The 57,671-nt window shown below is 70.1% G+C and carries 47 protein-coding genes (1 of these 47 cut by a window edge); 27 read left to right on the top strand and 20 right to left on the bottom strand.

Going from position 1 to position 57,671, the window contains the following annotated elements; translation table 11 throughout:
* Positions 1-77 precede the first annotated feature (77 nt).
* Positions 78-2,750 carry a beta-N-acetylglucosaminidase domain-containing protein gene (locus tag AB0N89_RS02690; protein ID WP_364199446.1) on the bottom strand — a complete coding sequence of 891 codons (2,673 nt, stop codon included), beginning with the start codon at positions 2,748-2,750 and terminating at the stop codon, positions 78-80.
* A gap of 227 nt (positions 2,751-2,977) precedes the next feature.
* Here AB0N89_RS02690 and AB0N89_RS02695 point away from each other — a divergent pair, with 227 nt between their 5' ends.
* The 4 genes from AB0N89_RS02695 (at position 2,978) to AB0N89_RS02710 (ending at position 6,272) form a co-directional block, all read left to right on the top strand.
* Positions 2,978-3,586 (top strand): precorrin-3B C(17)-methyltransferase, encoded by a 609-nt coding sequence (locus AB0N89_RS02695; protein WP_364199448.1) that lies wholly within the window; start codon positions 2,978-2,980, stop codon positions 3,584-3,586.
* Between the two features lie 203 nt (positions 3,587-3,789).
* Positions 3,790-4,848 carry an LLM class flavin-dependent oxidoreductase gene (locus AB0N89_RS02700; RefSeq protein WP_364199450.1) on the top strand — a complete coding sequence of 353 codons (1,059 nt, stop codon included), beginning with the start codon at positions 3,790-3,792 and terminating at the stop codon, positions 4,846-4,848.
* 10 nt (positions 4,849-4,858) lie between these two features.
* Positions 4,859-5,749, top strand: a complete 891-nt coding sequence (locus AB0N89_RS02705; RefSeq protein WP_364199452.1) for an AraC family transcriptional regulator — start codon at positions 4,859-4,861, stop codon at positions 5,747-5,749.
* Between the two features lie 22 nt (positions 5,750-5,771).
* Positions 5,772-6,272, top strand: coding sequence for an SRPBCC family protein (locus AB0N89_RS02710; RefSeq protein ID WP_364199454.1), 501 nt, complete (start codon positions 5,772-5,774; stop codon positions 6,270-6,272).
* Between the two features lie 6 nt (positions 6,273-6,278).
* Here the strand turns inward: AB0N89_RS02710 and AB0N89_RS02715 are convergent, their stop codons facing one another.
* The gene (locus tag AB0N89_RS02715) at positions 6,279-7,241 is read right to left on the bottom strand and encodes a M64 family metallopeptidase (protein WP_364199456.1); all 963 of its coding nucleotides are present in this window, start codon (positions 7,239-7,241) and stop codon (positions 6,279-6,281) included.
* 111 nt (positions 7,242-7,352) lie between these two features.
* Between AB0N89_RS02715 and AB0N89_RS02720 the strand changes: the two genes are divergently transcribed.
* The 3 genes from AB0N89_RS02720 to AB0N89_RS02730 all read left to right on the top strand — a co-directional run bounded on the left by AB0N89_RS02720 (position 7,353) and on the right by AB0N89_RS02730 (position 9,432).
* The gene (locus tag AB0N89_RS02720) at positions 7,353-8,321 is read left to right on the top strand and encodes a LysR family transcriptional regulator (protein ID WP_364199458.1); all 969 of its coding nucleotides are present in this window, start codon (positions 7,353-7,355) and stop codon (positions 8,319-8,321) included.
* A gap of 72 nt (positions 8,322-8,393) precedes the next feature.
* Complete coding sequence (locus tag AB0N89_RS02725) at positions 8,394-9,146, top strand: trypsin-like serine protease (RefSeq protein WP_364199460.1); 753 nt, start codon at positions 8,394-8,396, stop codon at positions 9,144-9,146.
* A gap of 55 nt (positions 9,147-9,201) precedes the next feature.
* Entirely contained in the window at positions 9,202-9,432 is a 231-nt protein-coding gene (locus AB0N89_RS02730) for a hypothetical protein (protein ID WP_364199462.1), read from the top strand.
* Here AB0N89_RS02730 and AB0N89_RS02735 read toward each other — a convergent pair.
* From AB0N89_RS02735 to AB0N89_RS02760, 6 genes are all read right to left on the bottom strand, one after another.
* Positions 9,422-9,553 (bottom strand): hypothetical protein, encoded by a 132-nt coding sequence (locus AB0N89_RS02735; RefSeq protein ID WP_364199464.1) that lies wholly within the window; start codon positions 9,551-9,553, stop codon positions 9,422-9,424. The genes AB0N89_RS02730 and AB0N89_RS02735 overlap by 11 nt on opposite strands.
* Positions 9,554-9,717: 164 nt before the next feature.
* The gene (locus tag AB0N89_RS02740) at positions 9,718-10,716 is read right to left on the bottom strand and encodes a helix-turn-helix domain-containing protein (protein WP_364199466.1); all 999 of its coding nucleotides are present in this window, start codon (positions 10,714-10,716) and stop codon (positions 9,718-9,720) included.
* A 3-nt stretch (positions 10,717-10,719) separates the two neighbouring features.
* Positions 10,720-11,373, bottom strand: coding sequence for a trypsin-like serine protease (locus AB0N89_RS02745; protein WP_364199468.1), 654 nt, complete (start codon positions 11,371-11,373; stop codon positions 10,720-10,722).
* 240 nt (positions 11,374-11,613) lie between these two features.
* Complete coding sequence (locus tag AB0N89_RS02750) at positions 11,614-12,351, bottom strand: GAF and ANTAR domain-containing protein (protein ID WP_364199470.1); 738 nt, start codon at positions 12,349-12,351, stop codon at positions 11,614-11,616.
* Between the two features lie 151 nt (positions 12,352-12,502).
* Positions 12,503-13,612, bottom strand: coding sequence for an STAS domain-containing protein (locus AB0N89_RS02755; RefSeq protein ID WP_364199472.1), 1,110 nt, complete (start codon positions 13,610-13,612; stop codon positions 12,503-12,505).
* Between the two features lie 127 nt (positions 13,613-13,739).
* The gene (locus tag AB0N89_RS02760; protein ID WP_364199474.1) at positions 13,740-14,102 is read right to left on the bottom strand and encodes a hypothetical protein; all 363 of its coding nucleotides are present in this window, start codon (positions 14,100-14,102) and stop codon (positions 13,740-13,742) included.
* Between the two features lie 200 nt (positions 14,103-14,302).
* Here AB0N89_RS02760 and AB0N89_RS02765 point away from each other — a divergent pair, with 200 nt between their 5' ends.
* Complete coding sequence (locus AB0N89_RS02765) at positions 14,303-17,740, top strand: CARDB domain-containing protein (RefSeq protein WP_364199476.1); 3,438 nt, start codon at positions 14,303-14,305, stop codon at positions 17,738-17,740.
* A 46-nt stretch (positions 17,741-17,786) separates the two neighbouring features.
* Here AB0N89_RS02765 and AB0N89_RS02770 read toward each other — a convergent pair whose 3' ends face one another.
* Positions 17,787-18,347, bottom strand: a complete 561-nt coding sequence (locus AB0N89_RS02770; protein WP_364199478.1) for a helix-turn-helix domain-containing protein — start codon at positions 18,345-18,347, stop codon at positions 17,787-17,789.
* Between the two features lie 97 nt (positions 18,348-18,444).
* Between AB0N89_RS02770 and AB0N89_RS02775 the strand changes: the two genes are divergently transcribed.
* Positions 18,445-19,347: an NmrA family NAD(P)-binding protein gene (locus AB0N89_RS02775; protein ID WP_364199480.1), complete on the top strand. Its 903-nt coding sequence runs from the start codon at positions 18,445-18,447 to the stop codon at positions 19,345-19,347.
* 135 nt (positions 19,348-19,482) lie between these two features.
* On the top strand, positions 19,483-20,403 hold the full coding sequence (locus tag AB0N89_RS02780) for a chlorophyllase (RefSeq protein ID WP_364199482.1): 921 nt from the start codon (positions 19,483-19,485) through the stop codon (positions 20,401-20,403).
* Positions 20,404-20,405: 2 nt separating this feature from the next.
* On the opposite strand, the gene AB0N89_RS02785 is transcribed toward AB0N89_RS02780, so the two are convergent.
* The 3 genes from AB0N89_RS02785 to AB0N89_RS02795 all read right to left on the bottom strand — a co-directional run bounded on the left by AB0N89_RS02785 (position 20,406) and on the right by AB0N89_RS02795 (position 22,269).
* Positions 20,406-21,323 (bottom strand): LD-carboxypeptidase, encoded by a 918-nt coding sequence (locus tag AB0N89_RS02785; protein ID WP_364199484.1) that lies wholly within the window; start codon positions 21,321-21,323, stop codon positions 20,406-20,408.
* 12 nt (positions 21,324-21,335) lie between these two features.
* Entirely contained in the window at positions 21,336-21,731 is a 396-nt protein-coding gene (locus AB0N89_RS02790) for an ATP-binding protein (RefSeq protein ID WP_364199486.1), read from the bottom strand.
* Positions 21,732-21,822: 91 nt separating this feature from the next.
* Positions 21,823-22,269, bottom strand: a complete 447-nt coding sequence (locus AB0N89_RS02795) for a Rid family hydrolase (RefSeq protein ID WP_364199488.1) — start codon at positions 22,267-22,269, stop codon at positions 21,823-21,825.
* Positions 22,270-22,333: 64 nt separating this feature from the next.
* Between AB0N89_RS02795 and AB0N89_RS02800 the strand changes: the two genes are divergently transcribed.
* A complete protein-coding gene (locus AB0N89_RS02800; protein ID WP_364199490.1) occupies positions 22,334-22,810 on the top strand; it encodes a MarR family transcriptional regulator in 477 nt (158 codons plus the stop codon).
* A gap of 363 nt (positions 22,811-23,173) precedes the next feature.
* Positions 23,174-25,048, top strand: coding sequence for a Calx-beta domain-containing protein (locus AB0N89_RS02805; protein WP_364199492.1), 1,875 nt, complete (start codon positions 23,174-23,176; stop codon positions 25,046-25,048).
* Positions 25,049-25,098: 50 nt separating this feature from the next.
* Here the strand turns inward: AB0N89_RS02805 and bla are convergent, their stop codons facing one another.
* Positions 25,099-25,995: a class A beta-lactamase gene (gene bla, locus AB0N89_RS02810; RefSeq protein WP_364199494.1), complete on the bottom strand. Its 897-nt coding sequence runs from the start codon at positions 25,993-25,995 to the stop codon at positions 25,099-25,101.
* 101 nt (positions 25,996-26,096) lie between these two features.
* Between bla and AB0N89_RS02815 the strand changes: the two genes are divergently transcribed.
* The 5 genes from AB0N89_RS02815 to AB0N89_RS02835 all read left to right on the top strand — a co-directional run bounded on the left by AB0N89_RS02815 (position 26,097) and on the right by AB0N89_RS02835 (position 31,485).
* A complete protein-coding gene (locus tag AB0N89_RS02815) occupies positions 26,097-26,978 on the top strand; it encodes a LysR family transcriptional regulator (protein ID WP_364199496.1) in 882 nt (293 codons plus the stop codon).
* On the top strand, positions 26,975-27,874 hold the full coding sequence (locus AB0N89_RS02820; RefSeq protein ID WP_364199498.1) for a serine hydrolase: 900 nt from the start codon (positions 26,975-26,977) through the stop codon (positions 27,872-27,874). Before AB0N89_RS02815 ends, AB0N89_RS02820 begins: the two co-directional genes overlap by 4 nt.
* Positions 27,875-27,955: 81 nt before the next feature.
* Positions 27,956-28,411 (top strand): flavodoxin family protein, encoded by a 456-nt coding sequence (locus tag AB0N89_RS02825; RefSeq protein ID WP_364199500.1) that lies wholly within the window; start codon positions 27,956-27,958, stop codon positions 28,409-28,411.
* A gap of 169 nt (positions 28,412-28,580) precedes the next feature.
* Entirely contained in the window at positions 28,581-30,350 is a 1,770-nt protein-coding gene (locus AB0N89_RS02830; RefSeq protein WP_364199502.1) for an alpha/beta hydrolase, read from the top strand.
* Positions 30,351-30,567: 217 nt separating this feature from the next.
* Complete coding sequence (locus AB0N89_RS02835) at positions 30,568-31,485, top strand: helix-turn-helix transcriptional regulator (protein ID WP_364199504.1); 918 nt, start codon at positions 30,568-30,570, stop codon at positions 31,483-31,485.
* Between the two features lie 164 nt (positions 31,486-31,649).
* Here AB0N89_RS02835 and AB0N89_RS02840 read toward each other — a convergent pair whose 3' ends face one another.
* On the bottom strand, positions 31,650-32,870 hold the full coding sequence (locus AB0N89_RS02840; protein ID WP_364199506.1) for a helix-turn-helix domain-containing protein: 1,221 nt from the start codon (positions 32,868-32,870) through the stop codon (positions 31,650-31,652).
* A 192-nt stretch (positions 32,871-33,062) separates the two neighbouring features.
* Between AB0N89_RS02840 and AB0N89_RS02845 the strand changes: the two genes are divergently transcribed.
* The 5 genes from AB0N89_RS02845 (at position 33,063) to AB0N89_RS02865 (ending at position 45,360) form a co-directional block, all read left to right on the top strand.
* Entirely contained in the window at positions 33,063-34,469 is a 1,407-nt protein-coding gene (locus tag AB0N89_RS02845) for an MFS transporter (RefSeq protein WP_364199507.1), read from the top strand.
* Between the two features lie 170 nt (positions 34,470-34,639).
* The gene (locus AB0N89_RS02850) at positions 34,640-36,400 is read left to right on the top strand and encodes a fatty acyl-AMP ligase (protein ID WP_364199509.1); all 1,761 of its coding nucleotides are present in this window, start codon (positions 34,640-34,642) and stop codon (positions 36,398-36,400) included.
* The gene (locus AB0N89_RS02855) at positions 36,397-42,789 is read left to right on the top strand and encodes an SDR family NAD(P)-dependent oxidoreductase (RefSeq protein ID WP_364199511.1); all 6,393 of its coding nucleotides are present in this window, start codon (positions 36,397-36,399) and stop codon (positions 42,787-42,789) included. The genes AB0N89_RS02850 and AB0N89_RS02855 overlap by 4 nt, the downstream gene beginning before the upstream one ends.
* Positions 42,786-44,369 (top strand): acyl-CoA carboxylase subunit beta, encoded by a 1,584-nt coding sequence (locus AB0N89_RS02860; RefSeq protein ID WP_364199513.1) that lies wholly within the window; start codon positions 42,786-42,788, stop codon positions 44,367-44,369. The genes AB0N89_RS02855 and AB0N89_RS02860 overlap by 4 nt, the downstream gene beginning before the upstream one ends.
* A gap of 13 nt (positions 44,370-44,382) precedes the next feature.
* Positions 44,383-45,360, top strand: a complete 978-nt coding sequence (locus AB0N89_RS02865; protein WP_364199515.1) for an alpha/beta hydrolase family protein — start codon at positions 44,383-44,385, stop codon at positions 45,358-45,360.
* Positions 45,361-45,445: 85 nt separating this feature from the next.
* On the opposite strand, the gene AB0N89_RS02870 is transcribed toward AB0N89_RS02865, so the two are convergent.
* Genes AB0N89_RS02870 through AB0N89_RS02880 form a run of 3 tightly spaced genes read right to left on the bottom strand, consistent with a single transcriptional unit; the run spans position 45,446 to position 47,392 of the window.
* Positions 45,446-46,405, bottom strand: a complete 960-nt coding sequence (locus AB0N89_RS02870) for a pyridoxal-phosphate dependent enzyme (RefSeq protein ID WP_364199517.1) — start codon at positions 46,403-46,405, stop codon at positions 45,446-45,448.
* Positions 46,402-47,046, bottom strand: coding sequence for a PAS domain-containing protein (locus AB0N89_RS02875; RefSeq protein WP_364199519.1), 645 nt, complete (start codon positions 47,044-47,046; stop codon positions 46,402-46,404). The genes AB0N89_RS02870 and AB0N89_RS02875 overlap by 4 nt, the downstream gene beginning before the upstream one ends.
* Positions 47,039-47,392, bottom strand: coding sequence for a Rid family hydrolase (locus tag AB0N89_RS02880; RefSeq protein ID WP_364199521.1), 354 nt, complete (start codon positions 47,390-47,392; stop codon positions 47,039-47,041). The genes AB0N89_RS02875 and AB0N89_RS02880 overlap by 8 nt, the downstream gene beginning before the upstream one ends.
* A 113-nt stretch (positions 47,393-47,505) precedes the next feature.
* Between AB0N89_RS02880 and AB0N89_RS02885 the strand changes: the two genes are divergently transcribed.
* Positions 47,506-48,255 carry a GntR family transcriptional regulator gene (locus AB0N89_RS02885; protein WP_364199523.1) on the top strand — a complete coding sequence of 250 codons (750 nt, stop codon included), beginning with the start codon at positions 47,506-47,508 and terminating at the stop codon, positions 48,253-48,255.
* A 51-nt stretch (positions 48,256-48,306) separates the two neighbouring features.
* Here the strand turns inward: AB0N89_RS02885 and AB0N89_RS02890 are convergent, their stop codons facing one another.
* Positions 48,307-49,647 carry an SLC13 family permease gene (locus AB0N89_RS02890; protein ID WP_364199525.1) on the bottom strand — a complete coding sequence of 447 codons (1,341 nt, stop codon included), beginning with the start codon at positions 49,645-49,647 and terminating at the stop codon, positions 48,307-48,309.
* A gap of 174 nt (positions 49,648-49,821) precedes the next feature.
* On the opposite strand from AB0N89_RS02890, the gene AB0N89_RS02895 reads away from it, so the two are divergent.
* From AB0N89_RS02895 to AB0N89_RS02905, 3 genes are read left to right on the top strand one after another with little or no spacing between them, the layout of a single operon-like run.
* Positions 49,822-50,988, top strand: coding sequence for an aminotransferase class V-fold PLP-dependent enzyme (locus AB0N89_RS02895; protein WP_364199527.1), 1,167 nt, complete (start codon positions 49,822-49,824; stop codon positions 50,986-50,988).
* Positions 50,989-50,998: 10 nt separating this feature from the next.
* Positions 50,999-53,929, top strand: a complete 2,931-nt coding sequence (locus tag AB0N89_RS02900) for an FAD-linked oxidase C-terminal domain-containing protein (protein ID WP_364199529.1) — start codon at positions 50,999-51,001, stop codon at positions 53,927-53,929.
* Complete coding sequence (locus AB0N89_RS02905) at positions 53,920-54,669, top strand: fumarylacetoacetate hydrolase family protein (protein ID WP_364199531.1); 750 nt, start codon at positions 53,920-53,922, stop codon at positions 54,667-54,669. The genes AB0N89_RS02900 and AB0N89_RS02905 overlap by 10 nt, the downstream gene beginning before the upstream one ends.
* Before the next feature lie 142 nt (positions 54,670-54,811).
* On the opposite strand, the gene AB0N89_RS02910 is transcribed toward AB0N89_RS02905, so the two are convergent.
* Both AB0N89_RS02910 and AB0N89_RS02915 read right to left on the bottom strand, forming a co-directional pair.
* Entirely contained in the window at positions 54,812-56,380 is a 1,569-nt protein-coding gene (locus AB0N89_RS02910; protein ID WP_364199533.1) for a multicopper oxidase family protein, read from the bottom strand.
* Complete coding sequence (locus AB0N89_RS02915) at positions 56,377-56,784, bottom strand: hypothetical protein (protein ID WP_364199534.1); 408 nt, start codon at positions 56,782-56,784, stop codon at positions 56,377-56,379. The genes AB0N89_RS02910 and AB0N89_RS02915 overlap by 4 nt, the downstream gene beginning before the upstream one ends.
* A gap of 80 nt (positions 56,785-56,864) precedes the next feature.
* On the opposite strand from AB0N89_RS02915, the gene AB0N89_RS02920 reads away from it, so the two are divergent.
* Positions 56,865-57,671, top strand: the 5' portion of a protein-coding gene (locus AB0N89_RS02920) for a LysR family transcriptional regulator (protein WP_364199536.1). Its footprint extends 96 nt past the window's final position; only the first 807 of its 903 coding nucleotides appear in the window; the start codon lies at positions 56,865-56,867; its stop codon lies beyond the right edge, outside the window.

A 57,671-nucleotide genomic window follows, 5' to 3' on the forward strand; every position in this document is an offset into this window, starting at 1 on the left:
TGTCGCGCCGACTCCGCGGGTGCTGGAGGCGTTCACCAAGTCGGTGCGGGAACTGAGCAACCCCTGACCGCCGGACCTCACCCTCCCGACGGAACGACCTCGGCGATCTTCGGCGGCGCGCCACCCGGCGTCCAGAGCAACCGGACGCGGTCGGTCACGACGTTCTGGGCCGGTAGTTCCGTGTAGCCGCCCGTCATCCTGCCGATCGTGCGCCAGCCGCCCGCCGCGTCCGCGATCTGGACGTCGGCGCCCGCGCCGGCTTCCGTCGTCAGCACGACCACCTTGGCCAGTGGCTTCGGCGCGGTGGCCGTGACGACGAGCGCGTCGCCGGGCAGCGGCGCCGATCCCGCCGTGTACACCGAATCGGCGTTGTTGTCGGCGGCCGCGGGAAGGTTCGACCCCGCCGGTGTTCCGGTGACGGTGTACCGGGGGCTGTCCGGTGTGGACAGGGTGAATTCCCGGACCACGATCCAGTAGGCCTGGGTGGCTGTCACGCGCATGCGGACGAACCGCGCCGAGGCGCCTTCCGGGAGGTCCGCCGAGATCACCGGTTCCGTGAAGGTCTTCACCGCCGTCCACCGCTCGCCGTCGGCGGAGTATTCGAGGACACCGTTGTGGATGAAGTCGTTCGGGCTGGTCGATTTCCCCATGGTGACGTCCACATGGGACACGCGTTGCGCGGAACCGAGGTCGACGCCGATGGCGTCGCCCACGCGCGGTGCCCAGTCGCTCCAGTAGTAGGTCTCGGGGTCGCCGTCGACCATCCTGGCGGGGACGTTGTCGGTGTAGGTGCCCATCGAAGTCGTCGGCTGCGGCCGGAGCCCGGGCAGGCCGAACCAGCGATCGGCTGTCGCCAGAGCGGTGTTGAGGAACGGCACGCAGACGTCCGTGCAGGTGCTCGGATTGCGCGGCCCCCGCGCGGTCTGGACGCGGATCGCCTGCGCCTGGTTGAGCGCGGTGACGAGTTCCCCGCGCTCGGCCCACGCCTTCGCTCCGTCGCCGTCGAGCTGCGCCAGCAGCATCTTCACCGCGTGCCTGCCCGCCTGACCGTAGAGACCGACCTGGTCGAGCCACGGCCCGACCTCGGCGAGGAACTTCGGGTTCGCGGCCATCCCGCGTCGCAGATCCTCGGGATCGGCGGCCATCGCGGAGAGGTAGCCGTCCAGCTTCGCCGCCGCTTCCCAGGGATCCTTCTTCTCGAGCGCGTCCCAGAACGCGGCGAGCAGCGGGCGCAGCACCGGCGAGTCCAGATCCGGCTTCCCGGTTTCGAGACGGACGAGCAGGCTCGAATAGTTGTTCTCCGCGAACACCTTCAACGCCGGTGCGGCGGGGCCGCCCAGATCGGCGATCGCGGCGAGCCAGGATTTGTCGGGGTCGTACTTGTCCGGGTTCCACAGGAAGTCGCCCGAGGTGAATTCGGCGATCTTGGAGGCCTCGGCCTGCACCATCGGGTTCGCGGTGATCCCGGACAGGAACTTCGCGACCCCGGGTTCGCGGCCGATGTACGGGCCGAGCAGCAGCCGCTCGGTGATGTAGTCGTTGACCGGGTAGTTGTCCCAGATCAGGATGTCGTGCCCGAAGACCTCTTTCGCCTGCCGGGCCTGCTTTTCGGTGATCTCCCCTGCGATCACCCCGACGCCGGTCCACTCGACGATCACCGCCTTGTCGAGCTGGGTGCGCAGCGCGGTCTTGTACGGGGAGTCGGCGAGGTCGTAGTACTCGGTCGGGACCATTTGCAGCCGATCGGCGCCGGGATGCGTGGCGATGAAGTCCCGCTGCACCCGGTTGAGCAGGAACGACTGCGCCGTCCCGGCGGCGGCGCCACCGGTGCCGAACTTCGCGGCGTCGGCGTCGCAGTTCCAGCGGGTGTAGGAGATGTCGTCGAGCGGGATCGCGAACGACCGCACCCCGATGTCCCACAGCGACTGGAACTTCGTGATCAGCGCGGCCGCGTCGGCGTCCGAGGAGTAACACACCGAGAGACCCGGGGAGAGGGCGTAGGTGAACTCGACGTGGTTCGCGGCGGCGCGGGTCACCAGTTGCGTGAGCAGCGCGAGCTGGTCGGGCGGGTACTGGTCACGCCAGCGGGCGCGCAGGTACGGGTCGTCCTTGGGGGAGTAGACGTACATGTTCTGCTTGGTGCGGCCGTAGAAGTCCAGCTGCGCCAGTCGATCGGTGTGCGACCACGGCGCGCCGTAGAAGCCCTCGATCACCCCGCGCATCGGCGCCGCCGGCCAGTCACGCATGCCGAACGCACGGCTCTTGCCGGAAGCGAAGAGCTGACGGAACGATTGCGCGGCGTAGAACGTCCCCGAAGTGTCCGCACCGGACAGTGCGATCACGCCGCGGTCGGCGGCGAGGACGTAGCCGCCGGGGGACAGGCCTTCGGGACCTTCGACGCGGAGCGCGGCGAGGGCGAGCGCGGTCGCCCTGCTTTCCGTGGGGCCGCCGACGAACACGACGAGCCCGCCGTTGTCCCGCTCCCGGTCGACGGCGGCTTGGTCGTTGTCGGTGATCTTCACGAGGGTGCTCGCGCCCGCCGAACGGAGGACCTGCTCCACGACGGCGAGTGCGGACGGATCGGTACCCGCCCCGACGACCTCGACGACGGTGCGCGGGATGGTCACCTGCCCCGATCGCGGTGTCAGCTGCTGGGGCGTCGGCCAGACCTGCGCGAGTGGCGGGGGCGCGGGCGCCGCGCTCGCCGGCGCGGGGACGGCCACCACGACCGCGGTCACGAGCAGCGTCACCGGAATGAGGCGGAGAACCCATCGGAAGGACATCGGCTGGCCCCCAAATCGTCGATCAACGACGTTCTGTGAGCAAGGAAACACCCAATGCGATGACACGGGCTAGGTCGGTCTGGGTGATTTTCCGACAGCGAGCACTAGGCCTTTTCGGTCAACGCGGCCGCGGTCAGGGTCGGCGCCTCGGCGTTTCGCACCCATGAGGACGCCGGACCCGACAGAATGACCCCGTGCGAATCCTCTGTGGCGCTGTCGCTCTCGTCCTGCTCGCCGTCACCGGCTGCCAGTCCGGGGTTTCCGGGCAACCCGAGCCCGAGGGCGACAGTTTCGCCGTCAAGGACGGGTCCCGGCTGAGGTTCCGGCCGGTCCTGGCCGAGCTCCCGCCCGGCCCGGCGACGGGCGCGGCGGCGAACCGGCAGAGCACGGATCCCGCCGAACAGCAGGCCGCCGCCGCGGCGCTCGACTGCTCGCCGGGACCGGATCCGCTGGACGGCCGCGACGATCCGGCGCTCCCGCTGGTCGGCTGCGACAGCGTCCAGGGCGCGAAATACCTGCTCGGCCCGGTCTTCCTCACCGGAGCCGACCTCGGCAAGGCCAACGCCCGGCTCGATCAGTCGGGCAGTTCGATGGTGGGCCTCAGCTTCACCGACGCGGGTTCGCGGAAGTGGGCCGAGTGGACCGCGGCGAACGTCGGCAAGCAGGTCGCGATGGTGCTGAAGAGCCGGGTGCTGACCGCGCCGATGATCCAGAGCGCGATCACCGGCGGGGAAACCCAGATCACCGGCAAGTTCACCCTGCCCGAAGCGCGGCAACTGGCGCGCGACATCGCCGGCGTCTGAGGCTCTGTCAGGCCGCTCGCGGGTCCACGTGTACTACTCAGAGTGAGGGGTGTGTGGAAATAGGGACGTTGAATGTCCCTATTTCCACACAGCCCTCGCCGGCCGGTTCAGTCGTCGACGATGGGACCTCCGCGGCCGGCCGGTGCGGAATAGGAGCGCCAGGACCGACGTTTGAGCGTTCAACTACTTCAGGGGAGTTGGACATGGGTTACGAGATCCTGGGCACCCGGCAAGAGCCGACCTTCGGCCTGGACACCTTCGGCGACGTCGAGAACGGCCCGGACGGCCAGCCGGTCAGCCAGGCCGAGGCCATCCGTCAGGTCGTGGCCGAGGGCGTGCTCGCCGACCAGGTGGGCATCGACTACTTCGGTGTCGGCGAACACCACCGCGCGGAGATGGCGGTGTCGTCGCCGGACGTCGTCCTGGCCGCGGTCGCGGGCCAGACCGAGCGGCTCCGGCTGGGCACGGCGGTCACGGTGCTCAGCTCGGACGACCCGGTGCGCGTCTACGAGCGGTTCGCCACGCTGGACGCCGTGTCCCGCGGACGCGCCGAGGTCACCCTCGGGCGGGGCTCTTTCACCGAGTCGTTCCCGCTGTTCGGCTACTCGCTGGACGACTACGAAGCGCTCTTCGCCGAGAAGCTCGACCTGTTCACGCACCTGCAGGAAGAGAAGCCGGTCGACTGGTCCGGGACCGTCCGTCCCGCGCTGGAGGGCGCGCAGGCCTTCCCGGTCACCGAGTCCGGCAGCCTTCCCGCGTGGGTCGGCGTCGGCGGCACCCCGCAGTCGGTGGTCCGCGCGGCCGCGTACCGGCTGCCGCTGGTGATGGCCGTGATCGGCGGATCGCCGGAGCGCTTCGCCCCGCTGGCCGACCTGTACCGGCGCGCGCTGAAGGAGGCGGGACACCAGGACCTGCCGATCTCCATGCACAGCCCCGGTCACATCGCCGAGACCGACGAACTCGCGACGGCCCAGCACTTCCCGCACCACCAGGCCGCCTTCGCCAAGATCGGCGCCGAACGGGGCTGGGGTCCGATGTCCCGGGCCGACTACGACGCCATGGCCGGGCCGCGCGGCGCGCTGTTCGTCGGGTCTCCCGAGACCGTCGCGCAGAAGATCGCGTGGGCGGTGCGGACCCTCGGGCTGTCGCGTTTCCAGCTCAAGTACAGCGTCGGCGCCCTGCCGCACGAGCAGCGCCTGAACTCGATCCGGCTGTACGGCGAGCAGGTCGTGCCGCGCGTGAAGGAGCTCTTGAAGGACTAGCCTCGAAGCCGTGGTGTTCGACTCCGAGCGATTCGACCTTCAGCCGTACACCGGTTTCGACATGTCCCGCTATGTCCGGCGGACCTACTGCAGCTGGGAGGATTCCGGCTGGGAATCCCTGCTCGTCCAGCGGTTCGATCACGTTCCCGCCGCCGAGGACATGCGGCTGCCCGCCGTCGCGGATCTGCATCTCGTCCTGCCGCTGTCGGGCAAGGCGGTGATGGAGACCCGCGGCGAGGGCGGGTGGGAGCGGCACCGGTGGGAGCCGGGACGGCTCGAACTCGCCGTTCCCGGCAGGCCGGTGCTGCGCCGGTACCGCGGGGACGAGTCGATGCGCAGCCTCCAGGTGCACCTCCCGGGCACCACGGTGACGTCGATCGCGGACAGGCTGGGCGGCCGGGCGGTGGACCACGAGGCGATGGCGGCTTCCGTGGCCGGGGGAGACCCGCTGCTCGGCGAGCTGGTCCGGGCGGTCGGCGACGCGCGGGAGGACGACGATCTCTACGCCGAATCCGCGGCCGCCTTCCTCACCGTGCACCTGCTCACCCGGCACGGGCGGAAGCCGTCCCCGCCGGACGCGGGGCGGGAGGACAAACGGGTCCGCGCGGCCGTCACGATGATGCGCGAACGGCTGGCCGAACCGCTCAGCCTGGCCGAGATCGCCGGGGAAGCGCACCTGAGCGTCTACCACTTCATCCGGGTCTTCAAGGAGAAGACCGGCGAGACACCGCACCGTTTCCTCGCCGGGCTCAGGATCGAGGAGGCGCGGAGACTGCTGCGCGGCACCGACCTCCCGATCGCCCGGATCGCGGGCAGATGCGGCTTCGCCACTCCCGGCGCGTTGTCGGCCGCTTTCCTGCGGCACACCGGATCGCGTCCGTCGGAGTACCGCAATCCCTGATCACCTCGCCGCAATCTCACGCATGGTGACCGGGGCCGCCTGTTCCTACGGTGATCGTGTGAGTGGTTCTGGAACGCAGTCGTACGACGTCACCGCCGAATCGACGGCGCCGCCCGCCGCGGTGTGGGCGCTGCTGGTGGACGCCCGCAGCTGGCCGGTCTGGTCGGGTGTCGGCTCCCTGGAAGTCGCTGCTTCACAAGGACTTTCCGCCGACGGACGCGACGGTGTCGGCGCCGTCCGCGCCTTCCGTACCGGCAGGACGGTCACCAAGGAGCGGATCACCGCCCTCGACCCCGAACGCCGCTTCTCGTACGAGGGAGTGGACGTCCCGGTGATGGTGGACTATCAGGCCGCTGTCGAGCTGCGCGAGACGCCCGCCGGGGGGACCCGGATCCGTTGGCACGGAACGTATCGCGTGGGCCGGGGCAAGGCGTTGTTCTTCCGGTGGTACCTCCGCCGCTTCATGCGCGCCATGGCGACCGGGCTCGCCGAACACGCCGGCGGCCCGGTCCGGAGGCCATGACGGGACTCAGTGCCGCGCGGCCGCCTCCCGGTGGAAGCCCGCGATCATCGCTTCGGTGCTCGGCGGGTTGAAGGGCTGCCCGAGCGTGCGCATGAGCGAGTTCACGCTGGGGCGGTACATCCCGGTCTTGCAGTAGCGGGATCCCTCGAAGGCGCCGACCGTGCCGCCGTCCGGGGAGGGCTTGCCGAGCCAGCTGTACCACTTGGCGCGGCGGTCCTTCATCTGCTGGGCCGTGAGCGCGGACGCGTTGGGCTCGCGCGGTTCCCGGGTTTCGCACGTGCCGTAGTCGTACTCGTCGGCCAGTCCGCCGATGGAGTGCCCGAGTTCGTGGGCGACGATCTGGCTGGCCTGGATGTTGCCGCCCGACGAGGTCGCCACGCCGCCGCCCGCTCCGCCGTACTTGGTGGTGTTCGCCAGCATGATGACCTGATCGACGTCGGGCGCGGCCGCAGCGTACTGGTTCGCCTTGGTTTCGTTGACGCACAACAGCCGCTCGATGCCGCCGCACCAGAAATACGAGCCCAGCGCGGTGTTGCGCCGCACCCCTTGGGTCGGGTCGTTGGTGACGCCGGACTGGGCGGAGACGACGTCCACCTGCCAGATGTTGAACTGCTTGCGGTAGCTCTTGTACGGCTCGATGGCGAACAGCGCCGCGATGCTGGAGCGGACGTGCTGCGAGTACGTGCCCAGCTGCGAGGAGGTGTAGCCGTCGCCGACGAAGACCAGGTCGAACGTGGTCTCGCTGGGGCCGTTGGTTTCGATCGGGGTCACCGTGGCGGCGTTCGCGATCAGCTGCGGCGCGGCGGTCCGGTCCGAGGCGGGCCGGGAGACGTCCACCCGGGTGATGGTTCCCCCGGGTTCGAAGGCCTCCATCGACGTCGTGAACCGGGGAGCCGCCGACGCTGTCGCGGGCGTGAACCCGGCGACGAGGACGGCGGTCAGCGCGACCATGAGACAGGCACGTCGCATGCGTACTCCTTGCGGGGAAGGGGAGACAGGGAGGGCAGGAGCGGAGTAAGAAAAACGATCCCGACTTTCGACGGCTTCCGGCACATCCCAAACGGCCATAAGGTCCGCGTGATGGACGTCGAGTTACGTCACCTGCGAGTGGTGTGCGCCGTGGCCGACGCGGGCAGCATCACGCGCGCGGCGATCGGCATCGGGAGCTCCCAGCCCGCGCTGACCGCCGCCGTGCAACGGATCGAGCGCGCGTTCGGCGGAACCTTGTTCGTGCGCGGCCGGGACGGCGTCTTCCCGACGGCGTTCGGGGAATGCGTGCTCGTCCGCGCCCGGGCCGTCCTCGCCGCGGCGGACACGATGCACCGGGACGCGGCACGCTGGCTGGCGGACGGGAAGGAACGTCCTGTCGCGCTGGGCGGGATCGGCGGTTCGATGGTCGTCGAGCTGGCCGACCGGCTCGGTGATTCCGGCCGGGGGCAAGCGGTGTCGGTGACCACCGAGTTCTCGCCGCTGCGGCTGCTGGATCTCGTGGCGGGCGGGCAACTCGACGCGGCCGTCGTCGCCGACTATCCCGGACACCTCCTGCCTGCGGCCCCCGGTGTGGCGTCGCGGCCGCTGGCCACGCAACCGGTGTTCGTGGCGATCGCCGCGGATCATCCGGCCGCCCGCCGGGCCGAGATCGAGCTGGCCGATCTCGCCGGGGAACGGTGGGTGCTCGGACCGTCGGACGGCGCCGGCTGGCCGGAGTGCTTCGAGGAAGCCTGCGCGCGGGCGGGATTCCGGCCGCAGGTCGCGCACCGGAGCACCGAACTCCGTCCGCTGCAACGCCTGATCGCCGCGGGCCGGGCACTTTCCCCTTGCCAGGTCACCTTTCCCGCGTCGCCCGGAATCGCGATCCGGCCTCTCGCGGGGGATCCGTTGTGGATGCGCTACCTGATCGCCTGGAGCACCGAAGGAGCCTTCGGCGCGAACAGCGACGTCCTGATCGCCGCTGCCGAGGCGGCCTACCGGTCCGACACCGACAGCAGCCAGACCTACCGCCGCTGGCTCGCACGCCGCGAGGAACCCGCCCGGCGTGCCATCGGGTGACACCTGGTCAGGGAATTCCCCTTGTCGGGCGGTGGTCTTAGCCTCGGAACCTCACCGACGAAGGGTAAGAAATTGCGTCTGCGCGCCCTGCTGGCCGCTGCTGTCCTGACCATCACCACCGCTCCGGCCGCGCTCGCCGCGCCGGACGTCGCCCACGGCACGGATGTCCCACCAGGGCAATTCGGGTTCGTCGCGAAGATCGCGATGACGAAGATCCCGCGCCCCGACGGTTCGACCTACGGCAGTTTCTGCACGGGCGCGCTGATCGCACCCGGCTGGGTCATCACCACCGGGCACTGCTTCCACGACGCGAACCGCAAGCGGGTCTCGGGCAAGATCCCGTATCCGACGACGGTGACTTTGGGGCTGGTCGACGAGGCGACCGAGTCGGGCGTGGCCCGCAAGGCGACCGAAGTGCTGCAGGCGAAGGAAAACGACGTCGCCCTCATCAGACTGGACACCCCGGTGACCACGGTGACCCCGCTGACGGTGAACCGGGCCGTCCCGCAGATCGGCCTGCACCTGACGCTGGCGGGCTGGGGCAGCCTGACCTCGACGAATCCCGCTCCGGCGACCCGAATGCAGCAAGGCACGGTGCAGGTGGCGACGGTCGCCCCGACCACGCTGGGTGTCCGCGGCGCCGCGCCGTCGATCACGACGAGCGCCTGCACGTACGACTCGGGCGCGCCGTACTTCGTCCCGGCTGGCAAGAGCGGCGCCTTGGTCTCGCTGGAGGCCACCGGGCCGGACTGCCCGCACGCGGGGGTCGAGACGACCTCCCGCGCGGACGCGATCGCGGACTGGATCGCCACCCAGACGGGTTAGTGCCGGAGTTTCGGCCGGTCAGGGAGCGGGTAGTGCGTGGGCAGGAGGTACTGCGATGACGAGCACTCGAATGACCGCGCCTCCGGCGCCGCCGGATCCCATGCCGCCGGATCCCGGGGTCCCCGATCCCGGGATCCCCGAGCCGGTGCCGGACCCGGGCAGGCCCGAACCGGTTCCGGACCCCGGGGTGCCCGAACGGCTCCCCGATCCGGGACCGGACCGCCCGCTGCCGGAGCCCGAAAGCCCGCCGGAGTCCCAGCCGGGGAGGGCCGGGCTCAGAGGGTGAACGCGAGCCAGAGCGCGAACCAGGCGCAGGCCGCGATCGCGACGACGACCGCGAAAACCCGCAGGCCGGCGGTGGCGATCCGGAGCGACGCCGTTCCGTTGTGCTGTCGGTGATTCCCCATGATGCCGCCCTCCTTTCAAGATCACCTTCCGCTCTTCGCGCGTTCGGCGCAGCGGGGATGGTCTGTCAGGGTGACCCCATCCGGGTGAGGACCTCCCGCGTTTCGTCCTCTGGATGCGGTCGTTCGTATCGCGGACGACCGCATCCAGAGGACGAAACGCGTGGTCAGAGCCAGCCGTTGTGGGCGGCGAAGACCCCCAGCTGGAAGCGGCTGGAGACGCCGGCGCGGTCCATCAGGGTTTCGAGATAGCGGAACAGGGTGCGCCTGCTGACGCCGAGTTCGGCGGCGATCTCGTCGTCCTTGCGCCCGGCGGCCAGCAGGATCAGCAGTTCCCGCTCGATCGGCCGGATCGGCTGCTCGGCCGTCCGGCCCTGCTGGTCGAGCGGCAGCGCCGCCGCCCAGGAGGTTTCGAACAGTCCCTCCAGGGCGGAGAAGAGGCTGCACGGGCGCACGATCACGATGGACTGGTTGCGGTCGGCCTCCCGGATGGTCAGCGCGATGGTGGCCGCCCGGTCGTCGAACAGCGTCAGTTTCACCGGGAGTTCGGGCAGCAGCCGTGCCTGCTCGCCGGCGCGCAGGCACGGCAGGATGTTCGCGGCCAGATAGCCGGGATCACCCAGCGACGCTCCACTGTAGACACAGCGGTAGGTGACCCCGCGCCGCAACTGCTCCTCCTCCAGGAGGTTGCGGCGGCCGCCGGTGAAGTAGGGCGGCGAATCGAGACGGCGGACCTGATGCCGCACCAGGTTCGCGAGGTGCTGGAGCCGGGGAAGGATCGCGTCGCCGGTGACCACTTCGAGCAGGTCCTGCGCATGCGGCATCCCCGAATGCGCCCGCCGGAACGCGCGGTACGCGGTCTGGACCGCGAGCCGCGCGTCGTGCAGTTCCGCCTGCCGTCGCGTGGCCAGCGCGGCGAGTGCTTCACCGGGGTTCGCGGGGAGGAATCCGTCTCCGTCCACTCCGGACGACACCGCCAGCCCCGCGTCCGCCAGTTCCTTCAGTGCCAGGTGGACGGTCTCCGCGTCGTCCTCCCGCCAGGCCAGGTCCCCGGCGGTCACGGGCGCGCTTTCGAGCATCCGGCGGTAGATCCGGGCGGCGGCCTCCCCGAGGCCCAGCCTGAGCAGTTGCGTGCCGAGCTCATCGGGGAGGCTCACCGGTGTCACGGCCTAGACCCCCGACGTGTCGCGGATCCAGGTGCGGTTCGCCGAGATGGCGGTATGCGTCGAGCTGTCCACCTTGTTGCCTGCGATGTGCACGCCGACCTGCTTGCCGCCGACGAAGACCGGTCCGCCCGAGTCGCCGCCGTTGGTCAGGCCGGTGCCCCGGCGCGCCTTGATCAGTCCACTCCCGACACTGGTCACCTTCATCTGGGCGACCTTCAAATACCGCTGAAGATCGCCGTCTTCGTTGTAGCCCCAGCCATAAACGTATTCGGTGTCACCGGTGGCGACCGAAGTGCCGAGGGACGCGTAGGTCGTGCTGACCGAGCGGTCGAGCCGCAGCAACGCGATGTCCGCACCGCCCGAAGGCGTGTGGATGTTCGCCACGGCGGCGTAGGTTCCGGCCTGGTGGTCGACGTTTCCGACCCGGACCGAGTACTTGGCGCCGGGCTCGTCGATGCAGTGCCGGGCGGTGAGCACCCAGCGGGCGCTGATGATCGACCCGGAGCACCACTGCTCGCCGTTCTGCTCGATCATCGCGGCCCACGGACCGGACTGGGCGTAGTCGCCGTCGATGATGGGGGCCGCGCCGGCGGCGGGCGCGACCGTCATGAGCCCGGCCGCGCAGAGCAGTGCGGTGAGAAGACCTCGGATACGCATGGGTGGTGCCTTCCAATGCAGGGAAAAACAGAAAAGAAAGGGAAATCGACGGCGCGTCGTTTCCGGCCGCAACGGGATCGCCAGGGGTCGCCTGGCCGGATCCGGCGCCGGTTTTCCCATGCTAGGGAAGCGGATACAGCCGTTGATAGCGACTAAAGACGGGAGAAGGCCGCACGGGGCCACAGCGCACCCGGGCCATCGGCACGGGAGTGCCGATGGCACAGCTGTGTCAAGGAGGGGTCAGCGAGTCGTGTCGAGTTCCGCGGGAATGGTTCCCTCCGCGACTTCCGCGGCGAGGTCGCGCAGTTTCCGGGACTTGCTGCGCGCGTGGCCGCGCAGGTGGACGAAGGCTTCGTCGAGGGGGATCTGCAGACGTTCCGAGAGCACGCCCTTGGCCTGTTCGATCACGACCCGGCTGCGCAGGGCGGTCGTGAGCTGGCCGATGACGGTGTCCTTGCCGAACAGGACGCGTCGCTGCCGCAGGAAGATCGCGGCGGTCGAGGCGAGGGTCTGCGCCAGGCGCACGTCGTCGTGCGCCGGAACCGGGGACGTGGTGGTCATCAGGCTCAGGACACCGTACGAGCGATCGCGAGTCCGCAGCGGCACCGTGGCGACGCAGACGACGCCGGCACGCAGGGCGCGCGGGGTGAAACGGGGCCAGCGCAGGGCCGCGGGTCCTTTCGCGTCCAGTGCGACCGGCCAGAGCACGGCGCGGGTGCGGACTCCGTCGACGGAAGGGCCGTCGTTCAGATCGAGCTGGTCCTGCTCGAGCCGGCGGCTGGTCTCGTCGGACGCGGCGAGGTAGTCCACCTGCCCGGATTCGCCGGTGACGGTGACACTCGCCGAATCCGCGGGCAGCAGCGTGACCACGTGTGCGGTGAGGTCGTTGAGCAGTTCCAGGGGATTCGCGTCGTAGTGGCGGTCGGCCAGGTCCCGTACCGCTTCGGCGATCAGCAGTTCTCGTTCGGTGGTAGGCATCGAGTCCACGCAGTCGGTGGTTCCGGACCACGACGGGCGGGGGGCCGGGCGTCGCCGTGAATGAAAGTTCGCCGCACGAGGTACTTCGTGCTCGCGGACAGGCGATTCGACTCTAGCGCGGTTCCGGGTGGCCTGGAACAGGCCACCCGGCCTAGAGGTCGAGAAGCCGGTGGCGTTGATCGGGGTCGGCGACGACGGCGCGGGCGAGAGAGCGAACCGGCATGTCGTTGGCGAACGCCGCCGCGCGGATCCGCACGCACGCCTCGTCGGTGGGGACGCCCAGGTTGACCGACAGTATGCCGGCGGCGTGGCACACCTCGTCGTAACCGGTGGTACGGGCCACCTGGTCGAGCAGATCGTCGTCACGGTCGAGCATGACGGCGCTGATCCGGGCCAGGGCGCGGGCGTCGGCCAGCACCGGTTCGGGCGGGCAGCCGCGATGGTGGCGGTAAAAGGTCAGGGCACCCAGGCGCAGGGGGGCGGGCAACGGGAAAGAGAACACCGCGGCGACGCCGATCCGGTCGGCGGCGTGGGTGAAGCCGGGCCAATGGCCGGTCGCGGCGAGGTCGGGCACGATCATCTCCCGTTGCCGGGTGAAGGCGGTGATTCCCGGGCCTTCGCCGGTGGTGTACTGCAGCTCTTCGACCTGGTTGCTCCAGGAGTGACTGGCGGCGAGAACGCACGTGGCTCCCTCGTCGGTGTGCAGCGTCAGCGTGACCGTCTCCAGTTCGGGCACGAGCCTGAGCACGGTCGCGCACAGCGTCTCCGCGCAGGTCGTTCCCGATATCCGGCTCTCGGTCGCGCGGGTCACCCGCCGCCACAGCTCGTCACACCGATCGTCGCGGCGCCCGGCCTTTCCCCGCCGATCCGGATACACCGCGGGCGGGACGGCGGGAACGAGTGCCTCGGCGAGTTCCGGGTACACCGGGATACCGGTGGCCTGCCCGGCGATCCCCAGCGCCCCGACGGCGACCAGCTTCAGCACCGTGTCCGGCCGGGCTCGCTCCTCGACCAGGGCGAGGATTTCGAGGCCGTACGAATCCACGAACGCCACCTTGGTCAGGTCCACGACCAGCACGGCCGGGTGTTCGCGCAGGATCGACGACGTCGTCTCCCACAACCGCGGAGCGGTGGACGCGTCGATCACCCCGCTGGCGTGGACCACCGTCGTCGCCTCACGGAGGTCGACGGACACCCCGAGCCGTAAGGAGGCGGGCGCGACGCCGGGCGGGGACAGCTGAGGTGAATCGTCGTCTGCCATGGCTTCCGCCCCTTGTACCGCCGGGAACACTCCGGGCACCGGTACATGTCACCGCGGCGACGCCCTGTGCCGATAGCGGAGAAACGAAGCCGGAGGCTGTCGAAAACGAAGCCGGCGTGATCGCCCGTCAGGGAACGCGGGGCTTGCGCTTCCCGGACGGCGAGGGGCAGAGCAGTTCTTCGGCCAGGAGGATGGTCCGGTCCGACAGCGTGCCGGTCAGCCGTTCCACCGAATCGCCGATCCGGCCGGCTTCCCGGCGCACGCCCTCGCCCACCGGTTCGCTGTGCCGATCGGCGAGACCGGCGAGCCTGCTCCCGGAGACCACGACCAGATCGGCGAGCCGTTCACCCAGTTCGGTCAGCCGGTTCGCGGTCCGGCCCGCCCGGCGGGCCACGAGGTCCTCGGTCTCCCGGCGCAGCTCGCGGACCGCTGACCTCGACTCGGTCGTGGTCCCGGCGAGTGCGGACTTCAAGGTTTTCGTCACGTCCATCAGGAATCGACCTCCGCGCGGTTCGGCTGAATTCGAGTGTACGGGTGTACACCGGAACTGCGGAACAGGTGACCTGGTTCGCCCGGACGGCAGTCGCGAAATTTCTGAAAGATGTCAACTTCTTGCATTTTGTCTCCGGGTTGTTGCATGCTCGTACGGCTCTGGCTCCCTCCCCGCTGTCTCAAAGAAGAGAAGACGCCATGACACGTACGCGCCTGTCCCGGATCGTCGCCGGTTTCCTGGTCACAGGGCTTTCCGTCGCCGGACTCTCCTTCGCTTCCGCCGCGAGCGGCCCACCCCCGGGGACCGCCGCCCCGCCCGGACCGGCCGCGCTCGCCGAGGTGCCGTTGACCCGCACGGTGTCCGCCAGTAGCGCGCTGCCCGGCTATCCCGTCACGAACGCCGTCGACGGAAACCAGGACAGCTACTGGGAATCCGCGGGCAACGCGTTCCCGCAGTGGATCCAAGCCGACCTCGGGACCGCCAAATCCCTCTCGCGGATCGTGCTGAAACTGCCGTCGGGCTGGGAGGCCCGCACCCATACGCTGACCGTGCGCGGAAGCGCCGACGGCACGGCGTTCACCGACCTCGCCGCGCCGGCCGGCTACGCGTTCACCCCCGGCTCCAACACGGTCACAATCCCGATGACCGCGTCGGCCCGCTACGTGCGGCTGCAGGTCACCGCGAACACGCGATGGCCCGCCGCGCAGCTGTCGGAGTTCGAGCTGTACGGACCGGACGGCACCCAGGCGCCGAGTACGCCCGGGAACCTGGCGGCGGGCAAACCGATCGAGGCCACATCGACGGTCCACTCCTTCGTCGCCGCCAACGCCAACGACAACAACACCGCCACGTACTGGGAATCCGCCGCGGGCTATCCGAACTCGCTGACGGTGAAGCTCGGGACCGACGCGGAGGTCGAGTCGGTCGTCGTGAAGCTCAACCCGGACGCGGCCTGGGGCGCGCGGACGCAGAACTTCGAGATCCTCGGCCGCGCACAGGACGCCACCGCGTTCACCTCGCTGTCCGCGCGGGCGGACCATCGCTTCGACCCGGCCACGAACCAGAACTCGGTGGCCGTCCCGGTCGGCGGACGCGCGTCGGACGTGCGGCTCCGGTTCTTCGCCAACTCCGGTGCTCCCGGCGGTCAGGTCGCGGAGTTCCAGGTGATCGGCACCCCGGCGCCGAATCCCGACCTCGTCGTCACGGGCGCGACCTGGACGCCGGCGAACCCGACGGAGACCAGTCAGCTCGCCGTTTCGGCCACCGTGAAGAACGCCGGCACCGCGAACGCCGGCGCGACGACCGTCAACGTCAGCCTCGGCGGCACCGTCGCCGGGGAGGCGGCCGTCCCGGCACTCGCCGCGGGCGCGTCCACCACGGTGACGGTGAACGCGGGGACGCGTCCGCAAGGGACGTACAGCGTCGCCGCCTCCGTCGACCCGGCGGGCAAGGTGGCCGAACAGAACGAAACCAACAACACCTTCACCTCTCCGGCGTCGCTGGTCGTCGGGCAGTCGCCGGGTCCCGACCTCGAAGTCACCGGTATCACCTCGAATCCGCCCAACCCGGCCGCCGGTTCCGCCGTGTCGTTCACCGTCGCGGTGCGCAACCGCGGCACGAGCGCCGCGGGCGCTTCGGTGACCCGGCTGGCAGTCGGAGCCACCACGCTGACCGGCGCCACCGGCGCGATCGAAGCGGGCGCCACCACGAACGTCGCGATCTCGGGCACCTGGACCGCCGCGAGCGGGGGAGCGACCCTGACCGCGACGGCCGACGCGACCGGCACGGTCACGGAGACCAACGAGTCCAACAACAGCCTTTCGCGGGCGATGGTGGTCGGGCGCGGCGCGGCGGTCCCGTACGTCGAATACGAAGCGGAATCCGCGCAGTACCAGGGAGAACTACTGGAGACCGACCCGCTGCGCACCTTCGGCCACACGAACTTCGCGACCGAGTCCTCCGGCCGCAAATCCGTGCGGCTGGCCCACCAGGGCCAGCACGTCGAGTTCACATCGTCGAACCAGGCGAACTCGATCGTCGTGCGCAACTCCATCCCCGACGCCCCCGGCGGTGGCGGGCAGGAAGCGACGCTCAGCCTGTACGTCAACGGGACTTTCGCGCAAAAGCTGACGCTGTCGTCGAAGCACAGCTGGCTCTACGGCAGCACCGACGACCCCGAGGGGCTGACGAACACCCCGCAGGCCAACGCACGACGGCTGTTCGACGAGTCGCACGCGCTGCTGTCGCGGTCGTATCCGCCGGGCACGAAGTTCAAGCTGCAACGCGACAGCGGTGACAACGCGGCGTTCTACATCGTCGACCTCGTCGATCTGGAACAGGTCGCGCCCGCCACGGAGAAACCGGCGAACTGCGTGTCGATCACGGAGTACGGCGCCGTGCCGAACGACGGGAACGACGACTCGGCCGCCATCCAGCGCGCGGTGACCGACGACCAGAACGGCGTGATCGGCTGCGTCTGGATCCCGGCCGGGCAGTGGCGACAGGAGAAGAAGATCCTGACCGACGACCCGAACGTGCCCAACGGCGGCGGACAGTACAACCAGATCGGCATCTCGAACGTGACCATCCGCGGCGCCGGGATGTGGCATTCGCAGCTGTACTCGGAGATCGAGCCGCAGAACGCGGGCGGCATCAACCACCCGCACGAGGGCAACTTCGGGTTCGACATCGACAAGAACACCCAGATCTCCGACATCGCGATCTTCGGGTCCGGCCGGATCCGCGGCGGCGACGGCGGCGCGGAAGGCGGTGTCGGCCTCAACGGCCGGTTCGGCACCGGCACGAAGATCTCGAACGTGTGGATCGAGCACGCCAACGTCGGCGTGTGGGTCGGCCGGGACTACAGCAACCTCCCGGCGCTCTGGGGTCCGGCCGACGGGCTGGAGTTCAGCGGCATGCGCATCCGGAACACCTACGCCGACGGCATCAACTTCACCAACGGCACCAGGAATTCGAAGGTGTTCAACTCGTCGTTCCGCACCACGGGTGACGACTCGCTCGCGGTGTGGGCGAACCAATACGTGAAGGACACTTCACAGGACATCGCGCACGACAACGTGTTCGCCAACAACACGATCCAGCTTCCTTGGCGGGCCAACGGGATCGCGATCTACGGCGGGTACGGCAACAAGATCGAGAACAACCTCGTCCACGACACGATGAACTACCCGGGCATCATGCTGGCGACGGACCACGATCCGCTGCCGTTCTCCGGGCAGACGCTCATCGCGAACAACGCCCTGTACCGCTGCGGCGGCGTGTTCTGGGGCGAGCAGCAGGAGTTCGGCGCGATCACGTTCTTCGCGCAGGGCAAGGACATCCCCGGGGTCGTGCTGCGGGACACGGAGATCCACGACTCGACCTACGACGGCATCCAGTTCAAGACGGGTGGCGGAGTGGTGACCGCGGACGTCAGAGACGTGAAGATCGACAAGTCGAACAACGGGGCGGGCATCCTCGCGATGAGCGGCGCCCGCGGCAGCGCGACCTTGACGGACGTGACGATCACGAACTCGGCGGACGGCGACGTCGTCCGTCAGCCGGGATCGCAGTTCGTGATCAACGGCGCGCCGGTTCCGGCGGTGGTCTCGCCGGGCCGCCGCGGGGCGAGGTGAGGCGAGCGTGATCGGGGCTGGAGCGGGAGTGGCGCTCCGGCCCCTTTCACGTCCGGGGGCTCAGGCCCGCCACGGCGAGCCGGAACAGCCGGTCGGCCCGCGCGGCGGGGTCCGGGTGGTGCTCGGTGGCCAGGACGATGCCGACGATCAGTGTGATCAGATCCGCGACGGTGACCTCCGGCGCCACCACGCCGTCCCGCGCGGCCCGCCGCAGAAGCGGATCCCCGGCTTCCTCGATCGCGGTGGAACAGGAGTTCTCGTGCGCGGGGCCGGTCTCGTCGTAGGAGAGCGCGGCCGCCAGACCGCGGGCGGTGACACAGTAGGAGACGACCTCGTCGAGCCAGGTCAGGAGCGCTTTCCGGCTGTCGTCCTCGCCGGTCAGTTCGACGGCGCGAGCGCACAGCGCCGCGATCCGTTTCGCCGAGACCGCCTCCAGCAGGGCCCGGCGACTGGGGAAGTGGCGGCGCACGGTCGCCGAACCGACGTTCGCGGTGCGGGCGATCTGCTCCAGCGAGGTGCCTGAGCCGTGGGTCGCGACTTCCTCCTCGGCCACCGCGAGGATGTGCGCGTAGTTGCGCCGTGCGTCGGCGCGTCGGCCGTCGGACATGTCTTCACCTCGGCGTTTGCATAAGTGGCGGGCCCCGCCATATCGTAGCGGACAATAAACGGCGGGCCCCGCCGTTTAGCTGCCCGAAGGAGCGAGCATGTCCTCAGCACCCGTTTTGGTCACCGGCGCCACCGGCAGGCAGGGCGGTGCGACCGCCCGTGCCCTGCTCGCGGCGGGCGTTCCCGTCCGCGCGCTGGTGCGCGACCCGGCCAGGGCGAAAGCCGTCGAAGCACTCGGCGCCGAACTCGTCGCCGGCGATCTCCACGACGTCGATTCCGTGATCCGGGCCGCCAAAGGTGCCCGCGCCGTCTTCTCGGTGCAGATGCCCGGCGTGAGCGCGGAAGGGTTCGACTTCGCAGGCGAGGTGACTCAAGGTGTCAACCTCATCGAGGGGGCGAAGGCGGCCGGGGTGCCGCAGTTCGTGCACACCTCCGTGTCCGGGGCCGGTCGGCATGTCGAGGCACCCGGCTGGGCCGAAGGCCGCTGGGCCTCGATGGAGCCCACCTTGGGCGCCAAAGCCGCGATCCAGGACCGTCTCCGCGAGGCTGACTTCCCGCGGTGGACACTGCTCAAGCCGGGCTTCTTCATGGAGAACTTCCTGCCCGACATGAAGTTCCTGTTCCCGCGCGGCGTCGACGGCGGCCTCGTGAGCGTCATCAAACCGTCGACGAGCCTCTCCCTGGCCGCTGTGGACGACATCGGCGCCGCGGCCGCCGCGGCCGTCGCCGAACCGGAGCGGTTCACCGGGGTCGAACTCGAACTCGCGAGCGACTTCCTGACCATGACGGAGATCGCCGAGGTCCTGTCCGGTGCGCTGGGCGTCCCGCTGGCGGCGCCGGACATGACCGTGGGGCAGGCCGTCGCCGCCGGGATGCCGCCGATGGGCGCCTCGCACGAATGGCTGAACGTCGTCGGCCAGCCCGGACGGCCGGAGTACGCGCGGGAACTCGGCATCCCACTGACGGGTTTCGAAGCCTGGGCGAGGAAATACCTGGTGTAGTGCGTGATCGTCGAGGCACGCGCGTGTTCTCGCGGGCGAGGCCGGCGGAGCTTGACAAAGCGGAACGCTGCTCCGTATGTTTACGGAACAGTGCTCCGCTTAGCGCGGTGCCGTCACACAAGGGGAAGATTCATCATGAGCGCGACAACCCTCACGCCGGTCCTCTCGGTCGCCCCGGTGGTGCTGCCGACGCCGGATCGGGCCGTGGACCTGCAGCTGCGCGTTTCCGCGCCCACGACCGGGAGCGAGCTGCCGGTCATCCTGCTGTCGCACGGCCAAGGCCCTTCGAACCATCTCTCGTCGCTCAACGGCTACGCCCCGCTCGTGAACTACTGGGCGGCGCACGGTTTCGTCGTCATCCAGCCCACCCATCTGAGCTCGCGGACGCTGAACCTGGCGCCCGGCGATCCGGAAGCGCCGTTGTACCAACGATCCCGGGCCGGGGACATGACCAGGATCCTCGACCGGCTCGACGAGATCGAGGCCGCCGTTCCCCAGCTGCGCGGCAGGCTGGACCGGAGCAAGGTCGCCGTGGCCGGTCATTCGATGGGCGGCCACACCGCGAGCCTTCTGCTGGGTGCCCGCTATGTCGATTCCCGCAGCGGTGAGGAAGTGGACCTCGCCGAGCCGCGGATCTCCGCCGGCGTCCTGCTCGCCGCACCCGGTCGCGGCGGCGACGCCGTCACCGGATTCGTGGCCGAGAACTATTCCTTCTTCCTCAGCACGGACTTCTCCGCGATGACGACGCCCGCGCTCGTCGTCGCCGGGGACAAGGACGCTTCGGAGCATTTGACGGTCCGCGGCCCGGAGTGGCACGCCGATCCGTACTTCCTTTCCCCGGGCCGCAAAACGTTGCTCACCCTGTTCGGCGCGGAGCACGGACTCGGCGGGATCTCGGGCTACGACGTCGCCGAGACGACGGACGAGAACCTCGAGCGCGTGGCCGCGGTGCAGCACCTCACCTGGGCGTACCTTCGTTCCGAGCTCTACCCCGGGGACACCGCCTGGCAGGCGGCGTGCGACGAACTCACGCTCGGCCGGGTCGAGACGAAGTAGGTTCAGCGCACCGCCGGTTCGACGGTGAGCGTTCCCGCCTCCGTGTCGAGGACGGCGGCCGGTCCCAGTGGCAGAGAGAGCGGATCGGGGCCGTGCCCGGCATCGATCCCGCCGAGCACCGGGACCCCCAGCGAGCCCAGCCGGTCCTGGAAGACGTCGACGAGGGTCCAGCCTCGATCGGTGTAGTCCTCGAATCCGGGGAACCGGCCGAGTGCGACACCGCGTACGCCCCGGAGCGCGCCGGACCGGATCAGCTGGGTCAATTGCCGGTCGATCTGCCCGAGGCCGATGGTCCGCTCGGCTTCGAGGAACAGGATCGTGCCCGCCAGCGACGGCAATTCGACGCCGACGGCGTGGGCGACGGTGCCGAGATTGCCGCCGACGAGTTCGCCGGTGACCGTGCCGGGCACCTCGGCCGCGACGGTCGTGGCCCGCGGATCACGGTGCAGGACGGCGGTCTCGCCGGTCATGAGAAGCCGCCTGGTGGCGGCCGAGGAGCGCGCGCCTGCCAGGTAGCCGTGGATTCCGGCGAGCCCGCAGTGGTGCCAGAGCGCGAGATGCAGGGCGGTGATGTCGCTGAAACCGACCACCGGTTTGGGATCGGCCCGGACCGCGGCGAAGTCGATGTCGTCGGCGATGCGGTACGCGCCCGCGCCGCCGCGGGTGGCGATCACCGCGCGGACCCCGGGATCGCGGAAGGCGTCGTCGAGATCGGCCAGCCGATCCTCGTCACGGCCCGCCATGTAGCCCCACCGGTCGAGCGCGTGCGCGCCGATTTCGGCCACGAGCCCCCAGCTTTCCAGCGTCGCCGCGGTTTCGGCCAGAAGCTCGCGGCTGGGAAAGCTGGCGGGGGAGACGAGGCGGACACGGTCACCCGGCCGTGGCATCGGTGCGATCAGCGTGCTTCGCGAAGCCGTCACCGGGTGATCGTGTCAGAGGACGGGGATCTCCGCCCACACCGTTTTGTGGCCCGTGCCGGTGTCCACACCCCATTCGGTGCTGATCGCCTCGACCATCGCCAGCCCTCGCCCGTGGGGGGTCGTCGGGTCCTGTTTGGTCACCCTGCGGGGCCGCAGGTGCGGACGGCGGTCGTCGACCTCGACGCGGACCACGTCCCGGTCCGAAGCGACGAAGACTCTGAGTTCGGCGACGCCGTCCGCGTGTTCGTGCGCGTTGGTCACCAGTTCCGTGGTCAGCAGTTCGGTGTCCGCGATGGTGATGCGTCCGACCTCGCTCAGCTGATCCCGGAGCCAGGCCCGGACCTCTCCCAAGGGCGGGGCGCTGCCCGTGGCGAATTCGTAAGCTTGCCGTGTTCCCGTAGTACCCACGCGTGTCTCCTTAGCGGGTTTCCCAGCTGGGCCAAGAGCATGGGCGCACTCGGGTAGTACCCAAGGGGCACGGCGTTCACACGCGGGAATCTCAGGCGATCGCGGTGACCCTGATCTCCACTCGCATGTTCGGCGCGCCCAGCGCCGGGACGCCGATCTCGGTCCAGATCGGCGCGCGGTCGCCCATGCGCTCGCGGAACTGCTCGACCATGACGCGGTTGTGGGTCTCGCCGATGAAGCCGGGGGATTCCGGGACGTGGTACGAGTTCACGGCGATGACGTCGCGCCAGGTGGCGCCCGCGGAGGCGAGGGCGCGTTCGACGTTCTCGAAGGTCTGGACGATCTCGGCTTCGAGGTCTTCGGGGAAGGTGGGGAAGGGCAAGTCGCCGGCCCAGCCTCCCTGTCCCGAGATCTCGACGCGGTCGCCGACGCGCACGGCCTGGCTGTAGCGCATCTCGGGCAGGAGTCGTTCGCCGTGGCCGGGGGTGACGAAGAACTGCGGCTGGGTGGTGGCGGTCTTCTCGTTGACTTCATGCATGAAGTCAACGTAACACGATTTGACTTCACGTGTGAAGTCGTGCGGTTGTCGGTAAGGTTCCGCCATGGCCACCCCGGACCCGGACGAAGCGCTGTGGCTGACCCCTGCCGAGAAGGAGGCGTGGACCGGACTGGTCTCCCTGGTCCTCCTGCTGCCGGGGCGGCTCGAGTCGCCGCTTCAGCGTGACGCCGGGCTGACGCTGTTCGAGTACCTGACCCTCAGTCATATTTCGGAGGCCCCGGAACGGCGGCTGCGGATGAGCGAGCTGGCCTACCTCGCCAACGGCTCGCTCTCCCGGCTGTCCAATGTGGTCAAACGCTTCGAGCAGCGGGGGTGGGTGGAACGAACGCCCGATCCCGAGGACGGCCGGTACACCCTCGCGACGCTGACGGACGACGGCTACGACGTGGTCGTCGCGGCGGCGCCCACCCATGTCCGCTCGGTGCGAGACCTGGTTCTCGAGCCGCTGACGGCGGAGGACCAGGCGGCGCTGGCCCGGATCGCGGCGAAGCTGCGGACGCGGCCGGTCGACCTGGCCTAGGCGGTCCGGAGCAGGTCTCGTCACGGTCTCGGCCGGCCGTGGCGTTGCGACATTCGGTGCATGTTCGCCCGCCGAGACCCGCCTGAAATCGAATTTCCCACCATGGCGCGATCACGGAAAAAGCAGGAATCGGCGGTCTTTCTCACGCTCGTGAGTGAGGTGTGCCAGAGATTTTTCCACTTCCTGGCGCAACTCGGACATGGTTCCAGTAGACCGGATTCGCGGTAACAACCCGTTGAGCAGCTTGACATGGGGCGCTCCGGGTGACGTTCGCGCAATGCGCTAACGAAATACGGTCTCTTCCGTCTTTCTCAGGAAGCTCACAGGAATTCCGGCCTGTGTCGGGTCTCGAAAGGGAAATCCATGTCACGAAGACCACTGCTCGTCGTCCTGACCGCCGTGACGGCGATGCTCGCGTCCACCGGGATCGCGGCCGCGGCCCCGCCGGGCGTGGACCCGGCCACCGTCGATCTCACCCTCAACGCCGGGCAGAGCACGACGGTGACCAAGAACGTGACGACCTCGGCGGTGCCGCCGAACCCCGATCTCGTCCTGCTCGCGGACACCACGGGCAGCATGGGCGGGCCGATCGGCAACGTCCGGTCGAACGCCAACGCCATCACCGGTGACGTGCTGGCCGCGCAGCCGACCGCGCAGTTCGGCGTCGCCGAGTACAAGGACTTCACCGACTCGGTGCCGTTCAAGGTGAACCAGGGGATCACCGGCGACACCGCCGCCGTCCAGTCGGGAATCAACCAATGGGTGGCTTCGGGCGGCGGGGACACGCCCGAAGCGAACCTGAACGCCCTCTATCAGCTGGCCACCGGCGCGGTCGACTTCCGGCCCGACGGCACCCGCATCATCGCGTGGTTCGGCGACGCGCCGTCGCACGACCCGAGCGGCGGGCACACCCTGGCCCAGACCATCGCCGCGTTGCAGGCGGCGAAGATCCGCGTGGTCGCCGTCAACGTCGGGGCGCTCGACTCCGGCGGACAGGCCTCCGCGATCACCTCGGCCACGGGCGGTGTGCTGCTGAACAACGTCCCCGCCGGGCAGGTCTCCCAGGCGATCCTCGCCGGCATCAAGTCCATCGAGGTCACGGTGACCCCGACGGTGACCAGCTGCGACCCGCAGCTCACCGTCACCAACGACCCCGGCAGCGTCAAGGTGACCAGTGGCGATGTCGCCACGTTCACCGAGACGATCAAGGCGTCGGCGAGCGCCGCGCCCGGCACCTACCACTGTGTCGTCGACTATCAGGTCGACGGCGTTTCGCGGGGATACGTCGAGAACACGACCGTGCGCGTGCTCGGGCTGAGCATCAACGACGTGTCGGTCGACGAGGGCTCGGGCGGCGCGCAGGTGCCGGCGACCTTCACCGTGTCCCTGCTCGGCGGCCCCAGCCCGAATCCGGTGACGGTCCAGTATTCGACCGCCAACGGCACCGCGACCGCGCCCGCCGACTACGCGCCGGCGAGCGGGACCGTCACGTTCGCCCCCGGCCAGACGGCCAAACCGGTGACCGTGCTGGTCAACCCGGACACCGTCGACGAGCCGAACGAGACGTTCACGGTGAACCTCTCGGCCCCGTCGGGCGCCGGGCTGGTCGATCCGACCGGGGTCGGCACGATCGTCGACGACGACCGTGACGGCGTCTTCTCCTGTACCGGCACCGCGGCGAACGTCCTCGGCGTGACCGCGGCGCAGGCGAACCCGGCGAACCTGCCGTGTGCCGACGACGGCCGCACCGTCGCCGCCGCGACGCTCAACGCGGGTCTGATCAAGGTGGAGACCCAGGTGCTGACCGCGTCGACCGATCTCACGCCGGACAACCAGTCGGCGGCTCCGGCCGCGGGTGACCGCGCGCTGGCGTCGGCGAAGATCGACAAGACGGTGATCAGCACGCTCGGGCTGAACATCGAACTCGGCGTGATCCGGTCGCAAGCCACGGCGACCTGTCAGTCCGCGCCGGGCGGGCTCGCCCCGGTCCTGGCGGGCAGTTCGAACGTCGCCTCGCTGAAGATCAACGGCGAATCGATCACGGTGGGCTCGGCGCCCCTGACCATCCCGCTGGTCATCGGGTCGCTGAAGCTCAACGGGCAGACCGTGGCGAACGGCGTCGTGAAGCAGCAGGCCGTCGCGCTGGACACCGCGCTCGCGAAGATCGTGCTCGCGGAATCCCAGGCCGACGTGCACGGCACCGCCGCGCACCCGGCGGGCAACCCCTGCCGGCGCTGATCCGGTGAGACCGGCCGGGCGGACGGGGGAGTCCCCGTCCGCCCGGTGGGTCAGGGAAGCACCTTGACGGCGGCCGCGGTCGCCTGCGCGAGCAGCTTGTTGTCGATCTTCGCGTCCTTGGCGGACCGGTCGGTCAGGACCGAGATGACGATCGGGGCCCGGTTCGGCGGCCACACCACCCCGATGTCGTTGCGCGTCCCGTAGTCCGCGGTGCCGGTCTTGTCGGCGACCGGCCAGCCGGGGACCCCGGCGCGGATGTTCTCGTCGCCGGTGGTGTTGGCGCGCATGATGTCGACCAGGATCTTGCGTTTGTCCTCGGGAAGCGCGTCGCCGAGGGCGAAGGCGCGCAAGCTGACGGCGAGAGCGCGAGGCGTGCTGGTGTCCCGTTTGTCGCCAGGGAAGGTGTCGTTGAGCTCGGGTTCGATCCGGTCGGCGTGGCTCGTGGTGTCGCCGATCCCGCGCAGCACCGCGTTGAGGCCCTCGGGGCCGCCGAGTTCGCGGAAGAGCAGGTTTCCGCCGGTGTTGTCGCTGTAGCGAAGGGTCGCGTCCATGACGGCGCGCAGCGGCATCCCCGTCGCGACGTGCTTCTCGGTGACCGGCGAGTTGGCGACCAGATCCTTCCGGCTGTAGGTCACCGTCCGCTCCAGATCGGCGACCGGCGTCCGCCGCAGGACGCCGCCGGCGGTGAACACCTTGTGCGTCGAGGCGTAGGCGAACCGTTCGTCGGCGCGGAAGGTGACTTCGCGGCCTGTCCCGGTGTCCACCGCGTACACCCCGAGCCGGGCGCCGAAGGTGCGTTCGAGCTGCTCGAAGTCGGCTTGGGCGGAGGCCGTGACCGCGGTGGGGGCGTCGGCGGGCGGCCGCGCGGGAGCGGGTGTGGAACACGCGGTGAGGGACACGGCCGAGAGCGCCAGGAGGGCCGCCCACCGGCGGGAAGTGACGGACACGGTGATTCCTTTCGAGATCGTTCGATGTCCGCAGTCTGGCCAGCGCCGATCATGCCGTCCAAGACAGTAATGACCGGTTCCATGCGAATCGCGCATAGTATGTGGTCGTGGACCTGATCGGCAGCTGCCGGGCGTTCGTGAGCGTGAGCGAGGCGGGGACCTTCACCGCCGGAGCCGCGATCGCCCGCATCCCCCAACCGGTGGCGAGCCGCCGGATCGCCGCGCTGGAACGGCATTTCGGCGAGCGGCTCTTCGACCGCTCCACCCGGCGCGCCCTGCTCACCCCGTTCGGCCGTGACATGCTGCCGTCCGCGAAACGGCTGGTGACCCTGGCCGACGCGATGGAGCACGACGCGCGGCGCGCCAAACTGCGCCCCTTGCGGCTCGCGATGCCGGAAACCTGCGCCATCCGCGAGCTCGCCGAACTCGACGCGGCGGCACGGGAGCTGGACGTCTTCCTGGAGTTCCGGCAGGCCTCCCCGCGGGAGCGGGCGGAACTCGTGCGCACCCAAGAGGTTCGTGCCGCGCTGATGGTCGTCCCGGCCGAAGAGGGCGCGTGGAAGGTCATCCTCGGCGCGGCCGGCACCGGAGGATCGCCGTCGGGGTCACTGCACCTGGAGACGTTGCGGGTCGGGCGATCCGGTGGCGCGGCGCGCCGGGTCTGGATCCAGCCCGAGGACGACGTGCCGCACATCCGGGATCGCCTGTTCCGGGTCCGTGATTCGGTGGGACTGCGGCCCGCGCAGGTCTCCGTCGCCGATTCGCTCACCGCCGCGGCGGCGGCCGTGTTCGGCTCGGACGACCTGCTGCTGTGCTCGACGGCTCAGGCCGCCGAACTCGGCCTGGTGTGGCGGCCCATCGGTGAGATCCGGCTGGCGCGCGGCTACGAGATCGCGGCGGGGCCGGGTGAGGACGCGCAGCGGATCCGGGCACGCTTGTGGTCCGACATCGCCCGGTGTCTCGGCGCGGAGGGGAAGAGATGAACACGGAGACACTGCTCCTGCGCTTGCGCGCCGAGTTGGACGAGGGCGGCTTGCGGGGCTCGTTCCTGGTGCGGGATCTGCGGACCGGCTACGAGGTCGGCATCGATCCCGAACTGGAGTTCCCGAGCGCGTCGCTGGTGAAGATCCCGCTCGCCACGGCGACCCTGGAGCGGATCCGCCGGGGAGAGCTCGACGGCTCGGCGCGAATCGACGTCCAGCCGGGACGGGCCACCGCGCCGGGGCCGACCGGGCTGACCCGGTTCCGGCATCCGGCCAGGGTGGCGATCGACGACCTGCTCTACCTCACCATGGCCATCAGCGACGAAACGGCGGCGGACACACTCTTCTCGCTGACATCGCCCGCGGAAGTCACCAGGATGACGTGCGAATGGGGTGTTTCCGGGATCACCGCGCGGCATCCGGTCGCCGACCTCAGCGACACTCCCGCGGAGCGCTTCGACACCGCGGACGTCCACCTCGCGCACGCGCTCGCGATCAACGCGGGCACCACCGGGCAAGGACATCCCGTTCCCCAGCTCGACGTCACACGCGCGAGCTCCGGTTCCGCCCGCGCGTTCGTGAACCTCCTCGAAGCGCTCTGGAAGCCGTCCAAAGTGGACGACGAGGTGGCGGCGAGGGTGCGCGAACTCATGGGCCTCAACCTTCTGCGTCAACGGCTGAGCCCCGACTTCGTCTCCGACGCCACGACCTGGTCGTCGAAAACGGGCACCGTGCTGAACATGCGGCACGAGGTCGGCGTCGTCGAACACGCCGACGGCGGGGTCTTCGCGATCGCCGCGCTGACCGCGTCACGGGTGCCCGCCGCGATCCAGCCGGAGGCCGAAGTGCTGATGGCCCGCGTGGCGCGGACGCTCCGCGATCACCTGCGGGCGTGACGGGCGCCACCGCGCCCGTTGTCACGAACTCCGTTTCTGCCCGGTTCCTAGGGGAAAGCACCGGCGAAAAGGAGGATCGGCATGAAGGTCGTCATCGTGTGCGTTTCGGTTTCCCACGGCAACACGGCGCGGATCGCCGGGATCATGGCGAAGGCGCTCGACGCGCGGGTCGTGAGCCCCGAGGAGGTCGACCCGGCCGAACTCGACGCCTGTGACCTCGTGGGATTCGGCTCGGGGATCTTCAACCTGGAGCTCCATCCGCGCCTGTGCCGGTTTGTCCGGGAACTGCCGGAGAAGCAGCGGCGGAAGGCGTTCGTGTTCACCACGAGCGGCCTGCCCGAGCCGCCGTTCCGGCGCTACACCCGCCGTTTCGCGGAGACGCTCGGCCGGAAGGGGTTCGACGTCGTGGGCACGTTCACGTGCCGGGCGTTCGACACCTGGCCTCCGTTCAAACTCGTCGGCGGGATCCGCAAAGACCGTCCCGGGACGGCGGATTTCGAGGCCGCGCGACGGTTCGCCGAAGGTCTCGGTGGTTGAAAGCGATACCACCGCTCGGTGTCGAGATCCTGCCATGTCGGGTATCCGCCAGCTCCGGGCCGTGTGGGAAAGCTGATCACCCGTCTTTACTTCTCGTACGGACGTAGGGGGCTCCTTGTCGAAAGGGTTCATGGTGATCAGTAGTACGAGAAAGACACGGAGAGGCACGGTGGCCGTCGTCGCCGGCGCGTTCCTGGCTTCGGGCCTGGTGCTGGCTCCCGCCGCGGGTGCGGCACCCGCGGTCAAGGCCGACCCGGACACCGCCGCGCTCGCCGGTGCGCTGACCAAACAGGCCGTGGCCTGGGGCGAGTGCTCGTTCCCCTCGGTCGCGCCGGCGACGGAAGCCGAACTGAAGAAGGTCAAGGGGCTCGCCTGCGCCACCGTCCAGGTGCCGCGCGACTGGCACAACCCGCAGGACGGCAACACCATCGGCGTCCGCGTCTCCAAGACCGCGACCGCCTACCCCGGCACCGGCAGGCAGGGCATCGCGCTGGTCAACCCGGGCGGGCCCGGCGGCGAGGGCCTGCCGTGGGGCGCCGCGATGGCGATGCGCAGCCCCGTGCTGGCCTCGCAATACGACTTCGTCGGCTTCGATCCCCGCGGCGTCGGCCAGAGCACCCCGCTGACCTGCAGCTACACCGTTCCGGACAGCACGGATCAGAACGTGATCAGCCGGGCGAAGGTCGAGGGCTGCCTGAAGAACCCGCTGACGAAGTACATCACCACCGAGCAGACCGCGTACGACATGGACTTCATCCGGGTGCTGCTCGGCGAGAAGAAGACCAGCTACATCGGCTACTCGTACGGCACGTGGCTCGGCACCTGGTACGCGACCACGTTCCCGGGCAAGGCGCACCGGTTCCTGCTCGACTCGTCGACCGACGCGAGCCGCTCGACGCTGGAGAAGACCTGGGACCTGCAACCCCGCAGCCGTGACCGCCAGTTCCAGGAGGCGCTGCTGCCCTACGTCGCGCGCAACGACGCCAAGTACAAGGCGGGCACCGACCCGCTCGAGATCCGCCGCAACTGGGAGAAGGCGGGTGGCACCCGGGAGTTCGCGGGCATGCTCTACGCCGCCTGGTTCATCATCCCGGCGATGTACGACACCACGCAGTACCCGTCGGCGGCCTCCATGGTGGCCGCGCTGGCGAAGGGACCGGCGCCCACCGGGACCGACGCGGAGAAGCTCGAACAGGTCGTCGCCAAGGCCCTGACCACCCCCGGCCTGACCGACGCGAACAAGGCGTTCCTGACCAAGGCCAAGGGCAACGCGCTGGAGGCCATCGCGAAGAAGGACTCGGTGGAACGCAAGGCTTCCTACCAGGGCGGCGCCGAGGTCGAGACCTGGGACGCGGCGTTCGAGGCGATCCGCTGCCAGGACGGCCAGTGGAACCAGAACCTGCACTACTGGACCTACTGGCAGGCCGACCTGACCGTGAACGCGCCGTTCATCGCGCCGATCATGGCCCAGTCGGGCGCGCCGCTGTGCGCGTTCTGGCCGACCACCAACGCCAAGCCGGCACCGGACGCGAAGACCTTCCCGAAGCTGCTGATCGCGCAGACCGAACTCGACGCGGCGACGCCGTACGAGGGCGCGCTCGCCACCGCGAACGGCCTGCCGGGCGCCAAGATGATCAGCGTCGACAACGAAGGCAGCCACGGGATCTTCCCGTACAACACCGACTGCGTCGACGACCCGATCGTCGCCTACTTCCAGACCGGTCTCACGCCGAAGAAGAAGTTCACCGGTTGCCAGGGCCTGCCCCTGCCGGGTGAGGACAAGACGGTCGAGGTCGGCGGAAACCTCGGGCACGACGGGAAGATCAAGATCAAGATGATCACGCCCCAGGTCCGCAAGGCGAACGAGATCGTCCGCGAGCTACTCGAAGGCACCGCCACGCCGCAGGCCGACGAGAAGGGGATGCCCGCCAACGCGTAGTCCCCGACGGCGTTGGAACAGAGGCTCCCGCGAGCCGATCCGGTTCGCGGGAGCCTCTTCGGCGTGCCTCCGCCGGGATCTGTGACGCTTTCGTTATCGGTTCAGGCGCACGATCCCGCCGCTTTCCCCCTCAAGACCACTGAGTGGAAACAGCGGTACCACGGCGCCTGACATCGATGTCAGCCGTCCAGCCCTGGGGTGGGGGAGGAGAGACGTCATGCTCGCCGAGTCGCGAGGCCTGTCGATGGAGGCCGAGCAGCTGTATCGGGCCCTGCTGGACGGGCGCCCGACCACGCCCGGCGCGGAGCTGGCCGAACTGGAGCGGTTCGGCCTGGTCCGGTCCGGCACGTCCGGAGTCGAGGTGTGCCCGCCGCGTGCGGCGCTGTCGGCGTTCGCCGCGCAGCACGAAGCCGCGGCCGTCCGCGCGCGGGAGGCGGCCGAAGTGCTCGGCGCCGCCTACTCCCTGCGGACCGGCCGGGACGCGGACTTCGTCGAGGTCCTGCGCAGCCGGGACGAGGTGATCGCCACGTTCGAGGCGATGCAGACGCAGGCGGGCGTGGACATCGTCGCGCTGGACCCCGGGTCGTACATGAGCCCGAAGGCCGAGGTCAGCACGGTGCAGCCGGGTTCGATGGCACGCGGCATCGCCTACCGCGTCGTCTACGACTCGTCCGTGCTCCAGGACGACGACGGGTTCGATCAGGTGCAGTCGAGCATCGCCCTCGGCGAGCAGGCCAGGGTGTTCCCCAGACTGCCGTTGAAGCTGGTGATCGCCGACAGCAAGCGCGCGCTGATCGCCGTCCCGAACTCCGACGCCGGCGACGTGCTGGCGCTGCTGATCCACCCGTCGATGCTGCTGAGCGCGTTGATCGAGCTGTTCGAATCCTTCTGGCGCATGGCGGTGCCGGTGCGGGCGGGCGGCCCGGACGACGCGGAGGCGGCACAGGAACCGACCGTCGCCACCCGCCGTCTGCTCGCGTTGCTGAGCGGGGGCCTGACCGACGAGGCGATCGCGCGCGAACTCGGCATCAGTGAACGCACGGTGCTCCGGCGGATCAGCCGGTTGCAGCAACTGCTCGGCGCGCAGACCCGGTTCCAGCTGGGCGCGCAGGCGTCGCGTCAGGGCTGGCTCTGATCGGTGAGCCCGCGGGTGAGCCGTGAATAACGATTCGGTTCAGGGCCAAGGGTGTCTTGAGTACCTACCGGCGGGCGGTTTCGTGTGCCTGGAGGGACGACACACGTGACTGGATGGACGACACGTGTGTCCAGACGGACGACTCGCGGCCAACCCGGCCCCGCTCACTGATCGTCCGAAGTGGACTCTTCCGGCGGCCGGGTGCCCAGCAACTGGTGCGCCCGCAAGGCCATCTGAAGTTCGAGACGCTGCGCGGGATCCGCCAGGCGGTCACCGAACAGATCGCTCAGCTGGCTGACCCGGTAGCGCACGGTCTGCGGATGGATCGCGAGCGCCGCCGCGATCTCCGGCGTGCTTCCGTTGTGCTCCAGCCAGGCCAGCAACGTCTCCGCGAGCCGGATCTGCTGTTTCACCGTCAACCCGGCGAACGGCGCGAGCACCTTGTCCGACACCTCGTCGAGCAGGAAACGGTCGAGCAGGAGCCAATGCGTGTCCAGGTGGTCCGAAGTGCGGATCACCGCGCGGTCCTCGATCACGCCCCGGCTCACCAGATCGAGGGTGCGCCGGGCCCACCGCAGCGACTTCGCGGCCTCGGCCGGATGGACCCGGGGGCCGACGGCCGCGCGCCACCCGGGGAGCCTGCCGTCGAGGTCGCGCAGATCCCGGCCCGGATCCGGGGTGAGCAGACAGGGTTCGTTGCCCTCCAGGTCGAGCAGGACGTCGTCGGCGACGCGCGGCGCGGGGATCCGGTGTTGTTCGGCGCGCGGGTCGAGCGCCACGACGCAGACCCTGTCCGGCATCGCCCATTTCGCGGCCTCCGCCATCGTCGCGAGGGTGGCGGGCGACGACGGGGGAGTGGCGAGCAGCAGTTCCAGCAGCCGTCTTCGCCGCCTTTCCAGGGTGCCGGTCGCGGTCGCCTGCGCGAGCGTGTAGCCCTCCACCGAATGCGACGAGATCTCGTCCACGTAAGCGAAGATCGCCTCCGCGCCGATGCAGAGGACCGCCGGGGGAAGGCGATGCGCTTGCCCGAACTTCGCCACATAACGCAGTGCCGCGCGGCCGCCCGCGCGATAGGCGGCCTGCAGCGTGTTCAGGCTTCCGCCGTCGCGATGCACCCGCTTGCCGACCTCGACGAACAGCCGCACCCAGTCGTCCGGGGGCGCGCCGAGATCGCCGATGCTGTCGATGCAGCTGACCACCGCTTGTTCGATGGCGCGCACGATGACCTTGCCGAACTCGCCCTCCAGCGGCTTCCCGTACTCGGGGACCGCCTGCTGGATCTCTTCCAGGATCCGCCGTGCGAGCGGGTCAGCGTGCGGCCGGAAGCGCCGCGCCACCTCGTCGGGCAGCGAACACCAGAGCCGCTGGGCGGCCGTTCGGGTCATGGTCACTCCTTGCCGCACGACGACGTACGAGCACGCCATGTACTCACAGGAGTGAGGAATTCGGCAACCGCCGGAAGGGGTTTCTGTCGCGGGTGCGAAGAAGGACGACGGAAATTGTCACGTGAGTGAGAGCGCGGGTTTCGCGAGTGGTAAAGACGGTTCGCATCGTCATCGCCGCTCACGAGGAGAGAAATGCGACCGACGCTGGTCATGATCGCGCTCGGGGCTTTCGTCACCACCCTCGACAACACGATCGTCGCGGCGGGCGCGCCGTCCATCGCCCGTGACCTCGCGCTCGATCTGCCCACGCTGCAGTGGGTGAGCATCGGGTACATGCTCCCGTTCGCCGGGCTCCTGCCGGTCGCGGGCACGCTCGTGGACCGCTGGGGGCAGGCCGCGACCCTGAGGGCCGGGCTGCTCGCGTTCGGCGCCGGAGCGGCCGTCGGCGGGCTCGCCACGACGGCGTGGCTCGTCATTTCCGCGCGGGTGCTGCAAGGCGCCGCGGCCGCGTTCCTGGTCCCGGCCCTGCTCAGCCTGCTCCGCACCAACCTCGACGAGCGAAGACGCGCGGTCGGCGCGACGGTGTGGACCGCGTGCCTCGCGGTCGCGCTGGCGCTCGGCCCGACCCTCGGCGGCGTGCTCAGCGAATACCTGGGCTGGGGTTGGATCTTCTTCGTCAATCTCCCGTTCGTGGCGGCGATGCTGGCGCTGCTGCGCAAGGTCGCCGTCGCGGGTCGCGATCCGGCCGCGGGCAGGCCCGCCGTGCTGTCGATGCTGGTCGTGACCACCGGGATGGTGCTGGTCACCTCCGCCGTGGTGGAGCTGGGCGAGGGCGGCGTGCTGCTGCCCGCGCTGTTCGGGCTCGGGGGAACGGGATCGGCGATCTGGTTCGTGTTCAGGGAAAGACGCGCGCGAGAACGGCTGGTGCCCGGCGAACTGACCGGTCAGCGGGTCTTCCGCGGCGCGCTCATCGTGCAGTTGCTGTGGGGGCTCGGGGTTTCGGGAGTCTTCTTCTTCACCCCGTTGCTGCATCAGGAATCCCTCGGCCTCGGCCCGGCCGCCGCCGGCTTGCCGCTGGTCGTGGTGGCGGGCGCGGTCGTCGCGGCGGCACCGCTGGTGCCGTGGGCCGTGCCGCGATTCGGTCCACATCGGACAGTCGCGGCGGGGCTGGCCGCGGTGGCGGCCGGCCTGCTCGCCGTCGCGGTCGTGAACCACGTTCCGGAAGTCCTTCCGCGGATTCCGGGGCTGGCGCTGATCGGGGCCGGATCGGCCTTGACCACGCCGTTGACCTCGTATGCGCTGGAAATCGTGGCGGAACGGCACGCGGGCACCGCCTCCGGCCTGCTCACCGCGTCCCGGGAACTGTCGAGCGCGCTGGGCGTCGCGCTGATCGGGACCGTGCTGGCCGTGGTGCGCACCGCGCGGATCGACGAAGGCGCCGCGCTCGCGCTGGCGGACGGCTACACGGCGGGTCTGCTGACCGCGGCGGGGTTGCAACTCCTCGGCGCGCTTCTCGCGCTGCGGCTGCTGAACCCCCGTGCGAGGCAAAGTCCGTCCCGAAGTGACAAGCCGGGTGCCCCGTTTCTCACTTCCCGGTGAGCACGGCCGCACCGCCGTGAGCGTTTCACGGTCCTCGCATTGACACTCTTCGCCGATGATCCATACAGTTCCGGGCAGGGAAAAGAACGGTCTCCGGAATGGAATCCGCTTTCGGCAACGGCGCCGTTCCGCATTCACCCGCTCCTGCTCACGTCGTCAAACGAGGGGCCATGGAAACCATTTCGGAAACGGTCGTCGCCGTCCGCGGTCGGGACGACGCACCCACCGGGGAGTCTTTCGCGACCCTGCTGGAGTACTGGGCGCGGCGGCTCGGCGACGAGGTCGCCGTGACCTACCTCGACCACCGGGCCGGCGCGGACGGCCGGGCGAGCACCCTGTCCTGGCGCGAACTCGACGACCGCGTCGAGGCCCTCGCCACCCGGCTGGTCACCTTCGCCGCCCCGGGCGAGCGGGCGGCGATCCTGACGCGGCAGTCCACCGACTACGTCGTCGCGTTCCTCGGCGCGATCCGGGCCGGGCTGGTCGCGGTCCCGCTGTTCGCCCCGGACCTTCCCGGGCACGCGGGCAGGCTGGCCGCCGTGCTCGGCGACTGCGCGCCGCGGGTCGTGCTCACGACCACCGACGGGATCGACGCCGTCGCCGGCTTTCTCGCCACGACGGCGATCGAGCGGCCCGCCGTGCTCGCCGTCGACATCCCTGCTTCGGTCGCGGCCGGTGAACGTTCCTGGCCGCGACCGGAACCTGACGCGCTGGCGTACCTCCAGTACACGTCCGGTTCCACGCGTTCCCCGGCGGGCGTGATGCTGACCCATCGCAACGCGCTCACCAACGCCCGCCAGGCCTGCGACGCCTACGCGATCGAGACCGGGACGACGTCCACCGTCAGCTGGCTGCCGCTCTTCCACGACATGGGCCTGATCCTCGGCATCGGCGCGCCGATGGCGGCAGGCGCCGCCTCGGTCCTGATGGATCCGCTCGCGTTCCTCGAACGGCCTTCCCGCTGGCTGCGTGCCCTCTCGGCCAGCCCCGGCGCGATCAGCGCCGCGCCCAACTTCGCCTACGCCTACAGCGCTTCCCGCGTGACCGAGGCCGAGAAGAGCTACCTCGAACTGAGCCGGGTCGTCTCGCTGATCAACGGAAGCGAGCCGGTCCTGCCCTCGACCATCGCGAAGTTCCACGACGCCTTCGCGGACTGCGGGCTGCGTCCCGAGGTCCATCGTTCGTCCTACGGGCTGGCCGAAGCCACTGTGCTCGTCTCCGTCACCGAAGCGGGCAAGCCGCCCCGGCAGGTCGCCTTCGACCGTGACCGGCTCGCCGCCGGGCTGGCGATCCCCGCCGCCCCCGGCGCCGTGTCCACCACGCTCGTCTCCTGCGGTTTCCCGGCGGGGCAACGGGTCCGCATCGCCGACCCGGTCACCGGCGCGCTGGTCGAACCGGGCCGGGTGGGGGAGATCCAGGTCAACGGCCCGAACGTCGGCGTGGGGTACTGGGGGCTGCCCAGCGGGTCCGTCGCCGTCTTCGGCCTGCCGCCGATCGATCCGGACTCCGGAGCGGGCTGGCTGGCGACCGGGGATCTCGGCGTGCGCCACGACGGCGAGCTGTTCATGACCGGCAGGCTGAAGGACCTCGTCATCGTCGACGGCCGCAACCATTACCCGCAGGACATCGAACAGACCGTGGAGACCCACCCGGCGGTCCGGCCGCATTCCGCGGCGGCCTTCGCGATCGAGCGTGAAGGCGGCGAAGCGGCGGTCGTGGTGGTGGAACGGGCCAAGGGAGCGGAGGCCGACATCGCCGTGGCGACCGCTGAGATCCGCGGGGCAGTGTCGACCGCGCACGGCCTGCGCCCGCACGACGTCGTCTTCCTCGCCCCGGGAGCGGTTCCGCGTACCTCCAGCGGCAAGATCAGCCGGGCACTGTGCCGGAAGTCCTATGTGGATGGTGTGCTGACCGCGCGGCGGCTCGGATGACCGCGGGGGTCCGGGCCTGGCTCCTCGCGTGGGTGGAGGACCGGACCGGGTCGCCCGCCGACCCGGACAGGCCACTGCACGAGAGCGGGCTTTCGTCGCGGGAGTCGATGGAACTGGCGGCGGATCTCGGCCGGTACCTCGGCCGCCCGCTGGCGCCGACCCTGGTGTGGGAGCACCCGACGATCGCCGCGCTCGCCGAGTATCTGTCCACAGTGGAGCAGGCCACGGTCGCTGCCGGTGAGGGCCGGGAAGAGGAACCGATCGCGATCGTCGGTCTCGGCTGCCGCCTGCCCGGCGGCACCGAGTCCGCGGAGCGGTACTGGCGCTTCCTGGACCTCGGCGGCGACGGCATCCGCGACGTCCCCGAAGGTCGCTGGGAAGGGTTCGAGGAAGGCTTCGGCCGGGGTGGCTTCCTCGACGACATCGCCGGTTTCGACGCCGAGTTCTTCGGCATCGTGCCGGGCGAGGCCGAAGCGATGGATCCCCAGCAGCGGATGCTGCTCGAAGTCACCTGGGCGGCGCTGGAACACGCCGGGATCCCGCCGTCCACCCTCCGGGGAAGCCGCACCGGGGTGTTCGTCGGGCTCTCGGCGGGCGAATACGGCCACCTGACGATGACCGATCCCGCCGCCGTCGACGTCTGGTCCGCCACCGGGGCCGCGACGAGTATCGCCGCGAACCGGCTCTCGTACCTCTTCGACCTGCGCGGACCCAGTCTCACCGTCGACACGGCCTGCTCGTCTTCGCTGGTGGCGGTGCATCAGGCGGTGCAGAGCCTGCGGCGCGGCGAATGCGCGACGGCGCTCGTCGCCGGCGTGAACCTGCTGCTCACCCCCGCCGTCACCGCGACCTTCCACCGGGCCGGGGTGCTGGCCCCGGACGGTCACTGCAAACCGTTCGACGCGGCCGCGGACGGGATCGCCCGTGGCGAGGGCTGCGGCGTGGTCGTGCTCAAACCGCTGAAGGCCGCCCGCCAGGCGGGGGACCGGGTGCTCGCGGTGATCCGCGGCAGCGCGGTGAACTCCGACGGCCGGTCCAACGGTCTCGTCGCGCCCAGTCCCGGCGCACAGGCCGCTCTGTTGCGGGACGCGTACGCGGCGGCCGGTGTCGAACCGTCCTCCGTGGACTACGTTGAGGCGCACGGGACCGGCACCGCGCTGGGCGATCCCATCGAGGCCGGCGCGCTCGGCGAGGTGCTCGGAGCCGGACGCGAAGCCGGCCGCCCGCTCCTGATCGGCTCGGTCAAGGGGAACCTGGGGCATCTCGAAGGCGCGGCGGGGATCGCCGGGCTGATCAAGGTCGTCCTCGCCATGGTCCACCGGCGGCTGCCGCCGACCCCGCACTACCGGGAACCCAGTCCGCGCATCGACTTCGCCGGTCTCGGCCTCCGTGTCGTGGGCACCGGGGCGGACTGGCCGCGGTACTCCGGCGTCGCGCGCGCCGGGATCTCCGCGTTCGGCTTCGGCGGCACCAACGCCCACGTCGTCCTCGAAGAGTGGCCCGCCGCGTCGTTCCCCGCTCGCGGAAAAGAAACCGAAGGTCCACAGGTGATCGCGTTGTCCGCTCGGTCGCCCGAGGTGCTCCGGGCGCGGGCCGCCGACCTCGCGGACTGGCTCGAAGACCACCGCGGGGTACCGCTGGACGCCGTCGCCGCGACGCTCGCGCGGGGCCGGGATCACCTGTCGTTCCGTGGCGCGGTGATCGGCGAGGAACACGGCCGGATCGCCGCCGCGTTGCGCGAGATGACCGCCGTGGAGACCGGGCCCGTGCCCGACCTCGTGTTCGTCTTCTCCGGCTACGGCTCCCAGTGGCCCGGCATGGGCCGCCTGCTGCTGCGCACCGAGCCCGCGTTCCGTGCCGAGGTGGAGGCCCTCGATCCGGTGTTCCGCGCGGAAGCCGGGTTCTCCCTGCGGGAGGTGTTCTCCGGCGAGCGTGACCTGCCGGATCTCGGCGCGACGCAGCTCGCGCTGTTCGGCATGCAACTCGCCCTCGCCGGGCTCTGGCGCGCGCACGGCGTCGTCCCGGACGCGGTGCTCGGGCATTCGATGGGCGAGGTCGCGGCCGCCGTCGTCGCGGGGGCGCTGGACGTCGCCGACGGCCTGCTCGTGATGAGCACGCGGGCCCGGCTGCTCGCCGAGGTCGACGCGAGCGGCGACGGCGCGATGGCGGTGGTCGAACTGTCCCCGGCCGAACTGGCCGATCTGGAGACGGAATTCCCCGGCATCACCGTCGCGGTCTACGCCTCGCCGGTCCAATGCACCGTCAGCGGCGACGCCGGCCAGGTCGAAGCGCTGGTGTCGCACGTCGAAAGCCTCGGCAGGCTCGCGAGACGGCTGCCGGTCGGGGGAGCCGGGCATTCGGAGGCCGTCGACGCCGTCCTCGACCGGTTCCGCGCCGAGCTCGACGGACTGGCCCCGCGGCAGGCCGAGATCCCTTGCTACAGCAGCGTTCTCGACGATCCCGAGTGGGCGCCGGCGTTCGACGTCGAGTACTGGGCGGCGAACCTGCGCCGCCCGGTGCGGTTCAGCCAGGCGCTGGCGGCGGCGACCGCCGACGGATACGGAGTGTTCGTCGAGCTCTCCCCGCATCCGGTGGCGCTCGCCGCGATCGAGCAGAGCACCGGGGCGCTCGCGCTGCCGTCCGCGAGCCGCAAGGTCGACGAACGGATCGCGTTCCTGACCACGCTCGCCCGGCTGCACACCCTCGGCGTGCCCGGGGTGCTCGATGCCCGAGGTCCGCGCCCGGTCCCCGTCGAGCTGCCCGGCCCGCGCTGGCGCCACGTCCGGTTCTGGCCGAAACGCCCGGCCGCCCGGCCGGGCCCCGTCGATGCGCATCCGTTGCTGGGCGTCCACATCGAACAGCCGACCGGCGAGGGACACCTGTGGCACGCGGACGTCGGGACGGAGGCGCTGCCCTGGCTGGCCGATCACGCCGCGATGGGGGTCCCGTTGTTCCCCGCCGCCGGGTTCCTCGAACTGGCGCTCGCGGCGGCCAAGGCGGTCCTGCGGCCCGGTGGGCAACTGCGCGTCGGCGGGCTCGAACTGCACCGCGTGCTGCCGCTCGCCGCGCACACCGAGGTGACGACCAGCTTGAGCACCGGACCGTTCGAAGTGGACGTCTACGCGCGGTCCGCGGACGGCGGCTGGATCCGGCACGCCACCGCCCGTGTCCGCGACGGGGAGACGTCGGTGGTGCCGTTCGGCGCCGTCACCGGGGACGCGCGACCGATCGATCTCTACCAGCTGCTGGCCGGGATGGGGCAGAGCTACGGTCCCGCCTTCCGCGGGCTGGGCGAAGTCGTGGCGGTGCCGGGTCGCGCTTCGGCGTCGATCACCCTGCCCGCCGACCACCCGGCTTACGTCCTGCACCCGGTGATCGCCGACGCCTGCCTGCACGCGCTGGCCGCGGCCGCCGGGGACGCGCTGCGCGAAGCCGACGGCGCCTTCCTGCCGCTGACCTTGGGCGAAGTCGTCGTCGCCGGTGATCCGCGGCGCGGCGTCCGGGTCGACGCCGTCCTCGACTCGCTCGATCCGGCCGGTGACGGACTGGTCGGCGGCGTCCAGCTGGTCGACGCCGACGACGTCGTCCTGGTCGAGTTCCGTGAGGTCTATTGCCGCCGGTTCCAGCGTTCGGCGCTGCCGGTGCCGATGACGGACCTGCTGTTCGAGACGGTCTGGCGGCAGGCGGACCTGCCCGCGGAGAAGCCTGGCGCGCGTCACTGGATCGTGCTGCACGAGGACGTCCCCTGGCTGACGGCGTTGCGTGACCGGCTCACCGAGTCCGGGGACGAGCTGACGACGGCGCCGCTCGGAGACCGCGCCGCGCTGGCGGATCTCCTGCGCTCCCACGACGTGACGGGCGTCGTCGCGTGCGTCCCGGCCTCGGATCCGATGCGGGCCGCGCGGATGGTCGCCACGCTCTCGGGCGTCGTCGCCGAACTGGCCGATGCGGTGACCGCGCCGCGGTTGTGGCTGGTCAGCGCCGGTGGTTCGGCCATCGAATCCGGCGAGCGCGGTGATCCCGGTCAGGCGTGGCCGCGCGGCTTGGTCCGGGTTCTCGCCTTCGAACACCCGGAGCTGCGGGCGAGCCACGTCGACTTCGACGCCGAGCCGGATCCCGCCCGGTTGTGGATCGGGCGGCTGGTGGCGGAGATCCGCGCGGACGCGCCGGACGACGAGATCGCCTGGCGCGAAGGCGTCCGCTACACGCGGGTGCTGGCCCGGCCGGAACTCGGCGAGCCCGAGCACGGAACCGTGGTGCGCGAGGGCGCGTACGTCATCACCGGTGGTCTGGGCGGCCTCGGCCTGGTCGCGGCGGACTGGCTCGCGAAACGCGGCGCGACCCGGCTGATCCTCTCCGGCCGTCGCGGCGCGGGCCCCGAACTCGAACCGCAGCTGGCGGAGCTGAGTGCCGGCGTCCGGGTGATAGCGGGCGACATCGCCGAGCCGGGAACGGCCGAGGCGCTGGTCGCGGCCGCCACGGAAGGCGGCGTGCCGTTGCGTGGCGTGCTGCACGCGGCCGGTGTCCTGTCCGACGGCGCCGCGGCCGCCGTCGACACCAGCGCGGCCGAAGCCGTCTGGCGCGCGAAAGCTCTCGGAGCGTGGCGGTTGCACGAGGCGACCGCCGGACACGACCTCGACTGGTGGCTGACGTACTCGTCGGCGGCCGCGTTGTTCGGATCACCGGGTCAAGCCGCCTACGCCACCGCGAACGCGTGGGTGGACGCGCTCGTCGCGTGGCGCCGGGCCGCCGGGCTCCCCGCGGCCACGATCGGCTGGGGAGCGTGGGGCGAGGCCGGCGCGGCCGTCGGCAACCGCAACCCGGTGCTCGAACCGCTCGGCACCGAGGAGGCACTGGCGGCGATGGACGCCGTGCTGAAGCGGGACCGCGGCGCGACCGGGATCGCCCGCGTCGACGCCGGGACCGTGCTGGCGCTGTTCCCGGGGCTGGCCGCACGGCCGTTCTTCGAGATCCTGGTGCCGAAGGAAGAACCGGGCGCCGGACCGTCCACTTGGGACGGGTTGGACGCACTGCGGGCGGTGTTGCCGGAAGCCGCCCGCGAGATGCTGGCCGACTACCTGGCCGGGCTCGTCGCCGGGATGCTCGGCCTCGCCGCGGACGGGATCGACAGGCATACGCCGCTCACCCGGCTCGGCCTGGACTCGCTCACCGCCCTGCGCGCCAAAGGCGTCGTGGAACGCGATTTCGGCCTCCCGCTGCCGATTCCGCTGCTGTTGCGCGGCGCCAGCCTCGCCGAACTCGCCGACCATCTCGCCGACCAGGCCGGATTCGGCGAGACAGGCTCGCGGAAACCTGTTCCGGATATCGTGGTCGGCCCCCGCGATCCGGCCGAACGCTGGGTCGCCCGGCAGTGGCAGGCGGAACTGGGCGGCGCCGAACCCGGCGTCCACGACGACTTCTTCGCCGCGGGAGGCGACGCCGACGCGGCCGATCGGCTGCGCGCCGTGTTCGCGAGGGAGCTCGGACCCGTCCCGGAACGGCTCTTCGCGACGCCGACCATCGCCGCGATGGCCGACCTGCTGCGTGACCGGATCGAGGGACGCGGCGGCTGTCCGATCCGGCCGCTGCGCGAAGGCGGCACGGATCCGCTGTTCCTGTTCCATCCGGCGGGCGGCCCGACGAGCGTCTACGACGGACTCGTCCGGCTGCTGCCGGAGAACAGGGCCGTGTACGGACTCGAACGGATCGACGAAGAGGACACCGTCGAGGGCAAGGCCGAGTGCTACCTCGAGCTGATCCGGGAGATCCAGCCCCAGGGCCCGTACCGGCTGGGCGGCTGGTCGTTCGGTGGTTGCCTCGCCTACGAGACGGCCCGGCGGCTGACGGCGGCGGGTGAACGGGTCGACCTCGTGGTCATGATCGACAGCATCCTGCCGTTGCCCGCGCCCGGGATCCCGGCGCACGAGATCCTGCTGGACCGGTTCGCCCGGTTCGCCGAGCACGTCGAAGAGACCTACGGTGTCCCGCTGGAGATCCCGCGCGAGGACCTCGTCCGGCTCGACGACGACGCCCAGATCCGGCTCGTGATCGGTGAGCTCGCCGCGCGAGTGCCCGGAATGGGCCAGGGCGTACTGCGGCATCAGTACGAGTCCTATGTGGACGCACGGGTGGCCGAACGCTACGCCCCGGAACCCTATGCCGGGCCGGTGCTGCTGCTGCGGGCGCAGGAACCACATCCGCTGACCACCACCCTCGACCCGCGCTACCTGCGCACCGACGACTCCCTCGGCTGGGACGCCTACTGCGCGGACCTGGAGATCGTGCGCGTTCCGGGCGATCACCTGTCGATGATCGATCCGCCGCACGTCGAAGTGGTCGCCGGAGCGGTCGCGGCGCGGCTCGCGGCACCGAGAGCGGCGCGGCCATGACCGACGTCCCGTTCGCGCCGACCACGGCGTTCCGCATCGCCGACCTCGCCGCCCGCCAGGACGAAGCCGTCCGGATCGCCGAGAAGAGAGCCGTCGACCGACAGCACGCCAAGGGCAAACTGACCGCGCGTGAACGCATCGACCTGCTGCTGGACCCGGGTTCCTTCGTCGAACTCGACCAGTTCGCGCGCCACCGGTGCGCCGAGTTCGGGATGGACGCCCACCGGCCCTACGGCGACGGCGTGGTGACCGGGCACGGCACGGTCGACGGCAGGCAGGTCTGCGTCTTCTCGCAGGACTTCACCGTGTTCGGCGGCAGCATGGGCGAGGTCTTCGGCGAGAAGGTCCTCAAGGTGATGGATCTGGCGATGACGCTGGGCTGCCCGGTGGTCGGCATCAACGACTCCGGCGGCGCCCGGATCCAGGAAGGCGTCGTCTCACTGGCCTACTACGCCGAACTCGGGCGGCGCAACGCGCTCGCGTCCGGCGTCATCCCGCAGATCTCGCTGATCATGGGCCCGTGCGCGGGCGGCGCGGTCTACTCGCCCGCGATCACGGACTTCACGGTGATGGTCGACGAGACCGCGCACATGTTCGTCACCGGACCGGACGTCGTGCACGCCGTCAGCGGCGAGCGGGTCTCCGCCCAGCAGCTCGGTGGCGCGGCGGTGAACAGCGAGATCTCCGGGAACGCGCACCACCGGGCCGTCGACGAGGAGGACGCGATCGACTGGGTGCGGACGCTGCTCGGCTACCTGCCGTCCAACAACCTCGACGTCGTCCCGGAGTACGCCGACGAGACCGCGCCCGAACTCACCGCCGCGGACCTCGAACTCGACCGTCTGGTGCCCGATTCGCTGAACCAGGCCTACGACATGACCGAGGTGATCTCGCGCCTCGTCGACGACGGCGAGTTCACCGAGGTGCACAGCGCTTTCGCGCCGAACATGATCTGCGCGTTCGGCCGGGTGCGGGGCCGCACGGTCGGTGTCGTGGCCAACCAGCCGCGGTATCAGGCGGGCGTGATCGACATCGACGCTTCGGAGAAGGCCGCGCGGTTCGTGCGGTTCTGCGACGCGTTCGGCATCCCGATCCTCACCCTCGCCGACGTCCCCGGCTATCTGCCCGGGGAGGCGCAGGAACGGCACGGGATCATCCGGCGCGGGGCGAAACTGATCTACGCCTACGCTGAGGCGACCGTCCCGAAGGTGACCGTCGTGATCCGCAAGGCCTACGGCGGCGGGTACGCGGTGATGGGGTCGAAGCATCTCGGCGCCGACGTCAACATGGCCTGGCCGACCGCGGAGATCGCGGTCATGGGCGCGGAGGGCGCGGTGCGGGTGCTGCACCGGCGTGAACTCGCCGAGTTGCCGCCGGAACAGCGGTCGGCCGAACGGCGACGGCTCACCGAGGCGTACCGCGAACGGCATTCGAACCCTTACCTGGCGGCGGAACGCGGCTACGTCGATCAGGTCATCGCGCCGTCGCAGACCCGCCTTCAGGTGGCGAGGGCCCTGCGGGCGCTGCGGACCAAACGGCAGACCCTTCCGGCCAAGAAACACGGAAACATCCCTTTGTGAGCGAGGAGAAGTGATGAACCGAAGGCGGCGGTGGGGTCTGCTGGTGTTGTCCATGGTCGCCCTGCTCGGCAGCGCGATCCCCGCGGTCGCCGCTCCCGCGCGGGTCACCGCCGACAACGGGGCGAAGGTCGTCGAGGAGACCTGGCTGGACGCGCGCACGGTCGACCTCAAGATCAGCTCGCCCGCGCTCGGCACCACCGGCATGGTCCGCCTGCTGGTCCCGACCGGCTGGGCCGCGCAACCCACGCGGACCTGGCCCACGCTGTACCTGCTGCACGGCTGCTGCGAACCGGTCGACTACCGCTCGTGGGACCAGTTCACCGACGTGAAGGCGTTCACCGCGGACAAGGACGCGCTCGTCGTCATGCCGACCGGCGGACCGGCCGGGATGTACACGAAGTGGTGGAACTTCGGCCTCAAGAGCACACCGGACTGGGACACCTTCCACACCCTGGAAGTGCGGCAGATCGTCGAACGCGGCTACCGGGCGGGCACGCGCCGGGCGGTCGCCGGACTGTCGATCGGCGGGTACGGCGCGCTCGCGTACTCGTACAAGCACAAGGGGATGTTCGCCGCGGCGGCGTCCTACAGCGGTGTGCCGCATACGCTCTACCAGGGGATTCCGCTGTTCATCCAAGGGATCCTGGCCCGAGCGGGGATCTTCAACTACCTCGAACTCTGGGGCGACAGCTGGGGGATGCGGCCGCTGTGGTCGGCGAACAATCCCTACGACCACGCCGACGACCTGCGCGGCACCGCGCTCTACATCTCGTGCGGGAACGGCAAGACCGGGCCGCTCGACCCGCCGGGTCAGTCCGACATCCTCGAACCCCAAGCGCTGGGCGCCTCGATGAGCTTCACGGATCTGTTGAAGAGCAAGGGGATTCCGGTGACCGTCGACTACTACGGCGACGGGACGCACAGCTGGCCGTACTGGCAGCGGGCCCTGCGCAACTCGTGGCCGGTGCTGGCCGGCGGCCTCGGCCTCTGACCCAAGTCCGTGAAGGACTCCTTGAGGGACCCAGAGTCCCTCAAGGAGTCCTTCACGGAACACCGCATTCAGAGGACGAAATGCGTCAGGGAGCGAGGAGTTCGGCGAAGCGTTCCGGGCTGACGTTCCCGCCGCTGACGATCACGCCGACCCGGCCGGAGACGGGGACCTGCCCGCTGAGCAGCGCCGCGAGACCGGTCGCGCCGCTGGGCTCCATGACGAGCTTCAGCCGCTCGAACGCGAACCGCATCGCGTCCCGGACCTGGTCGTCGCTGACCAGCGCGACGTCGTCGACGAGCCGCTGGTTGATCGAGAACGTCAGCTCGCCGGGGATCGAGGCGGCCTGGCCGTCGGCGATGGTCCGCGGGACCGGGATCGACACCCGTTCGCCCGCCTCCAGCGAACGCTTGGTGTCGTCACCCTCGGCGGGTTCGACCCCGACGATCCGGATATCGGGCCGCAGCGCCTTCGCGGCGGTCGAGCTGCCCGCGATCAGGCCACCGCCACCGACCGGGACGACCAGGGTGTCCAGGGACTCGGTGTCCTCCAGAAGTTCCAGCGCCGCGGTGCCCTGCCCGGCGATCACGTGCGGGTGTTCGTACGGCGGGATGAGCGCGAGACCGCGGTCGGCCGCCAGTGCCTCGCCGATCGCGACGCGGTCGCCGGTGTACCGGTCGTAGGTGACGATCTCGGCGCCGTAACCCGCGGTGGCGTCCTTTTTGGACCGCGGGGTGTCCTCCGGGATCAGGATGACCGCGCTGCTCCCGAGTTCCCGCGCGGCGAGCGCGACGGCCTGCGCGTGGTTGCCCGAGGAGTACGCGGCGATGCCCTTGGCGAGCTGTTCCGGCGAGAGCCGGGAAGCGGCGTTGTACGCGCCGCGGAACTTGAAGGCCCCGACGCGCTGGAGGTTCTCGCATTTGATGAAGACCTCGGCGCCGACGAGCTCGTCGAGGGTCCGGGAACGCACGACCGGGGTCCGGTGCGCGACACCGGCCAGGCGGGCGGCGGCGTCGCGGATGTCGTCGATGGTCACGGGGGCGGTCATGATGCTCCTTGGTCACGGATTTCGGCGAGATAGTTGTAAGCGGAGGCCCGGGAGATGCCGATCCGGGCCGCGACCTGGGGCACGGCCCGGCGTACGGCGAAGACGCCGCGCGCGTGCAGGCTGCGGAACAGGTCGAGTCGTTCTTCGCGACTGAGTGCGGTCCACGGCTTGTTGAGCCGGAGCTGGTGGTCGTCGACGATCGCGTCCACGACGGCGTCCACGTCGTCGCCGAAGGTCGTGGTCGGGGTCTCGGTGACGGTGCCGACGTCGGCGAGTTCGCCGACGAGGGTCTTGAGCTGGCCCAGCGCGGTGACGTCGAGGTTCACGCACAGCGCGCCGAACACCGAGCCGCCGCTGTCGCGCAGCAGCATGGTCGAGGACTTCACCAGCTTCCCGGACGCCGTCCGGGTGACGTAGTTCAGCTGGTCCTCGGCGTCGTCGCCGCGGGCGAGCAGGCCCATGCCGATCTCGCTCATCGACCCGCCCACGCGGCGGTCGGTGACCGAGCCGGCGATCGCCACGACGGACTGCTCCGGGCGTCGGAAGTCGTGCACCACGACCTCGCAGAACGAGCCGAGCGTCGCCGCGATGCCGTCGGCGACCGGGGCGAGCGCGTCGAGGATCGCGTCCTGCTCAGACATCGCGTACCCGGGCGAGGGCCTCGACTTCGACGACCCCTCCGTAGGGCAGCGACGCGACTCCGACGCAGGTGCGAGCGGGGCGGGGCTCGGCGAAGAACTCCTCGTAGACGCGGTTGAGACCGTCGCGGTCGGCGATGTCGGTCAGGTAGACGACGACCTTCACGACGTCGGCCCGGCTCGCGCCTGCCGAAAGCAGCGCGGCGTCGAGGTTGGCGAAGGCCCGCGGGCCTTCGGCGTCGAACCCGCCGGGGACGAGTTCACCGGTCTCGGTCACGCCGAGCCGTCCGGACACGGAAACCAGGTCGCCGCTGCGGAAGGCCGGAGGATACGGATGCTCGTTGGTCACAACGACTGACTGTATAAGTGCTGGACGGAAAGTCCAACCGCTGGGGAAGTGACGTACCGCTCACGCGAGACAAAGGTGATTGATATACCGTATACAGAAAGGAAGGGGGTCCGATGACCAGTTCGACGGGTGCCGTGCAGTACGAGGACGGCCGGATCGTCGCGCCGCCGAGCATGGCCGAGCTGGCCACCCAGGCGCTGCGCGCGATGATACTTTCCGGTGAACTCCCGCCCGGCACGCGCTTGGTCGAGGCCAAGCTCACCGAACGGCTCGGGGTGTCCCGCCCGCCGCTGCGCGAAGCGTTGCAGGTGCTGGCTTTCGAAGGTCTCGTCGTGCCCCATCCGCGACGCGGTGTCATCGTCCGCCCCCTGACCCGCCACGACGTCTACGAAATCATCACCTTGCGCGAAGAGCTCGAAGCCTTCGCCGTCCGGATCGGGATCCCGGTCCGCTCACCGGAGCGGCTGCAGGCCTGCCGGAACGCCTTGGCCGCCTTCGAGCAGGCGGGCCTCGAAGGCGACGAAGGCGTCTTCACCCAGCGCAAGTACGACTTCCACCAGTCGATCGTCGCGCTGGCCGGGCACGAGCGCGTCACCGAGGCCTATCGCGCGCTGTCCTTGCAGATGCAGCTGTGCATGGCGCTCAACCGCAGTGCCCGCCGCGACGGCGAATCGTTGATGCAGAACGTCGAACGGCACCGCGAGCTGCTCGCGATCATCGAGGGCGGGGATCCTGACGCGGTCCTGAAGGCATTGGCCGATCACGGCCACGGCAGCTTCCTGGACGCGGTGGTGGATCAGCTCGACGGTGGCACTCCCGAATCCGAGCGCTGGCTGGCCGAACGCCGCTCCCGCCAGCTCTGAGTCCACATCGGACGGCCACCGTGGACCGTCCGATGTGGATCTCGCTCAGCCTCAGCCGGGCAGGATGAACAGCAGCCAGGTCGTGACGGGCGCGATCACGCACATGCTGAACCCCCAGATCGTCAGGCCCCGGAACACCTTGTCGTTCTGCCCGTCGGGCGCGTTCGCCACGACCAGGGCGCCGCTGGTGGAGAACGGCGACGAGTCGACCACGGACGACGAGATCGCCAGCGCGATGATCATGCTGACCGCGCCGACCTCGCCCGCCAGCAGGAACGGCACGGCCAGGGGGATGAGCGCGCCGAGGATCCCGGTCGTCGATGCGAACGCCGAGACCACCGCGCCGATCGCGCAGATCAGGATCGCGGCCAGCAGGGGCGAGCCGATCCGTGTCACCAGGTTGCCCAGCCAATCGATCGTGCCGACGCGCTCCATCAGCGAGACGAAGGTGACGATCCCGCAGATCAACAGCACCGTCGGCCACGCGACCTCGCCGACTGCGGCCTTCGCCGACCCCGGAGAGACCAGCGACAACACCGTCGCCACGGTCAGCGCGGTGAAGCCGACGTCGAGTTTGAACACCAGTGCGCCGATCGCGAGCGCCGCCAGCCCGAGCAGGGTGAACACATGGTCGCGGGTGAGCGGCCTGCGTTCCTCGGGCTCGTCGGTTCCGCCACCGGACGGCGTGGATTCGCCGGGATCATCGGTGATCGTCGTGCCCGCGCTGTTCACCAGCGCGGGCTGAGTCGTCGCGACGACCACCCGGGTCTTGGCGGCCGAGGACCGGCGGATCAGTTCGCGGCCGCCGAAGAGGAAGAAGACGACCAGGCTCAGCACCAGGTTGAAGGCGAAGGAAGACGCGAAAAGCAGTCCCGGATTGCTCGGGAGGTTGTCGCGCGCGACGACGCCGTTGACGATGCTGCCGAAGATGCTGATGGGGGAGAAGCCGCCCGCGCTGGCGCCGTTGATGATCAGCAGGCCCATCAGCATCGGGTTGATCGCGGAGCGGCGGGCGAACCCCATGCCGATCGGGGCGATGATCGCCACCGCCGCCGGCACCACGGCGCCGACCGCGGTCAGCGCCGCGGTGACCACGAACATCACCCAGGGGATCAGGGCGATCCGCCCGCCGACGGCGCGCACCACCAGGTGCACGAGCCGGTCGACGGTGCCGTTGCCTTTGGCTATCGCGAACAGCAGCGTCACCCCGACCAGGATGACGAAGAGATCTCCGGGGAAGCCCGAGACGATGTCGTCGGTGCTCTCCCCGACGAACGCCGTCCCGATCACGAAGGCGGCGACGAACGCCAGCGCTCCCATGTGGACGGGAAGCACGGTCGCGATCAGGAACACCAGGGCGAGCGCCACGACTGTGACGAGTTGTATGGACATGGGAATCCTCTGCGGTCGGCGCTGACACATTCAGGGAATCGGCACATTCAGGGAATCGGTCGAAGTTTGTTCCGGGCACCCTCTCGACGGAGTTCGGTACACGGTATACCTTTCAAGCAGCGGGACCAAGGTTTCGCTTTGTGGAACATCTCGAAGCCGAGCGTGGAGGCGCACATGACATACGCGGCCGGACGTCACTTCCTGCAGATCCCGGGCCCGACGAACGTCCCGGACGTGGTGCTCCGGGCGATGTCGGCGGCCACCATCGACCACCGCGGACCCGAGTTCCAGGAGCTGGCGAGCGGGCTGCTGCGGGACATCAAGCCCGTCTTCGGCACCACGAACCCGGTGGTCGTCTACCCCGCGACCGGGACCGGCGCGTGGGAGGCGGCCCTGGCCAACACCCTCAGCGCCGGCGACACCGTGCTGGCCTTCGAGACCGGTCACTTCGCCACGCTGTGGCAGGAGATGGCGCACGGCCTCGGGCTGCACGTCGACTTCGTGCCGGGGGACTGGCGGCACGGCGCCGACCCCGAGGTGGTCGCCGAAAGGCTCGCCGCGGACACCGCGCACCGGATCAAGGCCGTCTGCGTGGTCCACAACGAGACCTCGACGGGCGTCACCAGCCGCGTGCCGGAGATCCGCGCCGCGATCGACTCCGCCGGACATCCCGCGCTGCTGCTGGTCGACACCATCTCGTCGCTGGGTTCGCTCGACTACCGGCACGACGAATGGGGTGTCGACGTCACCGTCGCGGGCTCGCAGAAAGGCCTCATGCTCCCGCCGGGCATGAGTTTCAACGCGATCAGCGACAAGGCCCTCGACGCCGCGAAGACCGCGTCCCTGCCGAAGGTCTTCTGGGACTGGGGCCCGATGCTCGCCGCGAACGAACGCGGATTCTTCCCCTACACCCCCAACACGAACCTGATGTACGGGCTGCGGGAAGCCTTGCGCCTGCTGTACGACGAGGGACTCGAGAACGTCTTCGCGCGCCACGCCCGGCACGCCGCCGCCACGCGAGCCGCCGTGCGCGGCTGGGGACTGGAGGTCCTCTGCCAGGACGAGCGTGAGCATTCTGGTGCGCTGACAGCGGTCCTGATGCCCGAAGGCGTCGACGCCGACAAGGTCCGCGCGATCATCCTCGACCGGTTCGACATGTCCCTGGGCGCCGGACTGGGCAAACTCGCCGGGAAGATCTTCCGGATCGGGCACCTCGGCGCGTTCAACGACCTCACGCTCGCCGGGACCTTGGCGGGAGTCCAAATGGGACTCACGCTCGCCGGGGCTCCCGCCGATCCGCGTGGCCTGCAGGACGCCCTCGAACTGCTGCAGAACGCCTGAGGGCCCGCCGATGACGACCGAAGCGACCCGCGCCACCAGTCCGCTCGAAGACGCGCTGTACGCGCGGATCAAAGGGGAGATCGCCTTCGACGACTACACGCGGCACCTCTTCTCCCGCGACGCGAGCATGTACTCGATCATGCCGCGCGGTGTCGTGTTCCCTCTCGATCACGAGGACGTCGCCGCGGCCGTCGCGACCGCGGCGGAGTTCGGCGTGCCCGTCGTCCCGCGAGGGGCGGGCACCAGCCTGGCCGGGCAGACCGTCGGCCCGGGCCTGGTGCTCGACCTGTCCCGGCACATGAACCGGATCATCGACCTCGACCCCGTCGCGCGTACCGCCGTCGTCGAACCCGGCGTCGTCCAGGACCAGCTGAACAAGGCGGCGGCCGCGCACGGGCTGATGTTCGGGCCCGACACCTCCACCAGCAACCGCGCCACCATCGGCGGCATGGCGGGCAACAACTCGGCGGGTTCCGGGTCGCTCACCTTCGGGATGACGATCGACCACATCCGCGCGCTGGACGTCGTCCTCGCCGATGGGTCCACCGCGCGGTTCGAGCCGGTGAGCGAAGCCGAACGGATGCGCCGGGCCGAGGCGGACACCCTCGAAGGCCGCATCTACCGCGAACTCCCCGCCCTCGTCACCGAGCACGAGGACGCCATCGCCAAGGGGATGCCGCTGTTCTGGCGCCGGGCCTGCGGTTATCGGCTCGACCGCCTCGCCGGGTACGGCGACGGCAATCCCTTCGACCTGGCCAAATTCGTCGTCGGGGCGGAAGGCACGCTCGTGCTCGCCACCCGGATCGAAGTCGACCTGGTGCCCAAGCCGAAGAAGACCGTCTACGCGGTCGGGCATTTCGAGACGACGCACGGCGCGATCTCGGCCACGCTCGACGCGCTCAGCTGCGGGCCGCACCAAGTCGAGATGATGGACAAGACCATCCTCGACCTGTCACGGCGGAAGATCGAGTACGCCGACCTCGGCAACCACCTCGTCGGGGATCCGGCGGCGCTGCTGTTCGTCTCCTTCTCCGGAGACGACGAGGCCGAGCTGGCGGTCAAACTCGACGAGGTCGCCGCGCTGTGGGAGCGCGACGGGCACGGCTATCACACGCTCAAGCTGGTCACGGCCGCCGAACAGGCGGCGCTGCTCAAGGTGCGCAAGTCCAGTCTCGGGCTGCTGATGGCCGCCGGTGAAGGCACCAAGCGGCCGCTGGCGTTCATCGAGGACACCGCCGTCGCTCCCGAGCATCTCGCCGAGTACACCGCACGATTCAAGGAGATCCTCGACGAGCACCGGCTCGAAGCCGGGTTCTACGGTCATTGTTCGGTCGGCTGCCTGCACATCCGGCCGTTCGTCGACCTCACCGATCCCGCGCAGGTCGACACGATGCGCGTGGTCGCGGAGAAGATCAAGGACCTCGTGGCCGAATTCGGCGGCGTGAACTCGTCCGAACACGGGGACGGCCTGGCCCGCTCGGAGTTCAACCGCGAGATCTTCGGCGACGAACTCTACGAAGCCATGCGCCGGGTCAAGAAGCTGTTCGACCCCGCGGGCACGATGAACCCCGGCAAGATCGTCGACGCGCCTTCGATGACCGAGAACCTGCGCGACCGCGACGCCCTGCCGCCCGCGCCGCCGCTGCGGACGATGCTGTCGTTCGAGGTCGTCGGCGGGGGCGGGATGCGCGACGCCGCCGACCGCTGCATGAACATCGGGTTGTGCCGCAAGACCACCGGCGGCGTGATGTGCCCGTCGTACCAGGTCACGTTGCAGGAAGAGCATTCCACGCGCGGCCGCGCCAACGCGCTCGTCAAGGCGCTCTCCGAGCCGGATCCGAAGGCCGCGCTCGGCGGGGAACGGCTCACCGAGATCCTCGATCTGTGCCTGATGTGCAAGGCCTGCAAGAGCGAATGCCCGATGAGCGTCGACATGGCCTCGCTCAAGGCCGAAACCCTGCACCAGCACCACGAGGAACACGGCACGCCGCTGCGGTCGCGGATCTTCGGCTCGATCCGGTTCCTCAACCGGCTCGGTTCGGCCACCGCGCCGCTGTCCAACGTGCCCGGCCGGATCGGGCCGCTCCGCAAGGTCATGGAACGCGTCGTCGGCATCAAGGCCGAACGGCCGTTGCCGAAGTTCGCGCGGGACAACCTCGTGCGCTGGAACCGCCGCCGGGAGAGCCCGCCGTCGACGGCCGGCACGGTGAACTGGCTGGCGGACTCCTTCACCACGTTCACCGAACCGCAGATCGGCAAGGCTGCCATCGAACTGCTCGAACGCGCGGGCTGGGCGGTGGAACTCGCGTCCGGTGGCTGTTGCGGGCGGTCGAGCCTGTCCAAGGGGCTGCTCGACGACGCGAAGAAGAAGGCGACCGGGCTGGTCACGTCTCTGGCCCGCGACACCGAGCCGGGATCGCCGATCGTCGGCTGCGAGCCGTCGTGCGTGTTCACCTTGCGGGACGAGACGCTGGCGCTGCTGCCGGAACTGCCCGAGGCGCGGCAGATCAAGGAGCGTGTCCGTCAGGTCGAAGAGCTGCTGGTCGAGGCCATCGACGACGGCAGGCTCGCCTTGCCGGAGCGATCGTGGCTCAGCGGGCGGCGGGTGGTCTTCCACGGTCACTGCCATCAGAAGGCGGAGGTCGGCACCGCCGCCACGATGGCGCTCCTGCGCCGCATACCGGGGCTGGAGGTCGCCGAGATCGACTCCGGCTGCTGCGGGATGGCGGGTTCGTTCGGCTTCGAGGCGGAACACTACGAAACCTCGATGGCCGTCGGCCGCGACCGGCTTTTTCCCGCGCTGGAACAGGAACCGGCCGAAACGCTGGTCGCCGCCACCGGGGTTTCCTGCCGTCAGCAGATCTTCCACGGCGCGGGCAGGACCGCGTGGCACCCGCTCGAACTCGTCCGCGAAGCGCTCGGTGGTTCGACATGCGCCTGATCCGCTTCGACGTCGAGGGAACGGCCCGGACGGGCTGCGTGGACGGTGATCTCGTGCGCGACTACGACCCGGTCAGCGGCCCCGGCGAGGTCGTCGGCCCGCTGTCCGGCGTCCGGCTGCTCGCGCCGTGCGATCCCCGCACGATCGTCTGCGTGGGCAGCAATTATCCGTGTCAGCTGCAGGAAAAGGGCCGTCCGTGGCCGGAGCGGCCCGCCCTGTTCCTCAAGGCGCCCAACGCCGTCACCGGCCCCGGGCAGCCGATCCTGCGTCCGCCCGAGGTCGAACGCCTGGAGTACGAGGGAGAACTGGCCGTCGTCATCGGCCGGACCGCGCGGAACCTGACCGCCGAGGACGCGTCGGCGTACATCCTCGGCTACACCTGCGCCAACGACGTCACCGCGCACGACTGGCGGGCCGACGGCCAATGGGCGCGGGCGAAGAGCGCCGACACGTTCCTGCCGCTCGGCCCCTGGATCACCACCGGCATCGAGAATGGAGACCTCGCGGTGACCACGCGGATCAACGACCGGACCGTCCAGCGGTCCACCACCGGGGAGATGATCTTCGGCGTGCCCGCGATCCTCGCGTGGGTGACCCGGTGGTTCACCCTGCGCCCCGGCGACGTCGTGCTCACCGGCAGCCCGGCCGGGGTCGGGCCGATGGCGCCGGGGGACGAGGTGACGGTGTCGATCGAGGGCGTCGGTGAGCTGACCAACCCGGTCCGGTCCCGTGAGTCGTAAGGCCGCTCGGCTCGCGTGATCAGACAGCGAACTCGCGTGATTGAAGGCGGAACTCACGTGATTGAACGGCGAACTCGGGTGTTCGCCGTCTGATCACGTGAGTTCGCCGAACGCGTGCCTGGTCCCTGGCGGACTCGCGGCTTCAGACCACCTCGAAGTTCGCCATCATCGCCATGTCCTCGTGTTCGGCGTTGTGGCAATGGAAGACGTAGCGCCCGCGGTAACCGTCGAACCGGGCGATGACCTCGACCGACTCGCCCGGGGCCAGGTCCACGGTGTCCTTGATACCGCCGTCGAACGGCCCCGGCGCGTGCCCGCCGCGGGAAAGGATCCGGAACCCCACCAGGTGCAGATGCACGGGGTGGTGGATGTCGGCGACGAACCGCCAGATCTCCGTGTCCCCGAGGCGCGGGCTCGCCGACATCAGATCCGGCGAGAACGGTTCCCCGCCGATCACCCAGCCCGCGCGACCGTGGACGGTGCCCGCGCGGAACGAGAAATCACGCGTGATCGTGGCCTGTTCGCGAGTGAGCGGCGGGATCTCGGAGAGCTTCGCCGGAACCCGGCCGTCGTCCGGCGCGCGGCGGGCGACGACGAACCGCATGACCTGGGCGGTCGAGCCGGTGCCGAGCCGGTTCACCAGGGTGACTTCGGTGCCGACCGGATACCGGCCGAAGTCGACGACGACGTCGTACCGTTCCGCCGGCGCGATGGGCAGATGGTCGTGTTCGCGTGGCGTTTCGAGGAGGCCCTGGTCGGCGCCGATCTGGACGAAACCGCCCCCTCCGGGCGGCGGCGGGTCCAGCGCCAGGTCGTAGCGTCGGGCGTTGGAGCCGTTGAGGACGCGTAGCCGATACCGCACGGCCGCGACCTCGTGGACCGGCCACGGCGCGCCGTTGACCAGGATGACGTCACCGAAAACGCCTTCCACGTAAGCACTTTCCACGCCCGGCGTGGTCCGCAGCGTCCGGTCGAGGGAGGGATACGCGAAGGCGCCGTGCTCGTCGAAGGCGCGGTCGGCGATCATCAGCGGCAGTTCGCGCTCCCCGGACGGGAGGCCCAGGGCGTCCTCCTCGTCGTCGCGGACCAGATGGAAACCGGCGAGGCCCCGGTACACGGCCGGACCGGTGAAGTCCATGCGGTGGTCGTGGTACCAGAGGGTCGCGGCCCGTTGCCGCAGCGGGAAGACGTAGTCGCGCTCGCCTTCGGCGATCCGGGCACGCGAGTCGGCCATGCCGTGGCCGGCGTGCCCGGCGTCCCAGCCGGATTTCGGCAGGACCAGATCGGTCGGGTAGCCGTCGGAGTCGGCGGGCGTGTGCCCGCCGTGCAGGTGGACCACGGTCGGGACGGGGAGTTCGTTGCGGTGGTGCACGACCGTCGTGCGGTCCCGCCGCGATTCGATCGTCGGACCCGGGAAGATCCCGTCGTAACCCCAGATCGGCGTCCGGACACCGGGCAGGATCTCGGCCGTCGCCACCCGCTGGGTGATCGCGTGGTGATCGGCGTCGGCCGTCCTTTGTGGACGCAGGACCGGCGGGATCGGCAGCGGGACCTGGAACGGTCGCGGCAACGGGAGCCCGCTCCGCAGCAACTCGCCGGTCCCCGGCGAACCCAGCGCGATCAGCCGGGGCGCGGCGATCCCCGCGGCGACGAGGACACCGGCCCCGCCGGCGAGGCCGAAGAACGTCCTGCGGGGCATCCGGCGGTTCATCGGCCCGCCCGCCAGGTCTGCGGCCGCCAGACGGCGATGGTCGTCAGCACCATTCCGGTGACCAGGGCGACGCCGAGCGGGATGTGCAGATCGAGCGCGCCCGCCAGCCCGGCGAAGTACTGCGCGGTCTCGCCCGCCGCGAGCAGCAGGCTGACCCAGAACAGCCAGCGAGGTCCGCGCACCAGCCAGAGGGCCAGCGCCGCGAAGATCTGCGCGTACGCCACGAAGGACACGGCGTCGGCGCCCCAGCGATGCAGCGCGAGCATGTCGTAGGCGCCGCCGAGATAGCCGCCGGCGAACACCGGCTGGCCGATGATCGCGACGGTGTGGGCGCTCACGAGCACCCGGTTCACCACCAGCGTCCCGTTCGCCTTCCGGCTCGGGCCGGTCAGGGTTTCACTCACGCGGTCGAACGTAAGAGCCGACGCCTTATGCTGTCCAAGACAAGATCGGTTATCTGTTCATAACAAGCGAGGTATCAGCGGTGGATCTTCTGGCCCTCCGGTACTTCCAGACGGTCGCCCGGCTCGAACACGTCGGCCGCGCCGCCGAGAAGCTGCGGGTCGCGCAGCCCTCACTCAGCCGGACCTTGGCCAGGCTGGAAAGCGACCTCGGCGTCCCCCTGTTCGACCGGCACGGCCGCCGGATCCGGCTCAACAGGTTCGGCGCCGCGTTCCTCCGCCGCGTCGACCGGGCGCTGGCCGAACTCGACGACGCCCGTCAGGAACTCGACGACGCCGCCGGGCTGGAACGCGGCGCCGTCACCGTCGCGGCCGAAAGCCTGCTCGTCCTCACCGAACCGCTGCGCACCTTCGTCCCCGGCCATCCGCTGGTGGACGTGCGACTGTCCCAGGCGTCGGCCGAGGGCATGGCCGAGAAACTGCGGTCCGGCGACGTCGATCTGTGCGTCACGTCGCAACCTTTGTCCGGCGACGACATCCGAAGCCGCGTGCTGCTCGACGAACGGGTGATGCTCTGCGTTCCGGCCGGTCATCGGCTCGCCGGACGCGGCCGCGTCGCATTGGCGGACCTCGCGGGGGAGCCGTTCCTCACCACGAGGACCGGCTACTGGCAGCGCGCCCTCGTCGAGCGCCTCTTCGCGAAAGCCGGTCTGGACCTGCACATCGTCTGCGAGGGCGACGAAGCCGCGGTGCTGTTCCAGCTCATCGACGCCGGTCTCGGCATCGCGTTCGTGCCTTCTCTGGGACTGAGGGCCGACACGAGCACGACCGTGGTCTGGCTCGAGGTCGACGACCCGGAATGCCGGCGCGTGCTCAGCGTCGCGTGGCGC

This window comes from Amycolatopsis sp. NPDC089917, assembly GCF_040684635.1.
Classification (GTDB): Bacteria; Actinomycetota; Actinomycetes; order Mycobacteriales; family Pseudonocardiaceae; genus Amycolatopsis.

What these genes read in the sequence shown, in the direction of transcription:
- AB0N89_RS02825 (WP_364199500.1), top strand. Translation starts at nt 27,956, where the DNA reads ATGAAGGTCGTCATCGTGTGCGTTTCGGTTTCCCACGGCAACACGGCG.
- AB0N89_RS02835 (WP_364199504.1), top strand. Translation starts at nt 30,568, where the DNA reads ATGCTCGCCGAGTCGCGAGGCCTGTCGATGGAGGCCGAGCAGCTGTAT.
- AB0N89_RS02890 (WP_364199525.1), bottom strand. Translation starts at nt 49,647, where the DNA reads ATGTCCATACAACTCGTCACAGTCGTGGCGCTCGCCCTGGTGTTCCTG.
- AB0N89_RS02885 (WP_364199523.1), top strand. Translation starts at nt 47,506, where the DNA reads ATGACCAGTTCGACGGGTGCCGTGCAGTACGAGGACGGCCGGATCGTC.
- AB0N89_RS02870 (WP_364199517.1), bottom strand. Translation starts at nt 46,405, where the DNA reads ATGACCGCCCCCGTGACCATCGACGACATCCGCGACGCCGCCGCCCGC.
- AB0N89_RS02760 (WP_364199474.1), bottom strand. Translation starts at nt 14,102, where the DNA reads ATGGACGTGACGAAAACCTTGAAGTCCGCACTCGCCGGGACCACGACC.
- AB0N89_RS02820 (WP_364199498.1), top strand. Translation starts at nt 26,975, where the DNA reads ATGAACACGGAGACACTGCTCCTGCGCTTGCGCGCCGAGTTGGACGAG.
- AB0N89_RS02795 (WP_364199488.1), bottom strand. Translation starts at nt 22,269, where the DNA reads ATGCATGAAGTCAACGAGAAGACCGCCACCACCCAGCCGCAGTTCTTC.
- AB0N89_RS02845 (WP_364199507.1), top strand. Translation starts at nt 33,063, where the DNA reads ATGCGACCGACGCTGGTCATGATCGCGCTCGGGGCTTTCGTCACCACC.
- AB0N89_RS02700 (WP_364199450.1), top strand. Translation starts at nt 3,790, where the DNA reads ATGGGTTACGAGATCCTGGGCACCCGGCAAGAGCCGACCTTCGGCCTG.
- AB0N89_RS02780 (WP_364199482.1), top strand. Translation starts at nt 19,483, where the DNA reads ATGAGCGCGACAACCCTCACGCCGGTCCTCTCGGTCGCCCCGGTGGTG.
- AB0N89_RS02720 (WP_364199458.1), top strand. Translation starts at nt 7,353, where the DNA reads ATGGACGTCGAGTTACGTCACCTGCGAGTGGTGTGCGCCGTGGCCGAC.
- AB0N89_RS02765 (WP_364199476.1), top strand. Translation starts at nt 14,303, where the DNA reads ATGACACGTACGCGCCTGTCCCGGATCGTCGCCGGTTTCCTGGTCACA.
- AB0N89_RS02840 (WP_364199506.1), bottom strand. Translation starts at nt 32,870, where the DNA reads ATGACCCGAACGGCCGCCCAGCGGCTCTGGTGTTCGCTGCCCGACGAG.
- AB0N89_RS02715 (WP_364199456.1), bottom strand. Translation starts at nt 7,241, where the DNA reads ATGCGACGTGCCTGTCTCATGGTCGCGCTGACCGCCGTCCTCGTCGCC.
- AB0N89_RS02855 (WP_364199511.1), top strand. Translation starts at nt 36,397, where the DNA reads ATGACCGCGGGGGTCCGGGCCTGGCTCCTCGCGTGGGTGGAGGACCGG.
- AB0N89_RS02860 (WP_364199513.1), top strand. Translation starts at nt 42,786, where the DNA reads ATGACCGACGTCCCGTTCGCGCCGACCACGGCGTTCCGCATCGCCGAC.
- AB0N89_RS02770 (WP_364199478.1), bottom strand. Translation starts at nt 18,347, where the DNA reads ATGTCCGACGGCCGACGCGCCGACGCACGGCGCAACTACGCGCACATC.
- AB0N89_RS02800 (WP_364199490.1), top strand. Translation starts at nt 22,334, where the DNA reads ATGGCCACCCCGGACCCGGACGAAGCGCTGTGGCTGACCCCTGCCGAG.
- AB0N89_RS02850 (WP_364199509.1), top strand. Translation starts at nt 34,640, where the DNA reads ATGGAAACCATTTCGGAAACGGTCGTCGCCGTCCGCGGTCGGGACGAC.
- AB0N89_RS02805 (WP_364199492.1), top strand. Translation starts at nt 23,174, where the DNA reads ATGTCACGAAGACCACTGCTCGTCGTCCTGACCGCCGTGACGGCGATG.
- AB0N89_RS02895 (WP_364199527.1), top strand. Translation starts at nt 49,822, where the DNA reads ATGACATACGCGGCCGGACGTCACTTCCTGCAGATCCCGGGCCCGACG.
- AB0N89_RS02755 (WP_364199472.1), bottom strand. Translation starts at nt 13,612, where the DNA reads ATGGCAGACGACGATTCACCTCAGCTGTCCCCGCCCGGCGTCGCGCCC.
- AB0N89_RS02900 (WP_364199529.1), top strand. Translation starts at nt 50,999, where the DNA reads ATGACGACCGAAGCGACCCGCGCCACCAGTCCGCTCGAAGACGCGCTG.
- AB0N89_RS02730 (WP_364199462.1), top strand. Translation starts at nt 9,202, where the DNA reads ATGACGAGCACTCGAATGACCGCGCCTCCGGCGCCGCCGGATCCCATG.
- AB0N89_RS02745 (WP_364199468.1), bottom strand. Translation starts at nt 11,373, where the DNA reads ATGCGTATCCGAGGTCTTCTCACCGCACTGCTCTGCGCGGCCGGGCTC.
- AB0N89_RS02735 (WP_364199464.1), bottom strand. Translation starts at nt 9,553, where the DNA reads ATGGGGAATCACCGACAGCACAACGGAACGGCGTCGCTCCGGATCGCC.
- AB0N89_RS02905 (WP_364199531.1), top strand. Translation starts at nt 53,920, where the DNA reads ATGCGCCTGATCCGCTTCGACGTCGAGGGAACGGCCCGGACGGGCTGC.
- AB0N89_RS02910 (WP_364199533.1), bottom strand. Translation starts at nt 56,380, where the DNA reads ATGAACCGCCGGATGCCCCGCAGGACGTTCTTCGGCCTCGCCGGCGGG.
- AB0N89_RS02775 (WP_364199480.1), top strand. Translation starts at nt 18,445, where the DNA reads ATGTCCTCAGCACCCGTTTTGGTCACCGGCGCCACCGGCAGGCAGGGC.
- AB0N89_RS02865 (WP_364199515.1), top strand. Translation starts at nt 44,383, where the DNA reads ATGAACCGAAGGCGGCGGTGGGGTCTGCTGGTGTTGTCCATGGTCGCC.
- AB0N89_RS02750 (WP_364199470.1), bottom strand. Translation starts at nt 12,351, where the DNA reads ATGCCTACCACCGAACGAGAACTGCTGATCGCCGAAGCGGTACGGGAC.
- AB0N89_RS02710 (WP_364199454.1), top strand. Translation starts at nt 5,772, where the DNA reads ATGGTGACCGGGGCCGCCTGTTCCTACGGTGATCGTGTGAGTGGTTCT.
- AB0N89_RS02875 (WP_364199519.1), bottom strand. Translation starts at nt 47,046, where the DNA reads ATGTCTGAGCAGGACGCGATCCTCGACGCGCTCGCCCCGGTCGCCGAC.